The organism is bacterium, from assembly GCA_004299235.1.
Classification (GTDB): Bacteria; Chloroflexota; Dormibacteria; order Dormibacterales; family Dormibacteraceae; genus SCQL01.
Window position 1 is genome coordinate 1 of sequence record SCQL01000004.1, and the last position, 57,428, is coordinate 57,428.

The 57,428-nt window shown below is 64.6% G+C and carries 52 protein-coding genes and 2 pseudogenes (1 of these 54 running past the window's edge); 42 read left to right on the plus strand and 12 right to left on the minus strand.

Features of this window, described 5'->3' with window-relative positions:
- Positions 1 to 134 precede the first annotated feature (134 nt).
- The 9 genes and pseudogenes from EPN29_01945 to EPN29_01985 all read left to right on the plus strand — a co-directional run bounded on the left by EPN29_01945 (position 135) and on the right by EPN29_01985 (position 9,439).
- Positions 135 to 867, plus strand: a pseudogene (locus EPN29_01945) (hypothetical protein).
- A 415-nt stretch (positions 868 to 1,282) separates the two neighbouring features.
- Positions 1,283 to 1,792: a GntR family transcriptional regulator gene (locus EPN29_01950; protein ID TAN34662.1), complete on the plus strand. Its 510-nt coding sequence runs from the start codon at positions 1,283 to 1,285 to the stop codon at positions 1,790 to 1,792.
- Between the two features lie 34 nt (positions 1,793 to 1,826).
- Entirely contained in the window at positions 1,827 to 3,338 is a 1,512-nt protein-coding gene (locus EPN29_01955; protein ID TAN34663.1) for an amidase, read from the plus strand.
- Complete coding sequence (locus EPN29_01960) at positions 3,181 to 4,338, plus strand: ABC transporter permease (GenBank protein ID TAN34664.1); 1,158 nt, start codon at positions 3,181 to 3,183, stop codon at positions 4,336 to 4,338. The genes EPN29_01955 and EPN29_01960 overlap by 158 nt, the downstream gene beginning before the upstream one ends.
- A gap of 124 nt (positions 4,339 to 4,462) precedes the next feature.
- Positions 4,463 to 5,641 (plus strand): sugar ABC transporter substrate-binding protein, encoded by a 1,179-nt coding sequence (locus tag EPN29_01965; protein ID TAN34665.1) that lies wholly within the window; start codon positions 4,463 to 4,465, stop codon positions 5,639 to 5,641.
- Complete coding sequence (locus EPN29_01970) at positions 5,584 to 7,221, plus strand: sugar ABC transporter ATP-binding protein (protein TAN34666.1); 1,638 nt, start codon at positions 5,584 to 5,586, stop codon at positions 7,219 to 7,221. Before EPN29_01965 ends, EPN29_01970 begins: the two co-directional genes overlap by 58 nt.
- Before the next feature lie 10 nt (positions 7,222 to 7,231).
- Positions 7,232 to 8,347 carry a ring-opening amidohydrolase gene (locus tag EPN29_01975; GenBank protein ID TAN34667.1) on the plus strand — a complete coding sequence of 372 codons (1,116 nt, stop codon included), beginning with the start codon at positions 7,232 to 7,234 and terminating at the stop codon, positions 8,345 to 8,347.
- A 352-nt stretch (positions 8,348 to 8,699) separates the two neighbouring features.
- Positions 8,700 to 8,891, plus strand: a pseudogene (locus tag EPN29_01980) (hypothetical protein).
- 74 nt (positions 8,892 to 8,965) lie between these two features.
- Positions 8,966 to 9,439, plus strand: a complete 474-nt coding sequence (locus EPN29_01985; protein ID TAN34668.1) for a hypothetical protein — start codon at positions 8,966 to 8,968, stop codon at positions 9,437 to 9,439.
- 156 nt (positions 9,440 to 9,595) lie between these two features.
- Here the strand turns inward: EPN29_01985 and EPN29_01990 are convergent, their stop codons facing one another.
- On the minus strand, positions 9,596 to 10,018 hold the full coding sequence (locus EPN29_01990; protein ID TAN34669.1) for a hypothetical protein: 423 nt from the start codon (positions 10,016 to 10,018) through the stop codon (positions 9,596 to 9,598).
- 34 nt (positions 10,019 to 10,052) lie between these two features.
- On the opposite strand from EPN29_01990, the gene EPN29_01995 reads away from it, so the two are divergent.
- Both EPN29_01995 and EPN29_02000 read left to right on the plus strand, forming a co-directional pair.
- Positions 10,053 to 10,571: a hypothetical protein gene (locus EPN29_01995; protein ID TAN34670.1), complete on the plus strand. Its 519-nt coding sequence runs from the start codon at positions 10,053 to 10,055 to the stop codon at positions 10,569 to 10,571.
- A 64-nt stretch (positions 10,572 to 10,635) separates the two neighbouring features.
- A complete protein-coding gene (locus EPN29_02000) occupies positions 10,636 to 10,770 on the plus strand; it encodes a hypothetical protein (GenBank protein ID TAN34671.1) in 135 nt (44 codons plus the stop codon).
- Between the two features lie 368 nt (positions 10,771 to 11,138).
- Here the strand turns inward: EPN29_02000 and EPN29_02005 are convergent, their stop codons facing one another.
- The 3 genes from EPN29_02005 to iolD form a co-directional block, all read right to left on the minus strand.
- Complete coding sequence (locus EPN29_02005) at positions 11,139 to 12,185, minus strand: transaldolase (protein ID TAN34722.1); 1,047 nt, start codon at positions 12,183 to 12,185, stop codon at positions 11,139 to 11,141.
- A gap of 84 nt (positions 12,186 to 12,269) precedes the next feature.
- A complete protein-coding gene (gene iolB / locus EPN29_02010) occupies positions 12,270 to 13,178 on the minus strand; it encodes a 5-deoxy-glucuronate isomerase (GenBank protein ID TAN34672.1) in 909 nt (302 codons plus the stop codon).
- Entirely contained in the window at positions 13,076 to 14,935 is a 1,860-nt protein-coding gene (gene iolD / locus EPN29_02015) for a 3D-(3,5/4)-trihydroxycyclohexane-1,2-dione acylhydrolase (decyclizing) (protein ID TAN34723.1), read from the minus strand. Before iolD ends, iolB begins: the two co-directional genes overlap by 103 nt.
- 270 nt (positions 14,936 to 15,205) lie before the next feature.
- Between iolD and EPN29_02020 the strand changes: the two genes are divergently transcribed.
- The 9 genes from EPN29_02020 to EPN29_02060 are packed head-to-tail and all read left to right on the plus strand — an operon-like array spanning position 15,206 to position 24,964.
- Complete coding sequence (locus tag EPN29_02020) at positions 15,206 to 16,183, plus strand: sugar phosphate isomerase/epimerase (GenBank protein ID TAN34673.1); 978 nt, start codon at positions 15,206 to 15,208, stop codon at positions 16,181 to 16,183.
- 22 nt (positions 16,184 to 16,205) lie between these two features.
- On the plus strand, positions 16,206 to 17,243 hold the full coding sequence (locus EPN29_02025; protein TAN34674.1) for a LacI family transcriptional regulator: 1,038 nt from the start codon (positions 16,206 to 16,208) through the stop codon (positions 17,241 to 17,243).
- Positions 17,244 to 17,270: 27 nt separating this feature from the next.
- Positions 17,271 to 18,431, plus strand: coding sequence for a Gfo/Idh/MocA family oxidoreductase (locus tag EPN29_02030; GenBank protein ID TAN34675.1), 1,161 nt, complete (start codon positions 17,271 to 17,273; stop codon positions 18,429 to 18,431).
- Positions 18,299 to 19,363, plus strand: coding sequence for a hypothetical protein (locus EPN29_02035; protein ID TAN34676.1), 1,065 nt, complete (start codon positions 18,299 to 18,301; stop codon positions 19,361 to 19,363). The genes EPN29_02030 and EPN29_02035 overlap by 133 nt, the downstream gene beginning before the upstream one ends.
- Complete coding sequence (locus EPN29_02040) at positions 19,363 to 20,283, plus strand: gfo/Idh/MocA family oxidoreductase (protein TAN34677.1); 921 nt, start codon at positions 19,363 to 19,365, stop codon at positions 20,281 to 20,283. Before EPN29_02035 ends, EPN29_02040 begins: the two co-directional genes overlap by 1 nt.
- Before the next feature lie 5 nt (positions 20,284 to 20,288).
- On the plus strand, positions 20,289 to 21,446 hold the full coding sequence (locus EPN29_02045) for a Gfo/Idh/MocA family oxidoreductase (protein TAN34678.1): 1,158 nt from the start codon (positions 20,289 to 20,291) through the stop codon (positions 21,444 to 21,446).
- Positions 21,447 to 21,466: 20 nt separating this feature from the next.
- The gene (locus EPN29_02050; GenBank protein ID TAN34679.1) at positions 21,467 to 23,188 is read left to right on the plus strand and encodes an APC family permease; all 1,722 of its coding nucleotides are present in this window, start codon (positions 21,467 to 21,469) and stop codon (positions 23,186 to 23,188) included.
- Between the two features lie 24 nt (positions 23,189 to 23,212).
- The gene (locus tag EPN29_02055) at positions 23,213 to 24,178 is read left to right on the plus strand and encodes a metallophosphoesterase (protein ID TAN34680.1); all 966 of its coding nucleotides are present in this window, start codon (positions 23,213 to 23,215) and stop codon (positions 24,176 to 24,178) included.
- Positions 24,179 to 24,190: 12 nt separating this feature from the next.
- Positions 24,191 to 24,964 (plus strand): hypothetical protein, encoded by a 774-nt coding sequence (locus EPN29_02060; protein TAN34681.1) that lies wholly within the window; start codon positions 24,191 to 24,193, stop codon positions 24,962 to 24,964.
- Between the two features lie 213 nt (positions 24,965 to 25,177).
- Here the strand turns inward: EPN29_02060 and EPN29_02065 are convergent, their stop codons facing one another.
- The 3 genes from EPN29_02065 to EPN29_02075 form a co-directional block, all read right to left on the minus strand.
- Positions 25,178 to 25,561: a twitching motility protein PilT gene (locus tag EPN29_02065; GenBank protein ID TAN34682.1), complete on the minus strand. Its 384-nt coding sequence runs from the start codon at positions 25,559 to 25,561 to the stop codon at positions 25,178 to 25,180.
- Positions 25,562 to 26,128: 567 nt separating this feature from the next.
- Positions 26,129 to 26,737: an XRE family transcriptional regulator gene (locus EPN29_02070; protein TAN34683.1), complete on the minus strand. Its 609-nt coding sequence runs from the start codon at positions 26,735 to 26,737 to the stop codon at positions 26,129 to 26,131.
- Positions 26,715 to 28,091, minus strand: coding sequence for a tetratricopeptide repeat protein (locus tag EPN29_02075; protein ID TAN34684.1), 1,377 nt, complete (start codon positions 28,089 to 28,091; stop codon positions 26,715 to 26,717). Before EPN29_02075 ends, EPN29_02070 begins: the two co-directional genes overlap by 23 nt.
- A 398-nt stretch (positions 28,092 to 28,489) precedes the next feature.
- Here EPN29_02075 and EPN29_02080 point away from each other — a divergent pair, with 398 nt between their 5' ends.
- Together EPN29_02080 and EPN29_02085 are read left to right on the plus strand one after the other, a co-directional pair.
- Positions 28,490 to 29,332: a hypothetical protein gene (locus tag EPN29_02080; GenBank protein TAN34685.1), complete on the plus strand. Its 843-nt coding sequence runs from the start codon at positions 28,490 to 28,492 to the stop codon at positions 29,330 to 29,332.
- 64 nt (positions 29,333 to 29,396) lie between these two features.
- On the plus strand, positions 29,397 to 30,317 hold the full coding sequence (locus tag EPN29_02085) for a carbon-nitrogen hydrolase family protein (GenBank protein ID TAN34686.1): 921 nt from the start codon (positions 29,397 to 29,399) through the stop codon (positions 30,315 to 30,317).
- Here the strand turns inward: EPN29_02085 and EPN29_02090 are convergent.
- From EPN29_02090 to EPN29_02100, 3 genes are read right to left on the minus strand one after another with little or no spacing between them, the layout of a single operon-like run.
- On the minus strand, positions 30,314 to 31,018 hold the full coding sequence (locus EPN29_02090) for an ABC transporter ATP-binding protein (GenBank protein TAN34724.1): 705 nt from the start codon (positions 31,016 to 31,018) through the stop codon (positions 30,314 to 30,316). The two genes, EPN29_02085 and EPN29_02090, sit on opposite strands and share 4 nt — an antisense overlap.
- A 28-nt stretch (positions 31,019 to 31,046) precedes the next feature.
- Positions 31,047 to 32,966 (minus strand): ATP-binding cassette domain-containing protein, encoded by a 1,920-nt coding sequence (locus EPN29_02095; GenBank protein ID TAN34687.1) that lies wholly within the window; start codon positions 32,964 to 32,966, stop codon positions 31,047 to 31,049.
- The gene (locus EPN29_02100; protein ID TAN34725.1) at positions 32,873 to 33,769 is read right to left on the minus strand and encodes a branched-chain amino acid ABC transporter permease; all 897 of its coding nucleotides are present in this window, start codon (positions 33,767 to 33,769) and stop codon (positions 32,873 to 32,875) included. Before EPN29_02100 ends, EPN29_02095 begins: the two co-directional genes overlap by 94 nt.
- Positions 33,770 to 33,949: 180 nt before the next feature.
- Between EPN29_02100 and EPN29_02105 the strand changes: the two genes are divergently transcribed.
- From EPN29_02105 to EPN29_02115, 3 genes are read left to right on the plus strand one after another with little or no spacing between them, the layout of a single operon-like run.
- Entirely contained in the window at positions 33,950 to 35,140 is a 1,191-nt protein-coding gene (locus EPN29_02105; GenBank protein TAN34688.1) for an amidase, read from the plus strand.
- Positions 35,137 to 36,321, plus strand: a complete 1,185-nt coding sequence (locus EPN29_02110; protein ID TAN34689.1) for a branched-chain amino acid ABC transporter substrate-binding protein — start codon at positions 35,137 to 35,139, stop codon at positions 36,319 to 36,321. Before EPN29_02105 ends, EPN29_02110 begins: the two co-directional genes overlap by 4 nt.
- A gap of 58 nt (positions 36,322 to 36,379) precedes the next feature.
- A complete protein-coding gene (locus tag EPN29_02115) occupies positions 36,380 to 37,327 on the plus strand; it encodes a dihydrodipicolinate synthase family protein (GenBank protein ID TAN34690.1) in 948 nt (315 codons plus the stop codon).
- 42 nt (positions 37,328 to 37,369) lie between these two features.
- On the opposite strand, the gene EPN29_02120 is transcribed toward EPN29_02115, so the two are convergent.
- Entirely contained in the window at positions 37,370 to 38,977 is a 1,608-nt protein-coding gene (locus EPN29_02120; protein TAN34691.1) for an FAD-binding protein, read from the minus strand.
- Positions 38,949 to 39,875, minus strand: coding sequence for a GntR family transcriptional regulator (locus EPN29_02125; GenBank protein TAN34692.1), 927 nt, complete (start codon positions 39,873 to 39,875; stop codon positions 38,949 to 38,951). The genes EPN29_02120 and EPN29_02125 overlap by 29 nt, the downstream gene beginning before the upstream one ends.
- Between EPN29_02125 and EPN29_02130 the strand changes: the two genes are divergently transcribed.
- The 17 genes from EPN29_02130 to EPN29_02210 all read left to right on the plus strand — a co-directional run.
- On the plus strand, positions 39,857 to 40,612 hold the full coding sequence (locus EPN29_02130; GenBank protein ID TAN34693.1) for a ribonuclease activity regulator RraA: 756 nt from the start codon (positions 39,857 to 39,859) through the stop codon (positions 40,610 to 40,612). The genes EPN29_02125 and EPN29_02130 overlap by 19 nt on opposite strands.
- Positions 40,609 to 41,751, plus strand: a complete 1,143-nt coding sequence (locus EPN29_02135; GenBank protein ID TAN34694.1) for an extracellular solute-binding protein — start codon at positions 40,609 to 40,611, stop codon at positions 41,749 to 41,751. The genes EPN29_02130 and EPN29_02135 overlap by 4 nt, the downstream gene beginning before the upstream one ends.
- Entirely contained in the window at positions 41,727 to 43,475 is a 1,749-nt protein-coding gene (locus tag EPN29_02140; protein TAN34695.1) for an iron ABC transporter permease, read from the plus strand. Before EPN29_02135 ends, EPN29_02140 begins: the two co-directional genes overlap by 25 nt.
- A complete protein-coding gene (locus EPN29_02145) occupies positions 43,472 to 44,263 on the plus strand; it encodes a hypothetical protein (protein ID TAN34696.1) in 792 nt (263 codons plus the stop codon). Before EPN29_02140 ends, EPN29_02145 begins: the two co-directional genes overlap by 4 nt.
- Positions 44,220 to 45,440 (plus strand): ABC transporter ATP-binding protein, encoded by a 1,221-nt coding sequence (locus EPN29_02150; protein ID TAN34697.1) that lies wholly within the window; start codon positions 44,220 to 44,222, stop codon positions 45,438 to 45,440. Before EPN29_02145 ends, EPN29_02150 begins: the two co-directional genes overlap by 44 nt.
- A complete protein-coding gene (locus tag EPN29_02155) occupies positions 45,440 to 46,648 on the plus strand; it encodes a CoA transferase (protein TAN34698.1) in 1,209 nt (402 codons plus the stop codon). Before EPN29_02150 ends, EPN29_02155 begins: the two co-directional genes overlap by 1 nt.
- Before the next feature lies 1 nt (position 46,649).
- A complete protein-coding gene (locus tag EPN29_02160) occupies positions 46,650 to 47,363 on the plus strand; it encodes an enoyl-CoA hydratase/isomerase family protein (protein TAN34699.1) in 714 nt (237 codons plus the stop codon).
- Positions 47,360 to 48,979 carry an aldehyde dehydrogenase (NADP(+)) gene (locus EPN29_02165; protein ID TAN34700.1) on the plus strand — a complete coding sequence of 540 codons (1,620 nt, stop codon included), beginning with the start codon at positions 47,360 to 47,362 and terminating at the stop codon, positions 48,977 to 48,979. Before EPN29_02160 ends, EPN29_02165 begins: the two co-directional genes overlap by 4 nt.
- 268 nt (positions 48,980 to 49,247) lie before the next feature.
- Positions 49,248 to 50,027, plus strand: coding sequence for an enoyl-CoA hydratase/isomerase family protein (locus EPN29_02170; GenBank protein ID TAN34701.1), 780 nt, complete (start codon positions 49,248 to 49,250; stop codon positions 50,025 to 50,027).
- Positions 50,014 to 51,585, plus strand: coding sequence for a hypothetical protein (locus EPN29_02175; GenBank protein ID TAN34702.1), 1,572 nt, complete (start codon positions 50,014 to 50,016; stop codon positions 51,583 to 51,585). The genes EPN29_02170 and EPN29_02175 overlap by 14 nt, the downstream gene beginning before the upstream one ends.
- 20 nt (positions 51,586 to 51,605) lie before the next feature.
- Entirely contained in the window at positions 51,606 to 52,286 is a 681-nt protein-coding gene (locus EPN29_02180; protein TAN34703.1) for an amino acid ABC transporter permease, read from the plus strand.
- A 5-nt stretch (positions 52,287 to 52,291) separates the two neighbouring features.
- Positions 52,292 to 52,960, plus strand: a complete 669-nt coding sequence (locus EPN29_02185) for an amino acid ABC transporter permease (protein TAN34704.1) — start codon at positions 52,292 to 52,294, stop codon at positions 52,958 to 52,960.
- A complete protein-coding gene (locus tag EPN29_02190) occupies positions 52,950 to 53,783 on the plus strand; it encodes an amino acid ABC transporter ATP-binding protein (protein ID TAN34705.1) in 834 nt (277 codons plus the stop codon). Before EPN29_02185 ends, EPN29_02190 begins: the two co-directional genes overlap by 11 nt.
- Complete coding sequence (locus tag EPN29_02195; GenBank protein TAN34706.1) at positions 53,773 to 54,927, plus strand: glucuronyl hydrolase; 1,155 nt, start codon at positions 53,773 to 53,775, stop codon at positions 54,925 to 54,927. Before EPN29_02190 ends, EPN29_02195 begins: the two co-directional genes overlap by 11 nt.
- On the plus strand, positions 54,924 to 55,898 hold the full coding sequence (locus tag EPN29_02200; GenBank protein TAN34707.1) for a sugar kinase: 975 nt from the start codon (positions 54,924 to 54,926) through the stop codon (positions 55,896 to 55,898). The genes EPN29_02195 and EPN29_02200 overlap by 4 nt, the downstream gene beginning before the upstream one ends.
- Positions 55,888 to 56,523, plus strand: a complete 636-nt coding sequence (locus tag EPN29_02205) for a 2-dehydro-3-deoxyphosphogluconate aldolase (protein TAN34708.1) — start codon at positions 55,888 to 55,890, stop codon at positions 56,521 to 56,523. The genes EPN29_02200 and EPN29_02205 overlap by 11 nt, the downstream gene beginning before the upstream one ends.
- A gap of 65 nt (positions 56,524 to 56,588) precedes the next feature.
- Positions 56,589 to 57,428, plus strand: partial view of a transporter substrate-binding domain-containing protein gene (locus tag EPN29_02210; GenBank protein TAN34709.1) — the 5' portion only. Its footprint extends 18 nt past the window's final position; only the first 840 of its 858 coding nucleotides appear in the window; the start codon lies at positions 56,589 to 56,591; the stop codon falls past the right edge of the window.

Consider the following 57,428-nt stretch of genomic DNA (forward strand, 5'->3'; position numbering starts at 1 on the left):
CTGCCTTAAGAGATACGTGGCCCGGGAGGTCTACAGGGCCTTGGTCGGCCCGCGCGAGGAGGCCATTCGCAGCGCCGCATGAGCCCCTCAAATCGCCCCTTGACATCTATAGGAGGATCGATTCGTAACGCCCTATGGTCTGCATCATCTACGGACGAACCATCCAGCGAGGGGCGGCAGGCGCCGACGCCTCTACTGCTCTGGCGCCTGCCGGCAGCGTGCCTTCCGCCAGCGCGAGGAGGAGCGCCTCTGGCGCGGCAGCGATCCAGAGCCGGCCGATATCGACGACGTCGCTACGATTCTCAACGCGGCCCTCAAGCCGCCGCCCAGGAGGTGATGTCCGACACCATTGCCGTCAACCCCGAGGGTGTCCACGAAACCGGGTCAACTCCATCCGAGCCAAGGAGGACCTCATTCTTGTCGGTCCAGCGGGCACCGGCAAATCGCATCTGCTCGTCGGTCTCGGTCACGCGGCCGTGCGTGCCGGCCTGCGCGTTCGTTTCTTCGGCGCCTCTGACCTCGTCGAGACGCTCTACCGCGGCCTCGCCGACAACTCGGTGGGCAAGGTCATCGACAACCTTTTGCGCGCCGACCTGGTCCTCCTCGACGAGCTGGGCTTCGCGCCCCTTGACCTCACCGGCACCCAGCTCCTCTTCCGCTTCATCGCCGCCGCCTACGAGCGGCGTGCGCCTCGGCATCGCGAGCCACTGGCCCTTCGACCAATGCGGACGCTTCCTTCCCGAGCCAACCACCGCCACTTCGATGATTGATCGCCTCCTCCACCACAGCGTCGTGGTGGTCACCGAGGGCGAGTCCTTCAGGCTCCGCGAAGCCCATTCAAGAGGAGGTGAGCGCCAGAAGAAGTGAGCTTGGGGTGCGGACTTTCAGTTGGCCAAAACTGCGGACATTGAGATGGCCATTGACAACCCGCTTCCGATCTTCGTCTTCGATCTCCCAAGATCCCCAAGCCCCACCAGCGCACCTACTTCCCAAGCCTGCTCGAGCCTCGGCGGCGGCACCAGCGGGCGCCGTTGAACCTCCAATGAGCCAACGTCGCCATTGACATTTTACATGTGACATGTCAGTATGAATTGTGCCTTTGCCGTCCTCCAGTAACAGCCAAGCAGTCGTAGCCGCTTCAGCGCTAAATGACCAAGTGTATGAAGTTGTTCGCAGGCGGTTAGTGACAAATCGTGTACAGCCACACCAGCATCTGAGCCTCGCGGACCTGGCTGATGAACTTCACGTATCCCGTAGCCCGGTCGGACATGCTTTGAATCGTTTGGCGACTGAAGGATTGCTGAGCGTCGAACCGCGCAAGGGATACTTCGTTAGACCACTAACGGTAAAGCGGATTACGGAAGCGTATGACGTTCGCATGGGACTGGAATTTCTGGCAATAGAAGTTATCACCACGAAGCAGAAACCACTCCACCTGGAGCGTCTAGAAGAATTGCTTCACGAGCGAGAAGCAACGGTTAGCGGTCGGACCATCGTTGACCGCGATCTCTATATCGCCACAAACGAGGCGTTCCACAATTACATTATTGACCTCGCGAACAACGACATCCTCTCGGAGGTGTATCGGAAACTCGCTGTGAACCTACTGATGAACAGGATTATGTATGACGCGAAGGAAACCGCCGGTGACGTCGGCGGTGAGCATGCCGAAATGGTCGGTGCGTTGCGACAGCGAGATTTAGAACGCTTCCGGCGTGTGTGTCGCAAGCACATTGAGACCGGCAAGAAGATGGCCCAATTGGCTATTGAACGAGCTGGTGGGACTCTCTAACATGCCTTTGCCCGTGTAGGCCAGCGAGGGAATAGTGAATACTTCAGCTTTTATCCCAACAGGCCTACTTGCCTCCTCAATTGGTGAGATTACCGCACTTGTCAAGACCCGTAGGATTACGGCCCGGCGCGTCCTCGAAATGCATATAGATAGGATCTCGGAGGTCAATTCGGACGTGAATGCTATCGTCACGTTACGGACAGACGAAGCGTTGATAGAAGCCGACGCAATTGACAGTCGCATTAAACAGGGGCTTGATTGTGGGCCGCTAGCTGGCATCCCTTTTACAGTCAAAGACATAATCGCGACGAAAGGGTTGCGCAGTACTGCTGGATCCAAATTATTGGCGAATTACGAGCCCGGGCTTGAGGCTCCTGCGGTTGCGCGTTTGAGGGCTGCTGGAGCTGTCCTACTTGGAAAATCGAATTGCCCTGAATTTGCACTTGACATGCACACGGACAATGAAGTGTTTGGAGAGACACATAACCCTTGGAACTCGAAGCGGACTTCGGGAGGATCCAGCGGCGGTGACAGCGCTGCGGTCTCGAGTGGATGTTCAGTGTTCGGAATTGGAACGGACTACGGTGGTTCTATCCGCTGGCCCGCTCACTGCACGGCCCTTGTGGGACTTCGAGCGAGCAACGGACTCATACCCGGCACTGGTCAGATCCCTTGGACTAGCGCTTCACTGCTCGACCGTTTTCAGGAGCGCACGTGGCTGCAACCACCAAACAGTATGTCATTGCAGTCTCAACTCCAAAAGATCGCGCCCATCGCACGGTATGTCACTGATGTATGGACGTTGTTGGACGTTATGCGCGGCCCTCATCCGCATGATCCATCCACCGTCCCGGTCGAATTGGGTAAGCCGGACAATGTAGGCCTTAGGGCGACACGCGTCGCTTGGTGTCGGGGTGATGGAAATATACCTGTTCGAACCGACATTCTTCATGCACTTGAATCAGTAGCTATATCCCTCTCGCGGATGGGCCTCGAAGTCTTTGAGTTTCTACCTGAGCCCATCAAGTACGCAGAACGTGTATTCGATGACTTCCGTAAAGCCGATGGGTTGCCCGATCACGAAGCGATTATAGGTGGCAAAGTTGATGATATTGGCGCCAACTTGCGAGAGTGGTTGGACTCCGTGGAAGAGAACTGTAGCGTATCGCGCTTCCGGGAGTTAGCCGCCGAGAGCGATGCGCTCCGCGCGCTTATGCTCGACTGTTTTCGCGACTTTGATGTGCTGCTGCTACCGGTAGCGAGCATCCCGGCCTTTGAGCGAAACCAGCCGATGATGAATGTCGACGATGTAAGTGTCCCGCGATTCAACATCTTGAACTGCTGCAGGGCCATCAGTGTGCTGAACTTGCCATCGCTTACAGTCCCAGCTGGAACCTCACGCGACGGTCTGCCCATCGGTATTCAGATTGTGTCTGCACCATATCGGGAACACCTTTCGGTCGCCGTCGCCTTGGCGATCGAACAATCTGGCAGCCCTTGGGCACGGTTGGCGAACGAGCGGAACGGAAGTTACCCAGTTGAGTAACCGAGGAGAGAACTCGCGAGGCGCTCTTAAAGTTCGAGCCAGTAACAAACTGTCACCACACGTGCGCCTCGGTAGGGACGTAGTGCGTCGGTACGCACTCCTCTTCGCTTGGGCGCTTGTAATAGTGGTCTTTGGCGTCCTTAGGCCCGAAGCGTTTTGGTCCCTTGAAAACCTGAGCACTGTTTTGGGAACGCAAGCTGTACTCCTATTCCTAGCGCTTGTATCATTGCCGGCCTTTGTGGCTGGTGAATATGATCTCTCGATCGCCGGCAATCTCAGTTTCAGTCTTGTCTTGTTCGGGTTCCTTAATGTGATCCAGCATTGGCCACTGTTACCTTCGGCGTTCGTAGTTTTGGCGTCGGGTCTCGTTATTGGCTTGATCAATTCGCTGCTTATTGTCGGTACTGGCGTTCCATCCTTGATCGTCACACTCGGGATGGGGACTGCGCTAGGCGGTCTTGCCGTCGCAGTAAACGCCCAGACAACTGGCGGCGTATCCGAAACGCTAGTTAGTCTCGCACGGACCCAAGTGTTGGGCCTGCCGCTTGCGTTCTTCTACGCGCTCGCGCTGACAGTATCACTCTGGTATTTCCTCGTGTTCACACCCACTGGACGGCACCTATACTTCGTCGGCAGCGGCAGAGAAGTCGCACGTTTGACCGGTATCCGCGTAAATGGATTGCGTGTTGGCGTATTCCTCTTCTCCGGAGTGGGAGCGAGTGTTGCTGGCCTTATCCTCGCTGGCTCACTGGGGGCAACCGACCCGAATGTAGGGCCGAGTTACCTGTTGCCAGTCTTTGCCGCTGTATTCCTTGGATCGACCGCCATTCAACCCGGTCGTTTCAACGCATGGGGCACGTTCGCTGCTGTCTATTTTCTCGTAACTGGTATCACTGGTCTGCAACTAGTTGGACTCTCCGGCTGGGTTAGCGATGTCTTTTATGGAGGTTCACTGGCGATCGCCGTCACGCTTTCACAATTGGCAAGCAAGGGGGACTAGTGGTCGGACCATAAAAGCCCCGGAACAGGGTGGTGACGGCAAGAGCAGCCGTTGGCTGCGGAGTGGGAACGCGTAGTAGTTCTGGTTTATATATGAGTTTGGGCCGGATTAGGAGAATCTGCGAATGAAAAGGTACAACCTTAGTAAGCTGGCGAGCGTTACTGCAGGGTTAGCAGTCGGTGTGCTCATTCTTGGCGCGTGCAGTTTTGGGGGCGGGTCTACTCCAGGCCCAGGAGAAGCGTCATCGACTACGACAAACGATCCGGGCATCGCATTGGCAAAAGCTGCTGTCACCGCTGCGACTGCACCTATTACTTCGTTTCAGGCTCCGGGCCCAGCCTTCGACGCCGCCAAAGCGAGCGGGAAGGATGTCTGGGTTCTTGCGCCGCTTAGTGTCCCATTTGCCGCAACTGCGTTGCGCGGTATGCGCGAGGCCGCAAGCACTGCACACGTGACAATTACCGCATTTGACACGAAGGCACAAGTTGCGCTAACGAGTCAAGGTATTCAGCAAGCGATCGCGGCTCACGCGGCAGCGATCCTAATTATCGCTCTTCCGGTAACCTTGTTCTCTGCGGACTTGGCCACCGCTCAGAAAGCCGGCATCAAGGTAATAAGTGTGGAAAACCATGATCCTGGATTACCGCCGTCGACCGATCCAAAGGCGGTAGTCGCCTCGGTGGATCAGTGTCACGGATGCGCTGGCACAGTTATGGCGGATTATGTCATTGCCAAGGCCAAGGGTGCCGCCAACGTGGTTATCTTCTGGTCGTCAGATTCTCCCGGTATCGGTGAACCGCAGTTGAAGGCGATAAAAGAAGAGTTTGCGACAAATTGTGCCTCGTGCAAGGTAAGTGTCGAAGATGCGCCTATCGCCACTTGGGCAACTCGGCTGACCGCACAAACTCAATCTGTCCTCACGGCAAATCCAAAGGCGAATGTCCTGCTTCCTATTTATGACGGAATGGTACCGTTCATGCTTCCAGCGGTCTATGCGGCGAACCGAAGCTCAGGAGTCAGCATCGTCACGTATAATGCCACGCCTGCCGTGATGCAGAGTCTCGCTAAAGGTGATGTTGTGGTCGCCGACATCGGAGTAGGGACTACTCGGTTTGGGTGGGCCTGGGCGGATCAGGCGTTCAGGGTATTGGCCGGCGCCGCGCCGGTTGCCGATGAGAATGTGCCCCTCAGGTTGTTCGACTCGACTAATGTTAAGCAACTTAAAATCGACGGGCCTGATGACGCTTGGTACGGCACTGTCGACTATCGGAGTGCTTACGAGAAGCTCTGGGGACTATCTTGAATGAATTGGATGGTCACGAGGAGTATGGCAGCCGCAAAGGCTCAACGGATGATCATGGGTTCCTTCTTGAGGCTCGTGGGTTGTCGAAAACGTTCGGTGAGAGGACCGTTCTCAGTAGTTTGGACTTTACAGTCGCGCCGGGGACTGTCCATGCCCTTGTAGGTCAAAATGGATCAGGAAAATCGACTTTCATTAAAATCCTTTCTGGCTATTACACGCCTGATCCCGGTGGACGTCTCAAGGTCAAGGGGCAAGAGATCCCGTTGCCGGTGTCCCACAAGGAGATTACCCGGGCTGGTATCAGTTTTGTCCACCAAGATCTCGGACTTGTACCGGCCCTTTCCGTCGTTGAGAATGTCATGGTCAGGCGGTTTCACCCAAACCGCATTGGGTATATCTCGTGGCGCGCGGAGAAAGCGCGGACTGCAAGTTGCCTCGAGAGGGTCGGAATTCGGGTCGATCCTGAGATGCTCGTCCAAGATCTTGACCCGGTAGAACAGGCTCTGGTGGCTATCGCGCGCGGGCTTGACGGCCTTCCGAAGAGCGGGGGCGTTCTGATACTCGACGAACCTACGGCATATCTCCCGAGAGATGGAGTTGACAGGCTCTTCGATGCTGTCGATCAGGTACGTAACATCGGGTTCGGAATAGTCCTTGTTTCACACAGGCTGGAGGAGGTCAGGAGAATGGCGGACGACATCACGGTCCTTCGCGATAGCCGTGTGGTGCTCGAATCTTCCGCTGGCAACCTCAGTGATGACGATCTCGTTACTGCCATTGTTGGTCGTGCGTTACTCGCTCGGAAACCCGCACCCGTTTTGGCGAAGGGTGCGACCCTCGGTCGCGTAAGTGGCTTGTATGGTCCTCAGGTTATTGACTGCAGTTTTGAAGTACGTGAGGGTGAAGTCGTTGGGCTTGCAGGGCTTATCGGCATGGGACAGAACGAGGTTGTGCACCTGCTCTTCGGAGCTGCTAGGGCGATGCACGGTACCCTCCAGGTCGGAGACTCGCAAATTTCGCTTAGCGAAATGACACCGCGCAAGGCGATGGCACGGGGGATATCGTTCCTCCCTGGTGACCGGCGGAGTCAGTCGGCAGTCGCCGTTGGCACAGTGTCCGAGAATCTAAGCCTGCCAATTCTTGGGAAGATTGCCCGTTGGGGTTTCCTTAGACCGCGAGTAGTACAAAAGCATGTGCTAGCTCTAGTCGAAGAGTATGACGTCAGACCAGCAGAGCCTAATCTCCCGTTTGGATTGCTAAGTGGCGGAAACCAACAGAAGGCTCTAGTCGGTAAGTGGATGCAATTGACGCCTCGACTTCTCATGTTTGAGGAACCGACTGCTGGCGTCGATGTAGGAGGCAAGAGCGAGATACTCCGGCGAATTCGAAGTTCAGTTCAGTCAACCTCAGCGGCGGCCATAATCGCAAGTTCGGATTTCGCGGAATTTGCAGAGGTTTGCGACCGGGTTCTGGTTTTCCGCGACGGTCGAATCGTTGGCGAACTCAATTCGGCAGAGATATCTGAGGATTCAATCGCCGAGCTGGCTCTGCGTCCTGTTGAGTTAGTTCAATCTGCGTGAAAGGAAGATCATGACCTCACAACGAGTTTCAATCCATCTGTGTGAAATGAAAACGCCAACCGACGTTTCAGAAGTCGAAGCGCTACTCGGCAAGATTGATCCGCACTCAATTGTCGGAGTTATAGGCAAGACGGAGGGCACGGGGCTATCGGATGATTATGCACGTGTGGTTGCTGACTGGAGCTTGCGAGATGCAATAGGTGCGCGCACCGGCTGGAGTCGCGATGAGGTTGGTGTGCGAGTCGCTTTTGTCCTTTCGGGCGGGTGCTTTGGTGCTGTCACACCGCATGTATCGATCATCACCCGTGAAGACATGAGAGAGACACCTCATTCGGGTAAGTGGTTGGCTGTAGGGCGTGGGTGGTCAGATGAAATATTTGCCGAGGATGTCGGCCGGTCTGCGCAGATTCGTAAAGTTGCCGCGGCCGTGCGCCAAGCCCAGGTCGACGCGAGTATCGACGATGTGTCTGACATTCACTGCGTACTTGTGAAGGCACCTTCGCTTACCCGAGAGACTATCGAAGATGCGCGGCGTCGGGGGAAAGACGTCGTCACCACTGACCTTGGGGTGGGCGAAAACGGAGCAATGTGTTTTTCTAATGACGGCTCTGCACTCGGTGTAGCGCTAGCCTTAGGGGAGATTGCCGAGCGAGATGTTAATGACACGATTGTGAGGCAACGATGGGATCTCTATTCCGAAGTTGCGTCAACGTCGTCTGGTGGAGAGAAGCGGCATGCTGAAATATTCCTCCTGGGGAACAGCACGAAAAGTGTAAGCGATCTGCGTATCGGTCACGGTATTACTCGAGATTTCATCGATCAGGAAGGGATTAAGAGTGCCCTTCGCAGCGCGGGGCTTGACTTCGATTGCGCTCCCAACCCGGAACAACAAAGCCATGTAGTAGCAGTCTTCGCTAAGATGATTGTTCCTGGCGACGGCCAGATCCGGGGCCATTCAAGCACGCTATTGCGGGAGTCAAACCCTGAGAGGACGGCAAAAGCTGTGGGCGGTGCGCTGATAGGGTCCGTGATCGGTGAAACCCGTTTCTTCATGTCGGGAGGGGAGCGGAACTCGCATCAGGGACCGCCCGGAGGAAGCCCCGTCGCGGCAGTCGTCCGTCCCTAGAACGTACGCTCGAAACCCATCTACAAGTCTGATCTCAACTGGACGGCAATGGTGCTAAACGTATCTGCGGTGAAGATGGTTCCACCAGGTTGTCATGACAAACCGCACAAGCCGACCCAGCTGTGGCTGACGGTGTGGGGTGTTTTTAAAACCGTTTGCGGCTTTGGAAATCCGAGCGCCCACCTTGAGCTAGATGTAGTCCCCAAATAGGTTGTTGACAGGCTGAGAGCCCTCCGAGTTCGGTTGTGGGTGTTCCAACTCACACCGACAGGAGGCTCTCATGGCGCATGGTAGTTCTCGGCTGACTGTTCGCGGTCGTCGCCTGCTGGTTGAACGCGTCCTCGTGTAAGGCTGGGCTGCAACTCGAGTTGCAGAGGCTGCAGGCGTTTCGCGGGCTAGCGTCTACAAATGGGTCCGGCGCTTCCAGCTGAAAGGTGAGCCTGGTCTCGATGACCGGACATCGCGTCTGCACCGGTGCGCGTGGCCATGTGAAAGTACGCGGTTGTGGCCACCGAAAGTCCGCACCCTCGACCGTCTGATTTAGCCACCGGGAAGGTCCCCGGACCGGGCAAAGTGGAGTTGCTTCAGACCCACTCACCCGACCGGAGGACCTACCTATTGAAGACGACGAGGGATCAGTTGAACATCATCGATGCATTTCATCAACTTGGGAGCTACCGCGCCGCCGCTCGCTTGTGCAACGTAACGGACAAGACGGTCAGGCGCGCCGTGCTGCGTCAGGAGGCGGGCGGGCCATGGGTCCGCCGTCCGCGTCCGACTTCGCGGAACACCGACGCAGTCGTGTCGGTCATCTGGGAGCGGGTGCGAAGGACCGACGGTCGCATCTCCGCCAAACGATTAATGCCGGCGGTGCGCGCAGCCGGGTACAAGGGCTCCGCGCGCAACCTGCGTCGCGAGGTCGCCAAGGTCAAGGCAGAGTGGCGGCAGAAGCGACGAATCTTTCGGCCTTGGGTGCCCAGTCCGGGACAGCACCTGGTCGCCGACTGGACCCAGATCGCAGTCGGACTGCACATGTTCTGCGCGGTGTTGGCCTGGTCCGCGGTACCGCTTCGTGCGCTTGGCCAGCGATGAGACCAGGGAGACGACTCTGGGTTTGATGGCCGAATGCTTTGAGGAGTTGGGAGCTGTGCCCGCGGTGGTCCTCACCGACCGCATGGCTTGTCTCAAGAATGGAGTCGTCGCCAACGTCGTGGTGCCTCATCCCGACTACGTCCGCTTTGCCGCCCACTACGGGTTCCGACCTGACTTCTGCGAGGCCGCCGACCCGAATCGAAGGGTGTCGTCGAGCACCTGTGCGGATATGCCCAGCGCGACCTGGTCGTGCCCGAGGACAACTTCGGTGGCGACATCGCGACCGGCAATCGCCAGGCAAGACTCTGGGGCCTGGAGGTCAACAGCCGTGTTCACAGCGAGACGCAGGTGACGCCGGATGAGCGGCTGGTGGAGGAGCGAGCACTGATGCGGCGGCTGCCGTCTCTGCGACCGGCGCTCTGTCGCGGCGAGCTGCGCAAGGTCGACCGCATGCAGACGATTCGCTTCGGCTCGGCACGCTACTCGCTGCCGACCGCCTGGGTAGCAAAGCAGGTCGAGGTCACCGTGCAGGACCACGAGGTGGTGCTCGCCTACGACGGAAACGAGATCAATCGGCATCCGCTGATGGCACCAGGCGAGGTCTCTATTAAGGATGAGCACTACAAGGGCAAGTCCAGAATGCCGGCGCGAGCCATCCGCGTCCGGACCGGAACCGAGCGTGCGTTTATCGCCCTCGGACCTCCCGCCGAAGCATCTGCTCGTCGGCCTCGGTCATGCGGCCGTGCGTGCCGGCCTGCGCGTGCGCTACTTCGCCGCCTCCGACCTTGTCGAGACGCTCTATCGCGGCCTCGCCGACAACTCGGTGGGCAAGGTCATCGACAACCTTTTGCGCTCTGAGCTGGTCCTACTCGACGAGCTGGGCTTTGCGCCCCTTGACCTCACCGGCACCCAGCTCCTCTTCCGCTTCATCGCCGCCGCTTACGAGCGACGTGCACTCGGCATCGCCAGCCACTGGCCCTTCGACCAATGGGGACGCTTCCTTCCCGAGCCAACCACCGCCACCTCGATGATTGATCGCCTCCTCCACCACAGCGTCATGGTGGTCACCGAGGGCGAGTCCTTCAGGCTTCGCGAAGCCCGTTCAAGAGGAGGTGAGCGCCTGAAGAAATGAGCGCCGGGTGGGGACTTTCACCTGGCCAAAAGTGGGGACTTTGAGATGACCATTGACACTCTGCATGCGATCCGGGGTTGCTTTCTTCTTCAAACAGTGGGGTGGGCACCATCCGAAAACCGGCGGGCGACAACTCGATGGCAAGGAATGGTCCCAGCTACCTTCCGTCGCACCCGCAGCCGCCGGTGCTCAAGATTGAGCGGTCCGCGCCGCCGTCCACGACTTGGATATTGGCGGGCGCCCGTGGTCCGCGATGAACTGTCTGATTGCCGCGAGGGCCTGATCCGTCGGGTAGCCGAACCCGATCGAATTCCGTTCCATCCGGCGGGTACCCCACTTTGAGTGGTTCGAGAAGAGTATGTCTGGGTCCACCAAATTCTTGAGTTCGAGATTCCGGCCCGTGATAGTCGCGCCGCAGCGCTCGGGCAACCTGGCACAGACACCCAAAAACCGCCGGGACGACTGTACGGTGGAGGAGCCTCGGTAGATTTCGGGACGGTGAGACCTCGAGTTCAAATCCCAGGCCCCCGATACCGCGCCGCGCCGGTCGGGATATCGCCCTTCCCGTTAGGACGGGTCCGGCAGCACCGTGTCGCGCACCAAGGACTCCAGCTCGTTGCACGCACCCAGGAACTGGCGCAGGGTCCTGACCGTGGCCCCGTATGAGTCAAACTCATGCACCTTCATCCCGTCCGGCTCGTAAGCGCGCTTGAAGTCTGGGAAGTGGGTGAGGAGGGAGTCGACGATCTTTGGATCGACAGGATCGTTGATCCGCGTTCTGACCTCGATATCGCTAGCGTTGAGCAGCCTCTGCCAGGCTGATGGCGGCGAGATGACCGCGTCGGCGCCGATGAGCTCGCTCCAGTGCATGTGGTTGCGGAAAGCGGCCGACAGCAGGCGGATGCGGTATCCGCGTTCGCGGAAGAGCTTATACGTGTTCTTGAACACCGCTACGCCCGCCCACTCGCAGGCGCCCGGGTCGATCGCTATCTTCCGCCTGTCCATGAGCACCTTCATCCAGTCGTCCAGGCGGCCGACCATGATCGTGCAGACCGGACCCATCGACTTGACGTCCTTGCCCTCCGAATCGCGGCGCATAAGACCCCGTTCCACAGCCTCGGCGACCGCCACGCACTGAGGCGCGGTGAAGCACACCGTGGCGTTGATGCTGACCCCGCGGTAGGTCGCCTCCTCGATCGCCTCCACCCCGGCGCGAGTGACCGGAATCTTCACGATCATATTGCGCGCCAGCTTGTTGAACGCCTCGGCCGAATCGACGATGGCGCGCGAGTCGCGGTACAGGCGAGGATCGGTCTGGATCGAAAGCCGACCGTTGCGGCCGCCGCTCGCGTCGAACGCCGGCTCGAGCAGCTTGGCTGCTCGAATCGACATCTCCTCCAAAATCCGCCAGGCGATGCGGTCCTCGGTGGCGGAGGGCATCTCGTCCGCCGCGGCCAAGATGCGCGGCCGCCACTCGGCGATCTCTTTCTTCAGGATGCCGTAGGCGATGGCGGGATTGCAGGTGGCGCCGACCGCCCCGTGCTCGATGGAGTACGTCAGCTCGTTGATTGCGGCCGAGTCGTTCCACAGACAGGTCGGCGTCGTCTGAGTCATCTGGTAGAGCGGGCTCTTGTAGGTCTGCGCGGTGCTCACTTCAATCTCCTCTCAGGGCACGAATGATCCCACGTCCGAGCGCGATCAACTCAGCTGCCAGCGGTGTTCTGGGTCGGTCGTGACTAGCCAGCGGCGGTGCGGACCCGCCATCACATTGAGGTAGTAGAGGTCGTAACCCGGGCCTGCCGCTACTGGGTGATAGCCGCGCGGAACCAGCACCACGTCGCCATCTCTCACCCGCAGAGTTTCGTCCAGCGAGCGGTCGTCGGTGTAGACGAGCTGCATGGCGAAACCTTCCGCGCGGCGTGTCCGGTGGTAGTACGTCTCCTCGAGCATGCTCTCGCGCGGCAGATCGTCGGTGTCGTGCTTATGTGGCGGATAGCTCGACCAGTGGCCGCCGGGCGTGTACACCTCGGTTACCAGCAGCGACTCCGCGGGCCGGTCTTCCATCAGAAGGTTGTGGACGGTGCGCGCGGTCGCTCCGGAGCCGCGCTGGAAGGGCTTGACCTGGCTCGCGCGGATGAGTGCCGGCTCGACCCCGTGGGCCGCCGGCGCCCACGCCAGCGCGACCTCGCAGTCTCCGCTCGCGGCGGTCACTTCGAGCGCACCACTGGGCGGCGCATAGACACAGTCGGGCGGCCCGTCGAAAACCGACTGCCTTCCGCCGATTCTGCTCCACGTTTGACCGCCGAAGCCGACGTCGGCTTGGCCCGTGAGCATCACCAGGCACACCTCACGGCCGTCTGTCGGGCGCTCGATGCGCTGCCCGTGAGCCAGCCGGTAAACGTCGAAGCCGACATACCTCCATCCGGCCGACTCGGGCGTGATGGAGATCACGAGCCCCGATGGGTTGGGCTGATGGCGGCTCCCGACTACCAGCGGGCCGTGGCTCACAGGTGCCAGCGCCTGCGAGCCTGGCCCTTCTCGTGCTCGAGGCGCGCGGCCTGGACGTCCTTTGATTCGGAAACCTCCGCGACCGGCACCTCCCACCATGACTCATAGCCGGGCACACCCTGGTAGCGGTCGGTCCGCACGTGGATCACGACGGTGCGGTTCGCCTTCTTCGACTCGACCAGCGCGTCGCGCAGCTCCTCCACGTTGCGCGCGCGAAACACCACGGCGCCGAGTCCCTCGGCGTTGAGGGCGAGGTCGACAGGCAGTTCGTTGCTTTCGTGCTTGCCCGAATCGTCGCCGAGCGAACCGTCCACTCGGTAGCGGTAGCGTGTGCCGAAGCCTTCGCTGCCCTTGTCTCGCGAGAGAGAACCGATGGAGGCGAAGCCCTGGTTGTCGACCAGGACGATGGTCAGCTTGGCGCGCTCCTGGATGGAGGTCACTATCTCTTGGGCCATCATCAGATATGAGCCGTCGCCCACCATCACGTACACCTCGCGGCTCGGATCCGCGAGCTTGACCCCAAGCCCGCCTGCGATCTCGTAGCCCATCGTCGAATAGCCGTACTCGACGTGGTAGCCCTTCGGGTCGCGCGTCCGCCACAGCTTGTGCAGGTCGCCAGGCATTGAACCGGCCGCACACACCACGACGTCCGTCGCCGCGCTCAGCTCGTTGACCGCGCCGATCACCTCCGACTGCGCCGGCAGCGGGCCGTGGCCCAGCCGATAGAGTCGCGTGACCTCAGCGTCCCAATCCTTCCGCATTCGCTCGGCGAGCTGGCGCCATTCCGGGTGCACTGACCAGCCGCGCAGTCGTTCGCCGATGGCCTCGAGGGCCGCACGGGCGTCGCCGGGCAGCGCGAGGCCACCAAGCTTGATGGCGTCGGCGTCCGCAACGTTGATGTTGACGAACCGCACCGCTGGATCCTGAAACGCAGTCCGCGATGCAGTGGTGAAGTCGCTGTAGCGGGTGCCAACGCCGATTATGAGGTCGGCCTGCGCCGCGAGCCGGTTCGCCGCTAGCGTGCCGGTCGCGCCGATCGCGCCCAGCGCGCCCTCGTGGTCGTATGGCAGCGAGCCCTTGCCCGCCTGAGTCTCCGCCTCCGGGATGCCGGTCGCGTCGACCAGCGAGCGCAGAGCGCCGGTGGCTTCCGAGTAGATGACCCCGCCACCCGCGACGATGAGGGGCCGTTTCGCGTCCTTGATGAGAGCTGCGGCGCGGTCCAGCAACGCCCGATCAGGAAGCGGGCGGGCGATGTGCCACACCCGACTACCGAAGAACTCCTCCGGGTAGTCGAAAGCCTCGGTCTGCACGTCCTGTGGCAGAGCGAGCGTGACCGCGCCGGTATCCGTCTGGCTGGTCAGCACCCGCATGGCAGCGAGGGCCGCGGGAATCAGCTGCTCAGGTCGCTGAATACGATCCCAGTAGCGGGACACCGGCTGCAAGGCATCGTTTGCGCTGATATCGCCGCGGGCGGGAATCTCGAGCTGCTGCAGCGCCGGGTCCGGTCGCCGCGACGCGAACGTGTCGCTGGGGAGCAGCAGCACCGGCAGGCGATTGACCGTGGCCGCCGCCGCGCCCGTGACCATGTTGGTCGCGCCGGGGCCGATCGAGGTGGTGCACGCGAGGGTGGAGAGCCGGTTGCGCATTCGCGCGAAACCGGCGGCGGTGTGGACCATGGCCTGTTCGTTGCGTGCTTGGTAGTAGGTGAGAAGGTCCGGGCGTTCGCCCAGCGCCTGTCCTACTCCCGTCAGGTTTCCGTGGCCGAAAATGCCGAAACAGCCCTCGAAGAACCGGTACTCCACGCTGTCGCGTTCTGCATGCTGGGCGCCGAGAAACCGCACCAGCGCCTGAGCCATGGTGAGCCGTACCGTTTTCACCGAACCTCCTACACTCCCATCTGCTGTCGAGATTTTGAACGAGCCTGCCGCCCGATCATGATCACGGCGAGGTCAGCTGAATGCCGGCGGCCGACCATAACAGCCCTCCGGCGATCGGCCACTTGATTCGCAGTCGCAGCGGCGGTCTTGTCGACGGACTCTGGCTCGCTGATCCCGTGAACCCTACACCCCCCAGCGCACCTCCTGGAACGCTCCAGAATTAAGGGAGGGTGCCAGAATGAAGGGAGAATGAGGGAAGGGGGTGCGGCCTCGAGCCGCTCACGCGTTCATGTCGGCGTGGTGATGGAGGCATTCCTCGATCGCCCACTGTCCGAGGTTGGGCGGTGGCTCGCCTCTTCGCTCCCGGCGGTGACCGACGTCGAAGTGGGTACGGGCGGCTACGCCCCTCATCCGCATTGCGACACTGGGTTGCTCTTGCGCGACGCCGCGGCGCGGAGCAGTTGGCTGGATGAGGTCGGTTCGTTCGGCCTCTCTGTCGGCGCACTCAACGTATGGGGCAATCCGCTGCACCCCGACCCCGAGGTCGCGCGCGGCCACGATGCCGCGCTCCGCGACACCATCCGGCTCGCCGCCGCGCTCGGCGTGGACCGTGTTGTGGCGATGTCGGGCTGCCCGGCCGGCGCACCAGGCGACCGCACACCTCACTTCGCCGGCGGAGGCTGGCTGCCCTACCTCGAGGGCATCACGGAGCTGCAGTGGCAGGACGTGGTCGAGCCGTACTGGTCCGAGGTGGCCGAATTCGCGCGCCGTGAACACCCTGACCTTCTCATCTGCCTGGAACTCCACCCGGGAACCGTGACCTACAACGTCGAGACTTTCGAGCGCCTCGCCAGGTTGGGCGAGTCGATTGCCGCCAATCTGGACCCGAGCCACTTTTTCTGGATGCAAATGGACGCACTCGCCGTGGCGGAGCGGCTCGGACCGAAGGTCGGCCACTGCCACGGCAAGGACGTGCAGTTCAACGCCGACCGCCTCGCCCTCAACGGTCTGCTCGACCGCCGGTGGCCGCGGCCGCCGGAGGAGATGCCCTGGAACTTCTCTGTTGTGGGCAGGGGCAAGGATTCCGGGTGGTGGTCACGGCTGGTCGCAGTGCTGCTGGCTAAGAGTCGGATCCACACGATCGCTATCGAGCACGAGGATCCATTCGTCGACGCGGAGGAAGGGGTGGTGGAGGCTGCCGCCGTCCTCGCGCGCGCTCTGGTGTGACAGCCGAGGGGCGGGAGGAGACATGAGCACGGCACGCAAGCCGCCAGGCCGCGACGCGACGATCATCGACGTGGCCCGGATCGCGGGCGTGTCGAAGTCGACCGTCTCCAATGTGATCCGCGGTTCGCTGGGCGTGACGCCGCAGACCAAGGCGCGTGTCTTGGAAGCGGTGTCGAAGCTCTCGTACCGGCCGAACGTCCTCGCCCGCCACCTCGTCCTCCAGCGCACGACCACGCTCGGTGTGGTGGTCGGCGATCTGGGTAACCCGTTCAACGCCGAGATGGCGAGCCACATCGCCTACGAGGCTGCGCGCCAGGGATACCGCCCGATGTTCTGCAACACGCAGGGCGTGGCCAAAGCGGAGCTGGACGGTCTGGAGGGCTTCGTCGAGCACCGCGCCGCGGGCATCGTCTTCCTGTCACAACCGGTCGAGTCGGCTGCGGCGAAGCGCGCAGTCGGCCGCGTCCCAGCGGTCTCGGTTTCCTGCGTGTGCGACTGGTGCGACAGCGTTTCCGCCGACGATCGAGCCGGGGCCAAGGCGGCGACCCAGCACCTGATCGATCTCGGCCACAAGCGCATCGCCTATGTCGCCGACCCGCTCGTGGAGGACGTCGCGGACCGCGAGCGCGAAGCGGGCTATCGCGCCACGCTGGAGGCCGCAGGCCTCCGCCCGGCTGTCTTTCATTGGGGCGGTCCGCCGGACCAGCTGACCGCCAACGCGCGCGACCGCCAGGTCGCATCGATCGTGGCCGATCGCATCACGGCGATCGTGTCGTCGAACGACTACGGCGCGATCGAGGTGCTCGATTCGGCCGACCGCCTCGGTGTGAAGGTGCCGGCGGAGCTGTCGGTCATCGGGTTCGACGATGTGGTGACCGCCGGACTTGCCCGCATCAATCTCTCGACCATGCGCCAGCCGCAGCCCGAGCTTGCCGCCGCCGCGCTCAAACTACTCAACGAGCGCATCTCCGGGCGGGCGCCGCGCCGCCTCGAGCATCGCACCCTGCCCGTGACCCTGGTGGTGCGTGGTTCAACCGGTGTGGCGAAAACCGCGCGTTGACATGCCAGCCGGTTTCGGATACGTTCCGTGGAACGTTCCAGGGAACGATTCTTCTGGCAGAACGAATGCGTGGAGTGGGGCATGACTGAGAGGTTGAAGGTGGGTTTGGTTGGCTGTGGCCTGGTCGCGCAGGTTATGCATCTCAACTACCTCCGTGAGCTGTCCGACCGATACGAGATCGCGGCCATCGCGGACCTCTCGCCCGAGGTTCTTGATGCTGTCGGCGCCGAGTACGGGGTGGCGCGGAGGTTCGCGAAATGGCAGGACCTCATCGCCGAACCGATCGACGCCGTCATCGTGCTCACCCCTGGCAGCCACGCGCCGATCGCGATCGCGGCAGCGAAGGAGGGAAAGCACGTGCTGGTAGAGAAGCCGATGTGCTTCTCAGTGGCCGAGGGCCACGCCATGATCGAGGCGTCGCGCAAGTCGAAGAAGACGCTGATGGTCGCCTACAACAAGCGCTACGACCCCGCCTACCTCCGCTTCGTGGAAGAGGCGAAGCGCATGCCCGACCCGCGCCTGTTGCGGGTCACAACGCTTGAATCCCCGATCTCGCCCTACGTTCACCAGTACCGGTTGTTCCGCGGCGGACCGCTGCCGGACGACGTCCTCCGTGACCTGAAAGACGACGACGAGAAGCGGCTGACCGAAGCGCTCGGCGACGCCGACGAGCTCTCTCGCTGGGGCTACCGCTACGTGCTGCTCGACAGCCTCGTCCACGAGTTCAGCGCCATGCGCGGTGCGCTGGGCGAACCCGACCGGCTCGATTTCGCGGACATCCGCAAGAGCGGCCTCACCACGGTTCTAACCTTCGGCGACATCCAGTGCGTCTTCGCCTGGATCGACCTCCCGGTCATCGCGCGCTACGAGATGGAGTTCGCGCTGTACTCGCCGACTCGCCGAGTGACGCTGTCGTTCCCGTCGCCGTTCCTCCGCAGCATGCCGACGCTGCTCATCACGGAAGAGGGCGACGAGACCACACCGCGCGCCTCACGCAAGGAGGAGGTCACGTCGTATCAGGAGAGCTTCAAAGAGGAACTGGTGCACTTCCACGAATGCGTCACGACCGGGCGCGAGCCGCGGACCTCAGGCGTGGAGGCGCTGCACGACATCGCGCTGTGCGAGGCGGTGGTGAAGGGCCACCGCGCGCGCCAGGGTGTGGCGAGGCCGAGCGAGACCGCCCTGTGAGCGCGGCCGCGAGCCCCAAGGGCAATGTCGTCGTCGCCAACGCTCCCGTGAGCTACGGCGCCTTCGAGCTGACGGTCGGCATCCTTCCGGGCGTCCCCGACGGCCCGATGGTGCTCGATGAGGTCGCCGCCGCGGGATACCAGGGCATAGACCTGGGTCCGGTGGGTTACTTCGGCCAAGGCTCGGAATTGCTGCAGGCGCTCTCCGGTCGCGGCCTCGGCCTCGCCGGCGGGTTCTTCGAGCTCCCCTTCAGCGATCCGGCGGCCATGCGTGCGGCCGTGCCGGGCCTTTCGGGCCTGCTCGATGTGTTCGACTCGGTGTCCGTACTCGGCGGGCTCAAGCCCAAGCCGACGCTGGCCGACGCCTCGAGCGACCTGCGCCGGGGGCGCCCGGCCCAAGCGGCAATCGATCGCTCGCTCGGCTTCGACTCCGACGGCTGGAAGCGGTTCGCGGAGGGCGTAGCGATGGCGCAGGAGGTTTGCGCCGCACGCGGCTACGAGCCGACCTTCCACCACGAGACCGGGACGCACATTGAAGCGTCCTGGGAGATCGAGAAAGTGCTCGAGCTGACCACCATCGGCCTGTGCCTTGACACCGGCCACCTGCTGCTCGGCGGCGGCGACCCTGCGAAGAAGATCCGCGAGTGGGGTTCGAGGATCAATCATCTGCACTTGAAGGACGCGCGGCAGTCGGTGGTCGAAGGTATCGTCCGCGAGGTGGCGCCGGTGGATGAGATCTGGAAGCGCAAAGCGTTCTGCCGGCTGGGCGATGGCGACCTGGACCTGGACAGCGTCCTCGACTACGTGCGCAGCTCCTACTCGGGCTGGCTCGTGGTGGAGCAGGACGTGCTGCCCGACCCCGACAACCCGCTCGGCCGTCCGGCCGTGGACCAACGCGCCAACCGCGAGTTCCTCCAAGACAAGGGCTTCTGATGGTGCCGTTCCGGATCGGTCTCGCCGGCGCCGGCCGCATGGGCCGCAACCACATGGCGGCGATTGCCGCGTCTGAGCACGTCGCTGTGACGGCCATCGCCGAGCCGGTGGAGGCGACGCGCCAGGAAATGGCGGACTCGGGAGCCAAGGTCTACGACAGCCTGGAGTCGATGGTGAATGCGGGTGGCATCGACGGCGTGATCGTGTGTGTGCCTAGCGACCAGCACCTTCAAACGGTGCGGCGCCTTGTCGGGGCGCGGCTCCCCATCCTGTGCGAGAAGCCGCTCGGCGTCAGCGCTGCCGAGGCGCGCGAGGCGAGCGGTCTTGCGGAGCAGGCCCGCATTCCGCTGCAGATCGGCTTCTGGCGCCGGTTCGTTCCCTCGCTCAGGCGCCTGCGGGCCCGCATCGAACAGGGCGAGCTGGGCGAGATATACCAGGTGGGCTGCTACCAATGGGACGGCGTGCCCCCAGGCGTGGCGTTCCGCGCCCACAGCGGCGGCATCTTCATCGACATGGGCGTGCATGAGTTCGACCAGGCCCGGTGGCTGACCGGCCAGGAGTTCGAAAGCGTGGAAGCAATGGATAGCGGAGTGGCGCTCGAACCTTGGCCGGGCGACCCGGAGAGCGCGCAGGCGCTGGGCCGGATGTCGGGGGGGAGCACCACCATCGTGTCGCTTGGCCGGCGGTTCCCGCTCGGCGACGTGTGCAAGGTCGAGGTTCACGGCACGCGCGACTGGGAGGAGGTCCGCTTCCTCTGGCCGCCCGACGCCGACGCTGTGTTCATGGCCGCGTTGCGCAACCAGGCTGAGAGCTTCGCCCACTATGCGAGGGGAGGCAGCCTCCAGGGCGCCGGAGGACGCGATGTGACGGAGGCCGTGGTCGCTGCTGAGAGTGCCGCCGCGGCTTCGGGCAAGAGCTGAGCCGGATGGCAGAACGTGAGGTTCGAATTGGCATCGCGGGCTACGGGATGATGGGTCGCGCCCACTCCTATGCCTACACGGCCTTGCCGTCGCTGCGGAAGGTCGGGGTACGTCCCAAGCTGGTGCTGATCAGCGGCCGCGACAGGCAACGGGTGGCGCGCGCGGCCGACGCTTATGGATTCGCCGAATGGACGGAGGACTGGCGCGAACTGGTTTCGCGCAAGGACATCGACATCGTCGACATCTGCACGCCGCCCGGCACGCACGCCGAGATCGCGACGGCCGCGGCGCAGGCCGGCAAGGCCGTGATCTGCGAAAAGCCGCTGGCCGTGACCTACGCGGAGGCGCGCAGCGCTGCCACCGCGGCTGAAAAGGCCCGGGTGCTGAACGCCGTCGGCTTCAACTACCGCCGGCTGCCGGCTGTGTCGCTGATGAAGCGCATGATCGATGAGGGCGCGGTCGGCAAGGTGCGCCTATGGCGAGCGGTCTGGCTGTCGGACGAGTTCGTCGACCACGCGATCCCGTTTGACTGGCGCTTCGACAGGCCTATGGGCGCGACCACCATCGCGGACCTCGGTAGCCACCTGATCGACATGGCGCTATGGATGGTGGGCGATGTGGCGGAGGTCGCGGCCCAGTCCGAGACGTTCGTCAAGGAGCGGTCGAACCCCGCCGGAGGAAGCGCACTCAAGGTGTCGGTCGACGAAGCCTCCTCAGCGCTGCTTCGGTTCACATCCGGGGCGCGCGGAGTTTTGGAGATGGCGCGCCTGGCCCCGCGTCGGCCGTGTGACTTCACGATCGAGGTCAACGGCGAGCGCGGAACGCTCGTGTTCGACTACGCGCGCCTCAACGAGCTGAAGTACGGGGATGGCTCGGATGATCCTGGTCTGTACGGCATGCGCACCATTCGCGCCGAGCATCCGACTCACCCTTACGCCGCCACGTGGTGGCCGATCGGGCAGGGGGTTGGTTACGGCTCGAGCTTCGTCAACCACTTGGGCGATCTTCTGGAGCGATATCCGGACGGTCCCTGGGAGCCGGGTTTCAACCAGGGAGCCCTGGTCCAGGCCGTGTGCCAAGCGATCGAAACAGCCGCGGAGGGCCGGCGCTGGGTCGCCGTCAGCGAGATCACGGACTGGAACAGACCGCAAACGACGTCTTGACGGTTGCCAGGGGTTCGGATATGGTGCTGAAACTTCCTTTGGAACCTTCCAAAGAAATCATTGCCGACCAGCATAGGAGGGGAATGATGGCGATCGCTACGTCTGCCGGTAAAGCTCCGGCGTCTTCGGGCTTGTTCACACGGCAGTCGTCAGGACTGGTCCGCGAACTGGGCATTCCAGCGGCCACCGGTATCGCGCTTGCGTCCGTGGCGGTGGTGAACACTTTCGTCAACTTCTATTCGGGTCTTTTCAACTTCGGCAACGTCGACATGATCCTGCCGCTGCTGCTAGGCGCGGCGATCTGGTTCGTGGCCATGTTCTCGTACAAATACCTATTACAGGCGATCCCGCGCGCAGGTGGTGAGTACGTCTACATGTCCCGCGTCATCTCCCCCGCGGTGGGGACGATGGTTGGCATCGCGACGGCGGTCGGCTTCAGCTACACGCTTTCCGCCAACGCGAACTTCGCTGCCACTTATGTGCCGTTTGCCCTGACCAGTCTGGGATCAGCGTTCAATAGCTCGGCGCTCATCAACGCGGCCACCAGCATCACTAACACCACGACCTGCCTCACGGTCACCTGCTCACCGGGGCTCGTGATGTGCGCAGTCGGCATGCTCGTGATCGTCGCCATCGGTTCGATCTTCTCCCTGCGCCGCATCGCTCAGGTCATCTTCGTGCTGGTCATCTTCCAGGTGGTGGCGTTCTTGGTCCTCGGTTTCCTGCTGGCGACTCACTCGCACCAGGACTTCATCAACGCCCTCGGCTCGTACAGCGGTAAGGCCACCGCTTACAACGACGTCATCAACCTCGCCAGGAAGAACGGGATGCCCCTCGGCGTCGACCTGGGCGCCTCGCTCCTGGTCATCCCCTTCATGGTCCTGAACTACAACGGCGTTCTGTACTCCTACTACGTCGGTGGTGAGCTTAAGAAGCCGGGCAGCACCTACATCTGGGCCTCGGTCATCAGCCTCGCGCTCCTGATCGTGGTCTGGGTGGGGGTCTGGCTACTGATGCGGAACACCATCGGCCTCGATTTCATGCAAGCTCAGGCTCAGGCGGGAGGCCTGTCCGATTATGGAGCCATCACGAGCCTCCAGGCCAACGCCGGAGGCCTCGGGTACGGCCTCGTGCTTGCGAGCGACCCGGTCAGCAAGATCCTTATAGGTCTCGCGGTTCCGGCGGCGGAACTCGCCGTCGACCTGGCGTTCGTGGCCTGTGTGACGCGCGTCATCTTTGCCCTCGCCTTCGACCGCATGCTGCCCATCGGCCTGGCCAAGGTCAGCGAGCGCAACTCGGCGCCGACCAACGCCGTGATCCTCGCCATCGTCCTCGGCATCGGATTCACCATCCTGAGCTCCGTGCTCAACATCGCGAACATCTCAGCCAACCTGGCGCTCTTCTTCGGTCTGGTGCTGCTCGCTGGCTCGATCTCTGCGGCCGCGCTGCCGTACCGCCGGCCGGAACTCATTAAGAACCCGGCCACCGGTGACGTCGACCGGGTGGGCGGAATCCCGACCGCCACCATTTGGGGCGGTGTCTCGACTCTACTGGCGCTGTTCACGGTCGGCGTCATCATTGCCCAGCCCAACGTGTTCGGCGCTTTCAGCATCGCCTCGGTCGGTTCGCTGGTCGTGATCTTCTTCTCCGGTCCGATCATCTACACCATCGTGCGGCGAAGGCGAATGCAGACTTCTTCGATTGATATCGGTCTCGCCATGCGCGAGCTGCCTCCGGAGTGAAGGCGGGCGGCGAGCTGATTTTCATTGGCTGGTAAAGGAGGGCGCAAACGCGCCCTCCGTCTTTATTTCGCGACCGACATCCACGGTTCGGAGCGCTGCTTCCGCAAGTTCCTCGCGGCTGCGAAGGCCTACGACGCGACCGTCCTCATTATGGGTGGAGACATCGCGGGCAAGGGCCTCGTGCCCATCCGGGACCACGGGGCCACGCTGTCCGCGACGGTGCGTGGCGAGACTGTCACCGTGCCGCGCGCCGACGAGGAGCGGCTGCGCGGTGAAATCAACAAGCTCGGCTTCTACTCCGTGCTGCGAGATGACTCGGAGGTGGACAGGCTGGAGCGTGACCCCGCTGCTCAGGCGACGGAGTTCAGGCGGGAGATCGTCGCCCAAATCAAGCACTGGGCAGAGCTGGTGGAAGAAAGGCTCGATCCGTGGATCCGCTGCATCATCACGCCAGGCAACGACGACCCGCTGGAGATCGATCCCGTTCTGCATTCGGCGCCGCGGATCGACTGCCCGGAGGGAGAGCTCTTCGACCTGGGCCCCGCCCTGCTCGCCAGCTGCGGCGACGTCACGCCGACACCGTGGAACACCGACCGCGAGTTTCCCGAACCTGAGCTCGCGAAGCGCCTGGCCAAGATGCTCGACGCGGTGCCCAAGGGCCGCGAGGTGATCTTCAACTTCCACAACCCTCCGTATTCGTCTGGACTGGACTTCGCGGCCGAGCTCGACGCCAACCTGCTGCCGGTCATCCGCGGCGGGCGGCCGAGCATCATCCCGGTGGGCAGCACCGCCGTGCGCAACGCGATCAGGCAGTATCAACCGTCTGTCGCGCTACACGGCCACATCCACGAGTCAAAGGGGGCGCAGAAGATCGGAACGACGCTGTGCCTAAACCCCGGCTCGGACTACGCCGCCGACCTGCTGCGCGGCGTGGTGGTGGACATCGCCGAGGACGGCAGCTCCCTCGACTTCCTGTTTACCGCGGGTTAGCCTGAGGACAAGATGGGGGCAAACGGGCGTCCGGCCGAGCCACACCCAGATGTGGTGGCCGAGGCGAGGCGCCTCATTGCCGCCGGCGAGGCGGCGCACGTGATGCTCCGGGCGCTGGGCGGCGTTGCGGTCCGTTTGCAGTCTCCGGACGAGGGTCCGCTGCTGCCCCGGTCTTATCAGGATATTGACCTGGCCACGACCAAGGACAAGCGTCGCGTCGCGGAACAGTTGATCACCTCGGCCGGCTACATCAGCGACGAAATGTTCAACACCCTGCACGGGGTTAGCCGGATGCTGTTCTACGACCACGCCAACCACCGCAAGCTCGACGTTTTCGTGGGCCAGTTCAGCATGTGCCACGTGATCCCAATCGCGGACCGGCTCAACCGCGACCCACTGACCGTGCCACTTGCCGAGCTGCTGCTGACCAAGCTTCAGGTGGTGGAGTTGACCGAGCGCGACCAGCGCGATATCTACAACCTGATCTACCACCACCCACTTTCGAGGGAAGGCTCCCACGGGATTGAGGTCGATTTCATCGCAGTGCTGTGCGCCAAGGACTGGGGCCTGTGGCGCACCACCAGGCAGACGGTGGAGCGTTGCGTCGCCAACCTGCCGGAATACAAGGTGCCTGCGCAGGCGGCGGCGGTCATCACGGACCGGCTGGGAGAGCTTTGGAGGGGCATCGACGATGCTCCAAAGACCACCGGTTGGCGCCTGCGCAGCCGCGTTGGCGACCGGGTCCGCTGGTACGAAGAACCCGAGGAGCACCGAGACAGCCAGTAACGGATGCCGCGGCGCGACTTCGATTGTCGACCTTGCTCGTGTCAAGTATCGGTGTGCAGAAAAGGCCGCCTCGCTGCCTGTCCGATTGTGGGGTGCTTTTAATCCGTCCGTATTCTCTGGAGCATGCTGCGCAACGCCTGTACTTCGCGGTTAACGAACTGTCCAGGAACCAGTTCGAACCTGGGCGCAAATCCGACCGGCCCCAGCCTTGAACTAGATCGTCGCGATGGTGACCCGGGCCCGTGCGGCGTCGACGATGTGCTGGACGTCGCGAGGATCTGAGGTCACAATCCCGTCGCCACGCCGTATGGCACCCTCGACGACGGCGACGTCAACGATGTTCCTGTGGCTGGAGCGCCCAACGAGAACGCCCACGTCCTTTGCCTGACCCTCGCTCATAGCCTCGACTACGCAAAGTGCGAGGAAGCGGGCCAGGCTCGCCTGACGAGGGCCACCGCGCCAGGCTTCGGCAAGCACCGGTGCCGGGACGGTCGGCACTACTTCCCCGGCGAGGAAGCCGGCATGCAGCGCCCACATTCGGCGGTCGTTGCGCTCGGCGGCAACCAAGGCGCCGGTGTCGTAGGTGACGCCGGGCATCTATCTAGGCAGACTCGCCAGGCGGCGCCGACTTCGTTTGCCGAGTAGCGCCCGGGCGCGGGCGAGACCATCCGCGAGCTCGTCTGCTGTCAGTGGGCCGTGGTCCGATTCCCACCCGGCGATCGCCTGCCGGCCTGCTTCCAAACGAAGGCGGTGAGCTGCCGTTCGTGCAATCCATCCGCTCACCGTCGTTCCCTCAGCGGCGGCTGCCCGCTCGATGTCATTCGCCAGGTCCGGCGGAAGCGAGATGGACCTCTTCAGGCGTTGAGCCACATTCCAATGGTAGTACAGCCGGTAGGACAAATCAATGCCAGTTGACAGCTTATCGAATGGACTGCGGTGGACTCTGGTGGACCCGATGGCCTGACGTAAAGGCCGCTCACCGTACTGGGGTAGACGGATATTCCTTATCCGTTGTTCCTCGTTCGTCGCGGCGACCCAGATGTTCTAAGCGGCCACCTGCAGATCAACGTGGTTGCGGCTAACACCTGCCCGCATGTAAAGAAGACGCGCGCGAGAGGGTCGTCGCTGCGGAGCTGGTATCACCACATGGCCGCCCGCCCGCTCTTACGCGACGAAGAAATCGATCGGTCGGCCCAGCCGCTCCGCGAGCTGGGAGAGGACTTCTTGCGATGGACGCACATCGGCGCTCTCGTACATGTGAACAGCGGCTCTGGAAACAATCCCCTCCCCCAGTGCCTGCAACGAGAGCCCAGCCGCCATCCGAGCCTCTTTCAGCGCGCCCGTTTTCAGAACGACCCCGGCCCGCCTGCCGCGCGTCCGTCGACCAAGGGCATGGCGGCCACGTGGTGGTTGCCCGCGTCCGTCCATCGCCGTGCGCATCCGATCGATCAGACGCTGCAGGTCCTCGATGCTGGGGCCCTCACCGGTCGCCGTGTTCCCGGCGACGAGGACATGGACGAGCTGTGGGGTTGGCGTGTACGAGGACGCGGGCGCGAGCTCGATGGCTACGACCTGACCCTTTCGATCGCGTTCAATGGTGATTCCGCCGGTCGCCGACTCGCGTCGCCTGCGCTTCAGCTCATGGTCGATGAATTCGAGCCGGATCACGTCGCTCGTCAGGTCCACAATCAGCCGCACGCTGGCAATTCTGGGATCTGGTCCACGCCATGTCCAGCGCCACGATCTGCTGCTAGGAGACGCGCGCCTCCTCATCCCAGCGATTCAAGGCGATCTCAAAGGCGGCCGATCTGCCGATATGGGCAGCCAACTTCCACTGGCGCGCCGCCGCGCTCACATCTCCGCGGTCGTCGAGCAGTTGCGCGTATCTCATATGACACTCGCGTAAGCGGTCACGCATCTCACCCTCGCCGAGAATGCGGATCGCCTGCAGAAAGTGATCGTCCGCCGAGCGCGGGTTGGCTTGCCGCTCTTTCAGCTGACCGAGGAGCATCTGCACGTCAGCCAGGACGATCCGTTCACCCAACGCCTTCCCGACCTCTTCGGCCTGATCCAGGTAGCTTCGGGCCTCCTCCAGGCGACCGTTTCGCAGACTGACGTCGGCGAGATTGGCCAGGATGAAGCCGCGGCCGCGCCGGTCGATCCGGAGTGCTTCGGCCCCGGCCAGGGCGGTGAGGAGGTGTCGTTCAGCCAAATCGATCTGCCCTGCCTGCAGAAGCAACTGACCGAGATCGTTCTCGACCCGATATACAGCGCTCAAATCGGACTCGATGGCGTAAAGCGCCAGCGCCTTGTCGAAGTGCTGGCGGGCCCTGACCGGCTGCCGCAGACGCTGATATGCCGCACCCAAACCGTGGTGCATCTTCGCCAGCTGAAGCAGGTCCTTCACGGCACCGGCCGCATCGACGGCAGCTTCGTAATGACTGATCGCCAAGGCCCAGGATTCGCCCACGACGAACATGCCGGCGATGTGACCCAGGATCCGAGCCTCCAATTGGGGCGCCTGCGGTTCGAGTTTGCGGCAGCGCTCCAGCGCTTGGTTCGCAAGCGCGATGGCCTTTGGATCTTCCAGCAGCCCCCAGGCGCTCGCCTCCCAATCAAGCGCCTCGACCGACAGCCACTCGTCTTGTTGCCGCTCGAATTGCGCACGCGCCAGAGGTAGGTGGGCGAGTGCCTCTTGTGGTTGCACCAGTCTGCAATGGGCTTGGCCGAGATAGAAACGGACGAGCGCTCGCGCTTCTTCGCTCCACTGCTTCTCAAGGACCGTCACCCCGAGCTTGACGACCGCCTCGAAGTCACGAACCGACGTGAGCCGCTCGAGTTCGTGCAGCTCCTGTTGCGGCTCGGTCAGGCTTGGATGTGCACCTGGATCGAGCAGGAAGTACTCGATCGGCTTGCGAGTCTGGCGGGCGATCAGCTGAAGGGTTTCCAGGGAGGGCTTGACCCGGTCGTACTCAACAAGGTGGATCGCGGTTCGGCTGACCTGGTCGGCGGCGACGTCGGCCAGGCTCAGCCTGGCCTCGAGTCGCGCTTGGCGGACCGAGCCCTCTCGGATGGCTATCCCGCGGCGGCGACCACGATACCTGGTGTCGAGCATGGCGGTGAGCATACCGCCATGCCCGACCGATCAGCGATCGATTTAGCGATTAACTTTACGGAGTCGGGCCGATGGAGCTCGCTGCGGCGGGCGCGATCGCGAGCACCACGCCCACGACCGCCAGCAATGCCGACATGACGAATCTGCGCATTTGGGTTCACCTCCTATTCAGTAATGGCGCGAGTGTCGGTTGAGTTGACAAGCACTGTCAACTCAAAGCGGCCAGAAGCGGAGACCAAGTGCGCGGCGTTGCCTGGCTACAAGAGCCAAGCTGTTAAATCATTGGTCCAAGGGGATTGGCCGGCGCCGCGCCTTCGCGGGGCCTGTGCGTGATGGGGCCTCAATGCAGGACCCAATCTCGATGGCATATGATCTACGAGATCTGATATGCAACGGCTCCTAGGGGCAGCGTGCCGTGGTTCAGCCCGCGATCACCCTGGTGGCCCAGAGGAGATGAGCCTGTGAGTGGAGCCGAGAAGCAGTTCGTCAGAACGGAGACGATCGGCCATGTCGCCGTCGTGACGGTCGATCGGCCACCGGTGAATGCGTTCAGCCAGGCAGTGGGGGAGGAGCTCGCCCAAACTTTCGAAGAGCTGGCGGGCCGAGGCGACGTCTACGTCGTCATCCTCACGGGTGGGGATCGCCTCTTCTCGGCCGGGGTCGATATCAAGGAGCTCAACCTGGAGAACGCCACCGACCCGGCACAGGCGGTACCTCGCAACCAGCGCTTCGAGAACATTTGCCGCAGCATCGCCAGCCTGAAAGCCCCGGTCATCGCTGCCATGAACGGATATGCACTTGGTGGCGGTTGCATGATCTCTGTCTACTGCGACATTCGGGTCGCGGCTGAAGACGCTTCGTTTGGCCTCCCGGAGATCAATCTCGGCGGTGTTCCAGGGTCTGGGATGCAGCGGCTGAGCCGGTTGATCGGCCAGGGGAGGACCAAGCTGATGGTGCTCACGGGTGACTCCATCGACGGGCGGGAGGCCTACCGGATCGGACTCGTCGACGTCCTCGCCGGTCCTGGCCAGGCTCTGCCGGCGGCCCTCGAGCTGGCCCAGCGGATAGCTTCCAAACCACCCCTGTCGGTCCAGGCCTGCAACCAGACGATCAGCCTTGGCGCGGATCTGCCCCTCGAACGCGCGCAGGCGATCGATCTTCTCTTCGTCGAGCGGGTGGCCGGTACCGAGGACCGTGCCGAGAGCCTGCGTGCGTTCCTCGAAAAGAGGGCGCCTCGCCTGGCCGGGCGTTGACGGGCGGGGGACAAGTTGATCGAGAGCAGCGGGCCAGTGGACAGCTGAAAGGAGGTCTTGTGACATGACAGTGACAATCGGTGTGGCTCAGTTCGTCAGTACCGACACGACGCATGAAAACCTACTTTCCATCGACAGAATGGTCGCGCGAGCAGCCGACCAGGGCGTGCAACTACTGGGCTTCCATGAAATTGCCAACACGTCCTACCCGTGTTTCATACAGGATCCGAAATACAGAGAACTTGCGGAGCCGATTCCGGGCCCCTCGACAGATCACGCCAGTGAACTGGCGACCCGCCATGGCGTGCACATGGTCCTGCCGCTCTATGAACGCCAAGGCGACATGCGGTTCAATACGGCCGCCTTCATCGAACCGGGCAAGGGCGTCGTGGGCAAATACCAGAAGTCTCACATTGCCAGGTCGCGCGTCCACAGCCCTGGGGACCTGAAGACGGCAGATGAAGCGTATTACTGCGAACCGGGACAGACCGGATTCTCCACCTGGGACAACGTCCAGCTCGGAATCAGGATCGGGGTCCAGATTTGCTACGACCGGCATTTTTTTGAAGGAGCGCGCAGCCTCGGACTGCAGGGTGTCGACCTGGTGTTTGTGCCGACAGCCTCATATCGGAAGTTCATCATTGAAACGCTGTGGAACGCGGAGTTGCAGGCGATGGCGTTTCAGAACACGTTTTTTGTGGCGGGGATCAACAAGATCGGGCCGGTCACGGGTTTCACCGACGGCCGGCGGTTTCCCGGACGCTCGCTGATCGTCGATTTCGAGGGCCGGGTCATGTCTCAGGCGGGGGATGAGGAAGCGTTGGTGGTTGCCGACATTGATCCTGCGCGGGCTCAAGACGCGAGGGACGTGCTGCGTTTCTATGAGCTCCGGAGACCCGAACTGTACGAGCAGCTGACGCGAATGGACGCGGGAGCCGACTTTGACAGGGCGGCGCACCGATCAGATGGAGATCCCCGCCTCTAGACCCCCAGGTACGCCCCCCGCACGTGGTCGTCGGTGAGGAGGCTTTTGGCCTCTCCCTCGAGACTCACGGTGCCCGATTCGATGACATAGGCGCGGGTGGCAAGGCGCAAGGCCAGGCGGGCATTCTGCTCGACGAGCAGGACCGAAGTCCCCGCCTTGTTGATGCCCAATATCACCTCGGCGATGGCGCGCACCATCATCGGTGCCAGGCCCAGCGAGGGCTCATCGAGCATCAGGACCTTTGGGGTACCCATCAGCGCCCTGCCGATCGCCAACATTTGCTGCTCGCCGCCGCTCAAGGTTCCCGCCAGTTGCTTGCGCCGGTTGGCGAGCACCGCAAAAAGGTCGAAGATCCGGGCCAGGTTTTGCTTCGCGGCCAGCCTGTTGGAGGCGCCGTAGGCGCCGAGGTCCAAGTTCTCCTGAACCGTCAGGGTCCCGAAGATCCTGCGACCCTCCGGTACGTGCGAGATGCCCATTCGCACGCGCTGATCAGCGGACACACCGAGCAGGTCGCGTCCCTGGAAGACGACCGCGCCGCGGCGGGGCCGCAGCAGACCCGAGATGGTGTTGAGCGTCGTCGTCTTGCCCGCGCCGTTGGCTCCGATGAGTGCGACCAGCTCAGACCGTCCGAGTTGCAACGATAGTCCGCGAAGGGCGCGGACGTCGCCGTAGTAGACGTCCAGGTCCCGCAGTTCGAGAATTGAATCGGTGCCCAATTCGCTGGCCCGATCAGGCAGACAGTGAATCGTCTTCAACGCCAAGGTATGCCTCTATCACCTCCGAATCGTTCCGGATCGTCTCTGGAGCACCCTGGGCGATCCTGCGGCCGTAATTCAAAACGACGATCTGATCGGCCAGGCCCATGATCAGCGGCATCGTGTGCTCGACGAGCAAGACCGTTATTCCGAGGTCAACGATCTGCCTGATAAGTTGCGTCAGGTCAAGGCGCTCGCGGTCGTTCATGCCGGCCGCCGGCTCGTCCAGGATCAACAGCTCCGGCTGGGTCGCCAGCGCGCGCGCGATCTCCAGCCGCCGCTGGTCGCCGTAGGAGAGGTTCTTGGCCTCCGTGTAGGCCAGGTTTCCGAGGCCGACGAATTCGAGCTGACGAAATGAATTGGCGATGATCGCTCGTTCTTCCGCCTGCTGCCTGGGGGTGCGAAACACGATTCCGAGCACACTGGCGCGGCTGCGCGAGTGACATCCCGCCATCACGTTCTCGATCACGGACATGGTGCCGAACAGGCGGATCGATTGGAAGGTGCGGGCTATCCCCGCATCCACGATCCGGCTGGGCCGCCAGTGATGGATCGGCCGGCCCTTGAACAGGATTTCGCCCCGGTCCGGTCGGGTGAACCCGGTGATGAGGTTGAACACGGTCGATTTGCCCGCGCCGTTGGGCCCGATCAGGGCAGTCACCCGACCGGCCTCGATCACGAAGTCCAAGTCGTCGACAGCGGCCAACCCCCCGAAATGCTTGGTGAGGTTGCGGACCTGTAGGAGTGGGCCCGTCGCCGCTCCGGGTCGGGTGACCCGGGTCGCGCCCCGGCCGCCGAGGTGGTCGGCGGCGCCTCCGCCCCGCGCGTACCGACGCACCTTGTTCGGCCACAGCCCTTGAGGCCGGTAGATCATCATCCCGATCAGTACGATGCCGAAGACGATGAACCGGTAATCCTGCAGCCCCCGCAGCGCTTCGGGCAGCACGATCATCGCGGCGACGCCGACGAAGACGCCAGGCAATCGACCCGATCCGCCGATGAGGACGATGATCAGGACGGTCACCGACTCCCAGACCGAGAAGCTGTCCGGTGTGACGACCGACAGGATGGCGGCAAACATGACTCCGGCCAAGCCGGCGCAGGTCGCGCCCAGGCCGAAGGCCAAGAGCTTGGTGGTTACCAGGTTGATACCGACGGCTTCGGCCGCGATCTCGTTGTCACGGATGCACATCCATGCGCGGCCCAATCTGGAGTTGCCGAGGCGGGCCACCGCGATCAGAATCAACACGGTCGCGGGAAGCACCAGGTAGTACTGCTGCATCGGTTCGACCAGATCGATGCCGAAGAAGTTGGCGGCGGGTACGCCGACCACGCCGTTCGGTCCTCCGGTCAGCCAGTCGAGGTTGCGCACGCTGAGGCGGATGATCTCGCCGAAGCCCAGCGTGACCACGGCCAGGTAGTCCGCGCGCATCCGCAGCACCGGAAAGCCCAGCAGCGCTCCCGCCAAGCCGGCCAGAATCGCTCCGACCGGCAGCAGCAGCCAGAAGCTGATTCCGTAGTGAGTGGCCAGCAGCGCCGAACTGTAGGCACCGATCGCGTAGAAGGCTATGTACCCGAGGTCGATCAACCCCGTGTAGCCGACCACGATCTCCATGCCCGAGGCCAACATGATGTAGAGGCTCGCTTCGACGCAGATCGCCAGCACATAGTTGTTGGGTACGAGCAGCGGAAAAGCCGCGGCGACGGCAATCAGCAGGCCGGTCCGCCGGCGGCTGTGGCCGGCCCCCACCAACGGCAACCTCGACGTCCTCTCACCCAGCGCTTGCAGCATCCCCACCATCAGAGCTTCTCGACCACTCGCTCGCCGAACAGACCCCACGGTCGGAAGAGGAGCATCAGGATGAGGACGACGAAGGCTATGGCGTCGGTCCATTCCGAAGATACGTAGCCGGCGACCAACGCCTCCACCACCCCCAGCGCGAAGCTCATGAGGACCGCGCCCAGGATGTTGCCCATGCCTCCGAGGACAGCGGCGGTGAAGGCTTTAAGGACCGCCTCGAAGCCCATCAGATAGTTGAGGGCGCCGTACTGCAATCCATACATCACGCCGGCCACGCCACACAGACCTGAGCTCAAGACGAAGGCGATCACGATCACCCGGTTGACATTTATGCCCATGAGCAGGGCTGTGCCGGGATCGAGACCGATCGCTCGCATGGCCTTGCCGACATTGGTTCGCTGGACGTAGAGATGGCAGCCGATCATGAACACCAGCGAGGTGATCACGATCACGATCTGCGCGGGCGTGATCACGAGCCCGGCAAACAGGAACTTGGCGTACGGCAGGATGGCTGGGAACTGTGGGTATCCCTTGCCCCAGACGATCATCACTATGTTCTGGAGTAAGAGCGAGACGCCGAGGGAGGTCATGAGCAGTGGGACCTTCTCGTTGCGGCCGATCGGCCTGAACGCGAACCGTTCCGAAAGGACGCCGCTGACCACCGAGCCGGCGACCGCGGCGACGAGGGCGAGGCCGACCAGCAAGAAAAGGGGCAGGTGCAGCCATGACCCGGTGGAGATGATGGCGGTCATGCCGAAAAAGGCGCCGACGGTGAAGTAGTCGCCGTGGGCGAAGTTGATCAGCTTCATGACGCCGAAGACGATCGTGAAGCCGATCGCGACGAGGGTATAGCGCGCCCCCGTCGTGACGCCGTTGACGAGTTGCTGCCCGAACAGCGACAGCCCCCCGCCGCCCAGGACGCCAAACATGTAGCCAGCTAGCACGGCCCATCTCCTTGCAGAACGGTCATTGGCCCCCCGCCGCCTGACCCGGCGATCCCGCGGGGCCCGGCATGTGATGTATCATATGGAATATGATGTATCATACGGCGTATGCGAGCGCAATTATAGGGTGAGCTGCAAGTGATCGCAGCTGACGCCAGGGCTGCCATCAAGCGCCTTGCTCGCTTGAACGCCTTCATCGCCCTCACGGATGAGGACGGCGAAGGTCCCTTGGTGGCGGTCAAGGACGTGGTCGACGTCCAGGGCATGCTCACCACCACTGGCGCCAGCGCGCGCGGCCTGCGCCCCGCCGCCGAGGATGCGGACGTCATCCGGGCGATCCGATCGGGCGGTTGCCTGGTGATCGGCAAGACCAACTTGAGCGTCAACGTCGCCTGCGCCAATCCGCACTACGGCCGGGTCCTCAATCCACGCGATGAGCGGCGGATCACAGGTGGGTCCTCCGGCGGCTCGGCCGCGGCGGTCGCGGCCGGTCTCTGCTCGTGGGCGATCGGTACCGACACGGGTGGCTCGGTGCGCATGCCCGCGTCGCTATGCGGAGTGGTCGGGTTCAAGCCGACGCTCGGCCTCGTCAGCACCCAGGGCGTCAGTGTCCTCAGTCCGACTCTGGACACAGTCGGGGTGCTGGCTCCAGGCGTCCGGACCGCGGCGTCGGCGATCGCGCTGATGTCGGGCCGCCCGGAGCTCGTGTCAGAGGAGGTTGGCCCGGCGTTCGGGAGCTACCGACTGGGCGTGCCCAGCCGGTGGCTGACCGGCCTCGACCACGATGTGGCCCGAGCCTGGCGCGGCTTGGAGACCAACGCTGAAGAGGTGGCGGTGCCCGATCTCGAGCGGATGGTCGCGACTCACAAGCGCATCGTGCGGCCAGAGGCCGTCCTCACGTATCGGGATCGGCTGTCCGGGGACGCCGACTACCACGACCAGGAGGTTCAGGAGTATCTCGAGATCGGGCTTCGCCTTGGCGCCGTGGACTACCTCCAAGCGCGGAGGGAGCGCGAGCGGATTTGCCATGAGGTCGAAGTCGCGATGCTCGGCCTGGATGCGCTGATCCTTCCCACCACGCCATGTGTGGCGCCGGTCTACGAGGAAGGTGTGCACCCGGATGATGACCTTCTCCGGTTCGCGCGACCGTTCAACGTGACTGGGCAGCCGGCAATCTCGGTCCCTGTTCCCGGAACCGGCTTACCGGTCGGTATTCAGTTGGTCGGGCGCTTCGGCGAAGACGCGAAGCTCCTCCAAATGGCCCAAGCCCTCGAGCAATTGCTGTTGGCGACTTTTCCTGAAGGAGGCACGAGTCCGAGATGAACATCAAGACTGCGCTGGGCTGGGCGCCGGCCGCCGCGCTCGCCATTGGAGCGCTGGTGACCGGCGCCTGCGGTGCGCCGGGCGGACAGTCGGGGAATGCCTCCGGCCCAATAGTGATTGGCGGCCTTACCCAGACCACCGGGGTCGACGCATATGTGGGCGCTCAATGTAAAGACGCGATGCAACTGGCTGTCGACCAGGCCAACGCGGCCGGCGGCATCAACGGGCGGCAGATACAGCTCACCTTCGAGGACGACCAGGACGATCCCGCAAAGGCGGCCACCCTGACGCAGAAGATGATCAACGAGGGCGTGGCGGCGGTCGTGGAGCACGACTCCAGCGCCATCACCCTGGCCGTATTGCCGATCGCCAACCGAGCGCGCGTGGTGGTGATGTCAGTGAGCGCGACCTCCCCCAGTGTCACCGAGCGCGGATACCACTACTTCTTCAGGACCATCAATCGCGCCGACCGCGGCCAGCCTGTCATCGAGGCCGATTACGCGGTCGAGGCCTTGCACGCCACTTCGGCGGCGGTGCTCAACGACAAGACCACCTATGGACAGAGCTTCACGGACGCCTTCGCGGCGGAGTTCGCGGCCAAGGGCGGCAAGATCATCGCCACCGATTCGATCACGGCTGGCGCTGCTGACTACACCCCGATTCTCACCCGGATCAAGTCGAACGCCCCGGACGTGCTCGTCTACGGCGGTTACTATCCCGAAGCCGGCCTCATCGCCAAGCAGATGAAGCAGCTCGACATGTCCACCGCCTTCATGTCGGCGGCGCTGCTGGGCACCAACTACACCGAGATCGCGGGTCCCGGTGCGGTCGGGACCATCAACGGTGGAGCCCCGGACCCCAAGTGGTTCCCGCCGGCCAAGAAGTTCTTCGACGCCTTCTCGAACCGCTACCACCAGAATCCGACCGAATGGGCGGCGCACGCCTACGACGCCACGAATATCTTGATCGCCGCCCTGCGTAAGTCCGGTTCCGACAACAAGCAGGCGCTGCGGAATGCGGTCGCCGGTGTCTCCAATTACCCGGGCACCTACGGCCCCATCAGTTTCGACGCCAAGGGAGACATCACGACCAATGGCAACGTGATCTTCGTTTTCAGGGGCGGCCAGGATTGGGCGGCATACGGCCGTGCCAACGGCAAGTGGTCACTGATCCGCGAATGAAGGGCGTGAGATCCTGCCGTGTCAGCCGCATACGAGTGGTTCGGGCCGAGGTACTGAGATGACGACGCACTACGCGTCCAAGCTCGACACCTCGGCGGTGCGGGAGGGGTTGCAGACCGTGGTCGCCATCACGGTCACCCCCTTCGATGCCGAAGGCGTCGTTGACGAACGCGCTTTCAACCGGGTCCTCGATCGAATGCTGGATGCCGGGGTGACCGCCATCACCGTCAACGGCAACACCAGCGAGTTCTACTCGCTGACGTCGAAGGAGTGGCACCGGCTGACCGAGCTCGCGATCGAGCAGGCTCGCGGCCGCGCCCTGGTGATCGCGGCCGCCGGCTACGACGTGGCCACCGCGATCGAAATGGGGCGGGCGGCCCAGGAGCTGGGCGCGACCGCGCTGATGATCCAGCAGCCCGTCCATCCGTATCAGTCTCCTGAAGGCTGGCTGGAGTACCACCGGAGCATCGGGGCCGCTCTGCCGGACCTCGCGCTGATTCCCTACCTGCGCAGCCGCATGGTGACTGCGAGCCTGCTCGATCGCCTCGCGAGCGACTGCCCGAACGTGCTGGGAATCAAGTACGCGGTGCCGGACCCGCTGCGTTTCACAGAGGTGGTGGGTCAGGTCGGCAGTGAGCGCCTGGCCTGGGTGTGCGGCCTGGCCGAGCCCTGGGCGCCCTTCTTCTGGCTCGCCGGTGCCCGTGGGTTCACGTCGGGGCTGGTCAACGTGGATCCTCAGCTGTCGCTCGCCATGCTGCAGCACATGCGTCGTGATGAAAGCGACGCGGTCATGGACATCTGGCGCCTCATTCAGCCGTTCGAGCAGTTGAGAGCGGCTGACGCCAGCGCCCGCAACGTATCGGTCGTGAAGGAGGCCCTGGCCGCGGTCGGACTCTGCTCAGCCCGGGTTCGTCCGCCGCTGAGCCTGCTGAGCGATTCCGAGCGAGATCTGGTGGGGAGCATCCTCGCCACCTGGGAGCGCCGCGGAATCGCGGGCGGGGCATAACCACCGCTTCCCCTATTCCGCCGGGGGGCCGGCCGCCCGGGCCTACGACCTGCCGGCGAGGTCCGCCTTCTGGTAGTTCAGCCGCAGATCGCGACCGTCTTCGGAGAGCTGGACTTCAAGGTTGCCCAGCCAATTGACGTCATCGCGATCGGGGTGGTCGGAGCGGAAGTGATCACCCCTGCTCTCCCGCCGGGCCAGGGCGGAGCGGGCGATGGCGAGCGCCACCAGATTCGCTCTTCCGGCGTGAGTCGGCGCGTGGTCGGTGGCGACCAGTTCCTGGCGGACGGCTTCGAGTTCGGCCACCGCGTTCGTGAGGCATTGCTCATCACGAAGAATCCCGCAACCGCCGTCGAGCGCCGAACGGATCCGGACCAGCCGCTGGCGGTCACTCGGATCGAGTGAGGTGGGGAGGAGCGCGGGTTGCGGTTGGAGAGCCCGCCCGGGTGAGCGGATTCGGTTCGCGAGAGCATGCGCCGCCGCCGCTTCGCCCGCGATCGCGCCCATCGCCACGACTTCGGTGCCGCCGGCGGCCGCGAGTCGATGCGCGCCGTGGGCCCCGCCGGCGACCTCCCCGACCGCGTACAGGCCGGGCACGTCACTCGCGCCACGGCCGTCGATTCGAACGCCTCCCATCAGGTAGTGCTGCGCCGGCATCACCTCGATGAGTCCCTGCGCGGGCGTGAGCTGCAGGCCGCGCAGCACCTGCTCGATCTGCACGTAGCGAGCCACGATTCCGGGCTCCATTTCGCGGATGTCGTAGTACACGGCGCCGCCAGGAGTCCCCCGGCCGGCCCGCACCTCGCCGACCATGGCTCGGCAGATGACGTCCTTGCTCGGTGCCGATCCGGTGTCGAGGAATTCATCGCCGCGCCCGTTGCGCAGCCGGGCGCCCTCCCGGAGGACGGTCGTCGGCAGATCGCGGCCCCGCATATGCGGCGGGCCTGCGGTGACGAATGGTTCGAAGGAGATGAACTCCATGTCGATGAGCGACGCCCCCGCTTCGAGCGCGAGCGTGTACCCGATGCCGCGGCTGCCGGGCGGATTGGTCGTGTAACCGAAGAGCTGGCCGGCCCCGCCGGTGGCGAGAACCACGGCCGGCGCATGGATCGTGACCGGGCGCTTGTCCTCGCCCAGGACCAGCCCGCCGGCCACCCGCCCATCTTCGACCAGCAGCTGGAGCAGCAGGCCGTGCGGGATCGCCGTCACCTGGCTGCCGGCTGCTTTGAGCCGGCGGCGGATCTCCTTGGAGATGTCCACGCCGACCATGCCCAGGGAGTAGACCGCGCGCGTCCAGGTCGTTCCGGCAGCCTGCCGCCTCGCCAGCTCGCCGTGCTGGTGGTAGAACGGGATGCCCAGGCTCTCCAGGAACCTGGTCTCAGCGCCGATGCGCTCCGACATGGCGGCGACCACCTCGAGGTTGTTGATCGCGCCGCCGGCGCGGACCACGTCGTTGAACAGTGCAGCGGGCGCGTCCTCGGGCACCTCACCCAGCGCCGTGTTCAGGCTGCTGATGCGATTGGAAGCGCCCGGCGTGCCGGAGAGCAGGACGACGCGCGCTCCCGACAGCTGCGCCCTCAGTGCCGCCATCAAGCCGCCGACGCCGCCGCCCGCGACCAGGACGTCAGCGCTGAGTTCTTCGGTCACCGTCATCTTGGTGCACGCGCAGGCCGGCCTTCAACCCGGCCCGGAAGGAGCGCACGTGGTCCCGCATCAGGCGACCCGCTTTGCGCGCGTCCCGCGCCGCGACCGCGCCGAGCACGGCCAGGTGCTGGTCGTGCTCAACGGCCATCGAGGGGCGGGCCTTCCAGCCCATCATCGAGATGACGCGCACGCGGTCGTGGAGTCGCGCGAGCGCCTCGATGAGCGGGCGGTTGCCGGAGTTGCTCGGGAAGATGCCGTGAAATTCGCGGTTGAAGTGCGCCACCCGCGTCAGGTCGCCGCTCTGCTGAGCTTCGTAGGAGCGCTCGAGCGCGTCTTTGGCCGCGGCGATGTCCTCATCGCTGATCCGTGGCGTGGCCAGGCGCACCGCCATCTCCTCGAGCAGCTCGCGCAGCTCGTAGATCTCATCGGCCAGCTCGGGCTCGATGCGAATGACCGACATCCCGCGATAGGCCGACTGAATCACCAGGCCCTCGCCCGCCAGCCGCTGTAGAGCGTCGCGGACTGGGCTCTTGCTCACCCCGAAGCGGGCGGCCAGGTCGCGCTCCACCAGGGCCTGCCCGGGCTCCAGCTCGAGCGAGAAGATGGCATGCCGAATGGCGCTGTAGACGCGGTCGGTGAGCACCTGGCGGTCGTCCAAGAGGCCGATCGCCTTGGCTCCCATTGGATCCGGCGAGGGTGGGTCGCTCGGTCGGCTCACCAAGATATGATATACCATCCCGTCGAGGCGGAAAGCTCTCTTCTGAGCGGTTGGCGCGCCGCTCATCGCGTGCGCCGGGCCTCGTTTACGCCCGGGCTGGACACCGTCGCCGGAGGCCTCAGTGTCGAAGGTAGTATACGATCTCCGAGATCTCATATGCGACGGCCCAGATGACCAACCTTCCGGCATCGATCGCCCTCCTCGGCGAGGTGAGCACCGCGACGATCAGCACGCAGCTCTTCAAGCGCGGGCTGCGCAACGCGTTTCTCCAGGGCCTCTACCCGCTGAACCCAGGCTGCGCCCGATTCGTCGGTGAGGCTTTTACGCTGCGCTCGATCCCAAGCCGGGAGGACCTCGACGTCCTCGCGGTGTACGAGGACTACGACCACCCCCAGCGCAGGGCCGTGGAGTCGGTTGAGTCAGGCCAGGTGCTGGTCGTCGATTCGCGCAGCGACGTCCGGGCGGCGTCAGCCGGGCAGATCCTGCTGACGCGCCTGCTGAAGCGGGGGGCGGTTGCATTCGTCACCGACGGCTCGCTGCGAGACTCGGGGGAAATCCGGAAGATGGAGTTCCCCGCATTCGTGGCGGGGGTCGCGGCCACCACCAACCTGGCCCGCCACCACGTGGTGGACATGCAGGTCCCGATCAGCTGCGCCGGCGTCGCCATCTATCCGGGGGACATCCTGGTCGGTGACGAGGAGGGCGTGATCTGCGTCCCTCGTCACCTGGCGCCCGAAATTGCGCAGCCGGCCGCGGAGCAGGAGCGCATGGAACGGTTCATCCTCGGCAAGATCGCCGCCGGTGCGCCGCTTCGTGGCGTCTATCCGCCCGATTCCCAGACCCGTGGTGAGTACGAGTTGTGGTCGAGGAGCGACCGCCGAGAGGCGCGTCATTCCTCTCAGCCGACATTGGAGGAATCCCGATGAACGACCGAATCCGTACCGTCCAGGATTTCCAGCGGTTGTGGTCAGACGTCCTGCGCGACCGCCCCTCGCGGCGCGCGCTGTTGAAGGGCGCCCTGCTGCTCGGGCTCTCAGCCCCAGCGCTCGGCGCGCTGCTGGAAGCCTGCGGCAGCGCTCCCCAACCCCCCGGCGCCGGCGTCGCGTCTGCCGGTCCTGACCTCGAGGCGGCCCGCAAGGAAGGCACTCTGGTCGTCCTGCACGGTGATATCGAAGCCGACATGGTCAAGTTCGTCCAGGCCTTCACCGCCAAGACCGGCATCCAGGCCACGGAGCAGCGCCTGCTCCCGGGAGCTGCCCTGCCCAAGCTCGAAGCCGAGCTGCGGTCTGGAGGGAGCAGCGAGTACGACGTCTACGACACCTCGGACGTGAGTGTCATGGAGCACCTGCGCCAGCAGGGCCGGTTGCAGCAGTACATCTCGAAGGAGATGCATGCCTACGAGGCGGCCTACAAGAGCAGGCCGGAGGGTTTCTGGACCACTTACATGATCAACGTCGCGGCCATCATGTACAGCACCGACCACGTCCAGCCCGGCGATGCTCCAAAAACGTATGAGGATCTGCTGGCGCCCCGCTGGAAGCGCCAGATCGGCTTTCAGGATTCCTCGGCGGGCACGCAGTACGCCTGGTGGTATCTCCTCAAGGACAAGCTCCCGGCGGATTACTGGGACCGGCTGGCCGAGCAGCAGCCGCGCATCTACGCCTCCTCGACCCAGATGATGCAGGACGTCTACAGGGGCGAGCTCCTGATCGGCGCCAAGGTCAGCATCTTCCAGCACTACCAGGCGCTCCACGCCCACCAGCCGATCAACGTGGTCATCCCGCCCACTGGGGCTCCCGCGAACCTCCAGGTCGCGGGCATCATCGGTGGGACCAAGAAACCGAATGCGGCCAAGGCCTACATCGACTACCTCCTCTCCGAGGAGGGGCAGCAGGCGTGGGCCGGCATCGAGGGCAACTACTCCGTCCGATCCGGGGTCACCGTCCCCGGAGTGCCGCCGCTGGCCGCGGTGAAGCTGCTCTTGCCGGCCGACTATTCCGATTACGTGCTGACCGCCAACCACGCCCAGTTCGTGAAATTGTGGAATCACATCTCGGGCCTCTAGCCGAGCCGCCGGCGGCCGGCGGCGGTGCGGCGTACGGCAGGCTGCTGGCACGGATCAGGGGCGGGAGCAGCCTGCCGGCGCTGCTCCTCCTGCCGCTATTGCTCGTGTTGATCGGGTACCCGCTGTTTCTCCTCGTGACGATGGCGTTCAACACGGGCGACCCGGAGCAGATCCCCGTTGTCCAATTCGGCCTCGGGGGCTTTCCGGAGGTGCTCCAGCATCTGAACTGGGTCGCCAACAGCCTGCTGGTCTCGGTGTCGGCGATGCTGCTGGCGACCGGGATCGCGGTAGTGCTGGCCTGGATCCTCTACCGGACCACCGTGCCTGGGCGCCGGGTCTTCGAGGTCCTGGTCGCCATCCCGTACCCGATCGGCCCCCTGGTCGGTGCGCTGGCCTGGAGCGAGCTCGGCTCGCCCCGTGCCGGCCTCCTCAATCAGATCTTCACCAGCCTCACCGGGCAGCACGTCACTCTGGTCAACACCTACAGCGTGGCCGGCATCGTCTTCGTGATGGCCATCTTCGAGGCCCCGGTCGCCGTGCTCATGATCGGCGCGGCGATGCGGCGCATGGACCCTTCCCTGGAAGAGTGCTCGATGATCCTGGGCGCCGGCAACGCTCGTACGGCGCTCCGCATCACCCTGCCGCTGATGCTGCCGGCCATCCTGTCCGCCGCATTGTTTCTATTCGCCTCGATGATGGGCGCCTTCGCCATCCCCACCATACTCGGGGCCAACTCGCGCTTCTACGTCGCGACCACCGCCATCTACATGCTGTTCCAGGGCTATCCGCCCGACTATCCCCTCGCGGCCGCCTTGGGAGTGGTGATGATCGCCATCACGGTGCTGGCGGTGCTCCTCTACGGCCGTGCCGTCCGCGGCCGGTCGTACGCCGTGATCTCGGGCCGCACGTACCGGCCGCGGCCGATCGACATGCGGGGCTGGACGCCGTTTCTGTTCCTGTTCGAGTGCCTCTACGTCCTGATCGCGCTGGTCCTGCCGCTCGGCGTTCTCATCCTCGCCTCTTTTCAGCATTCGAGTGAGCTGTCACTCGCGGCATCGAGCTGGACGCTGCAGAACTACCACTACGTCCTGATCGATTTTCCGACCACCCGTGAGGCGATCGTCAACAGCCTGATCCTGGGCGTCGGCACGGGCACCCTCGGGGTGGCGCTGGCGACCGTCATCGCCTGGGTCGTGTATCGCACCCGCGGCCGCGGCCGCGGGTTGCTCGAGCAGGTCACCATGGCTCCGCAGGCCATGCCCAGGCTGATCCTCGCCGTCGGTCTGCTCTGGATGGTGCTGACCCTCCCGATCAACATCTACGGGACCATCTTCGCCGTCTTGCTCGCCTACGTGATCGTCTTCCTCCCGCTGGCGTTCCGGACCCTGAGCGGGGTGGTCGTGCAGATCGATCGCTCGCTTGAGGAGGCATCGCGGGTGGTCGGGGCGGGCTGGCTGCGCACCATGGCCTCGATCAACCTCCCGCTGCTCCGTTCCGGTTTGCTGGCGGCCTGGGTGCTGCTCTTTATGATCTCGGTGCGCGAAGTCAGCGCCTCGCTGTTTCTATCGGGCGCCTCGACTCGAGTGCTGGGCCCGGCAATCTTCAACTTCTGGGATTCCGGCGGCCTTCCCAGGGTCAGCGCGCTGGCTGTTGTTCAGGCCGCGATCGTCCTGGTGGCTCTATTGGTGGTGCGCCGGGTGACCCGAGAGGAGATGAGCGCATGAGTGGGGCGAAGAACCAGTTCGTCAGGACGGAGACGGTCGGACACGTCGTGGTCGTGACCATCGATCGGCCGCCGGTCAATGCGATCAGCCAGGCGCTCGGGGAGGAGCTCGCCTCGACGTTCGAGGAGCTGGCCGGTCGCGGCGACGTCTACGTGGTCGTCCTGACGGGTGGCGATCGCTTCTTCTCCGCCGGCGTCGACATCAAGGAGCTCAACCAGGAGAACGCCAACCATCCGGCGCAGGCGGTGCCTCGCAACCAGCGCTTCGAGAGCATTTGCCGGGGCATCTCCAACCTCCGTGCCCCGGTCATCGCCGCGGTGAATGGATATGCGCTCGGCGGCGGTTGCATGCTCCCCGTCTACTGCGATATCCGGGTCGCCGCTGAAGACGCTTCGTTCGGCCTCCCCGAGATCAACCTCGGCGGGGTGCCGGGATTCGGGATGCAGCGCCTGAGCCGGCTGATCGGCCAGGGCAAGACCAAGCTGATGGTCCTCACCGGGGACCCGATCGACGGGCGGCAGGCGTACGGGATCGGCCTCGTGGACGTGCTCGCCGGCAGCGGCCAGGCCCTGCCGGTGGCTCTCGATCTGGCGCAGCGCATCGCCTCCAAGCCGCCGCTGTCGGTCCAGGCCTGCAAGCAGGCGATCAGCCTCGGCTCGGAGCTGCCGATCGAGCGCGCGCAGGCGATCGACCTGCTGTTCGTCGAGAAGGTGGCCGGGACCGAGGACCGGGCCGAAAGCCTGCTTGCGTTCCTCGAGAAGCGGCCGCCTCGCCTGGTCGGGCGCTGAGGTGGTCGAGGCGAGCCTCGCGACACCAGACGGGCAGGTCGGAGCTGCGGCGGCTGCCGGGGAGTCACAGTCGTTCATCGAAGTCCGCGACCTGGTGGCCGCGTACGGCGGTGCGCTGGCGGTGCGAGGGGTCAGGTTCAGCGTCCGCAAGGGCGAGCAGCTTTCCCTGCTCGGTCCCTCGGGCTGTGGCAAGTCGACCACGCTTCGCTGTGTCGCCGGCCTGGAGACACCGGTCTCCGGCGAGATCGTCATCGACGGGCGGGTCATCTTCTCCTCGAAGCTGGGGATCAACGTGCCCACCGAGAGGCGCGACCTCTCGATGGTCTTCCAGTCCTATGCGATCTGGCCGCACATGACCGTGTTCGAGAACATCGCCTACGGACTCAAGGTCCGCCGCCGGGGCCGGCAGGAGACGAGACAGCGGGTCGAGGAGGTGCTGCGCATGGTCGGCATGGAGGAGTACATCGACCAACCGGCCACCAATCTCAGTGGCGGCCAGCAGCAGCGGGTCGCGCTGGCGCGGAGCTACGCCTACGTCCCCAAAGCCCTGCTCCTCGACGAGCCCCTCTCCAACCTCGATGCGCGGTTGCGCGCGCGCATGCGCGATGAGCTCAAAGAGCTGCAACGGCAATTCGGAGCCACGACCATCTTCGTCACCCACGACCAGGAGGAGGCGATGGCGATCTCCGACCGCATCGTGGTCATGAGCAAGGGCGTCATCGAGCAGGAGGGCGGTCCGATGGAGATCTACGACACCCCGCGCACGCGTTTCGTGGCGGACTTCATCGGGGCGGCGAACATCCTCGCGGGCGGCCTCGTGGAAGACCCGGCGGGGGGCCCCGGCGTCTTCACCGTGGGGGAGGCCACCATCCGTTGCGCACCTCGCCTCAAGCCGCCCAGGCGGACGGCCGAGGGCCGCCATCTGCTCGCCGTGCGCACCGTGTACCCCGAGCTGCAACGGCGCCCGCAACCCACGCAGGAAAACCAGTGGCCGGCGCAAATCCGGCGGCGGGTGCTGCTGGGAGACACCGTCAACTACACCGTCGATTGGCCGGGGGGAGAGCTCAAGGTCCACGGATTCCCGCGCGATCTGCTGGCGGAGGGGGAGCGCGTCTTCCTCCACATACCGGCGGAGCGAGCCTTGCCCATCGACGCCGATTTGGAGACTGCCAGCTGATGAACGACCACGTTGCCGCACCGCCACCCCTGGCCGGGATACGAGTCGTGGATGTGACCCGCGCGCTCGCCGGTCCCTTCTGCACGATGCTTCTGGGCGACCAGGGGGCGGAGGTCATCAAGATCGAACAGCCCGGCGTCGGTGACACCACCCGGCACCAGGCCAACCCAAGCGTGCAGGGCGAGAACAGCGCCTTTTTGGCGGTGAACCGCAACAAGAAGAGCGTCACGCTCGATCTCCGGAAGCCCGAGGGGCAGCGGATCGCACGCGAGCTCATCCGGCGTTCGGATGTCTTCGTCGAGAACTTCCGGCCCGGCAAGGCGGCCGACTATGGGCTGGACAGCGAGCGGCTTCTCGCGGAGAACCCGCGTCTGATCTACTGCTCGATCTCGGGTTGGGGACCTGACGGGCCCTACGCTCACAAGGCCGGCTACGCCGCCACCGCCGAGGCGATCTCCGGACTCATGAGCATGACTGGCGAGCGCGACGGACCGCCGGCCAAGCTCGGCGTGTCGATCATCGACAACCTGACCGGGCTCTTCGCGAAGGACGCGATCACCGCCGCCCTCTACGCTCGGGAGCGAAGCGGGCGCGGCCAGCGGGTCGATACGTCGCTGATGGAGAGCGCGACGGCCGTGCTCAGCATGGCGGCCAGCTCCTATCTGATCGGAGGCGTGGTCGCCGGACGCTGGGGCTCCGAGCACGAGTGGAACACGCCCTGGAAGGCCCTTCAGACGAAGGACGGCTGGCTCATGCTGGCCGCGGGCAGCGAGGGCACCTGGCGCCAGCTCTGTGAGGCGCTGGGCATCCCCGAGATGGCGACCGACCCTCGCTTCACGTCGATGGGCTCACGGGCTGAGCATCGGGGTGAGCTCTATACGATCCTGGAGAGGATCATCGCCACCCGGACCACCGCGGAATGGCTGGCGGTGATGGATGCGACCGGGACGGCCGCGGCTCCGGTGAACACTGTCGACGAGGTCTTCAAAGACCCTCAGGTCCTGCATCGCCAGATGCTCCTCAAGGTCAAGCACGCGACGCTGGGCGAGATCCCGCAGGTCGGCTTCGCTGAGAAGTTCTCGGACACCGCCTGCGTGATCCAGCTCCCGCCGCCGGTGCTCGGCGCACACACCGAGGAGGTCCTGCGCGAGCTGGCCGGCTGCACGCCGGAACGGATTCAGGACCTCCGTTCGCAACAGGTGATCTGAGATGGATGCTGATTGCGAGTTCGTCCGTGTCGAGAAGGCTGAGCGGCTTGCCGTCGTCACCGTGGACCGGCCCCCGGTCAACGCCATCCACAACCAGATTCGCGACGAGCTCGGCCGCGTCTTCGCCGAGATCGATGGCGCGCTTGACATCCACGCGGTGGTGCTGACCGGCGGACCCCGCATCTTCTCGGCGGGGGTTGACATTCGCGGGTTGCGGGCGGCGGCGCCCTCCGACGCGGTGCCGCGCAACACCCGCTACCAGGCGATCTTTCTATCGATCGCGCGCGTGCGCGCGCCCGTGATCGCGGCGGTCAACGGCTATGCGCTGGGTGGAGGCCTTGAGCTGGCGATGGCGTGCGATCTCCGGGTGGCCGCCTCCGATGCCTTCTTCGCCCTGCCGGAAATCAACCTCGGCGGTGTGCCCGGCGCCGCCGGCCCGCAACGGTTGGCCCGGCTCGTCGGGCGGGGGATGGCGACGCGGATGGTGGTCAGCGGCGAACGGGTCGACGCCGAAGAGGCGTACCGGATCGGCCTGGTCGACGAGCTCGCCGCCCCGGGCGAGGCGATCGCGCGGGCGGTCGAGCTGGCGCGCCGGATCGCCGGCCACCCGCCGCGTGCCGTCCAGGCCTGCAAGGCTGCCATCTCGCTTGGCGACGAGCTCCCGCTCGAGCGCGCTCAGGCCATCGACCGCCACCTCTTAGGCTACGCAACGTGACCGTCAATCCCACTCACGTCACGGGTGCCAACCTGATCGCCGGCGAGGAACATCAGGCCGGCGCGACCACCTTCGTGGCCCATAACCCCACCACCGGCGAGCCGGGGAAGCTCAGGTTCCACGAGGCTTCGCCGGCCGAGGTTTCGCGCGCGACCGCGGCGGCAGCCGCCGCCTTCGCCATCACCAAGACCTATTCCAGCGCCCGGCTGGCGGAGATCCTGGAGGCCGTGGCCGTGGAGGTCGAGGCTCTTGGCCAGCTTCTGCTCGACACCGCCCGCGAAGAGACCGGGCTCGGCCTGGAACGCCTGGAGGGCGAGCGAGCCCGGACCTGCGGCCAGTTCCGGGCCTTCGCCGCGCTCCTCAAAGAAGGCTCATACGTCGAGGCGATCATCGATACGGCCGATGCGCCGGGTCAGCCACGGCACCCGGATCTGCGCCGCATGCTCTTTCCCATCGGGCCGGTGGCGGTTTTCGGGTCCAGCAACTTCCCGCTCGCGTTCAGCGTCCCGGGCGGGGACACCGCGTCGGCGCTCGCCGCCGGCTGTCCCGTGGTGGTCAAGGCACACCCCTCACACCCCGCCACCTCGGAGCTCTGCGCTCAAGCGATCCTGAAAGCTCTACGGGCTACGGATGCGGCGCCCGGGACCTTCTCGATGCTGCAGGGCAACAGCGTTCAGGTCGGACAGCAGCTGGTCCAGGCGCCGGAGATCAAGGCCGTGGGTTTCACCGGGTCGTTCGGTGCGGGGCGGGCGCTCTTCGACCTCGCCGCGGCGCGCGCCGAGCCGATTCCGGTCTATGCCGAAATGGGCAGCGTCAATCCGCTTTTCGTGCTGCCCTCGGCGCTGGAGGCCCGCGGAGGTGAGATCGCCGAGGGCCTGGTCGCCTCGATCACCATGGGCGCCGGCCAGTTCTGCACGAAACCGGGGCTGGTCTTCGTCGTCGATGGCGAGCCCGGACGTGCCTTTGCCGGCAGGGTGGCGGAGCTGGCGGGCCGGCAGGCCACGGGACCGCTCCTGAACCAGGGCATCTACGACCGGCTCACGCGCCAGCTCGACCATACCCTGGGGCTGCCTGGGGTCGAAGTTCTCACGGGTGGTCCCAGCACCGGCGGCGTGGGCCTGGTCTGTCCGGAAACCGTGCTCACCACGACCGCCGACGTCTTTCTGGCCACCCCGGAGCTCGTCGACGAGCACTTCGGACCGGTTGCCGTCATCGTGCGCTGCCGCTCTGTCGAGCAGATGGTGGAGGTGGCCTCGCGAATGCAGGGCAACCTGACCGCCACGCTCCATGCGACCGACGCTGATGATGACAAGGCGGCCGCGCTCCAGTCGGTGCTGCAGGAGAAGGTGGGGCGCCTGATCTGGAACGGCTATCCGACCGGGGTCGCCGTGGTTGCCGCCATGCACCATGGTGGCCCGTATCCAGCCTCAACCTTCCCCCAGCACACCTCCGTGGGGGCGACGTCGATCAAACGCTTTCAGCGTCCGGTCGCTTTCCAGAACCTTCCGGACAGGGCCTTGCCGCAAGCGCTGAACGACGCCAACCCGCTGGGGATCCTGCGCCTCGTGAACGGCTCGTGGACCAGGGACTCGGTGGTCCGTCGAGGTGACTCCTAACCGAGGCTCATCGGCAGAGCCGTCGGGAAGGTCGGGCGTTTTCGAGATCGGATCGTTGACACGCGGATGACATCAGGCCCAGCCGCCTGATCGTCCGCGATCCCCGCTTGGTCGGGTTCGCGACACCCCACCTGACCTCCTTTTCTGCTCCTGGCCGGGCCGCCGCGTCTGAAGCACCCGCACGGTGCCGGATCCAGAGAAGTCTTGACCCCCGCGCAGTCGAGGCCTAAGATTCCTAGATTCGTACTTACATACAAAGGAGGCGCCCGTGAGCGAAGAGATCATTTGCGAGGTGTCGGGAGGCGTTGCCACCGTCACCCTTAACCGCCCTCAGGTCCTGAACGCCCTCTCGCGATCGATGAAGCAGGAGCTGACCCAGACCTTCGGTCGCCTTGGCTCCGACCCCGCGGTCCAGGCGATCCTGCTGACCGGCGCCGGCGACAGGGCGTTCTCGGCCGGCAGCGACATCAAGGAGATGAGCGGCTTCAGTGCCGCCGAGGCAGAGGCGATGCTCACCGTCGAGCACGCCTGCTTCGAGAGCGTGCTGACCTGCCCCAAGCCGGTCATCACATCGGTCGCCGGCCATGCCCTCGGTGCGGGCTGCCAGCTGGCGATGTGCGGCGACATCTGCGTGGCGACCGAGGATGCGCGTTTCGGCATGCCGGAGCTCAAGTTCGGCGCCGTCAACGGGAACGAGACGGCCCTGTTCATGTATTTCGGCGGCCTCGGCCTGACCCGCCGGCTGATCCTGGGTTGCGAGGTGCTCACCGCACGCGAGGCGGCGACGTGGGGCATCGTCACGCGCGTCGTCGCGGATCGCGAAGACCTCAGGCGCGAATCCGAGCGCACCGCTCGCGAGCTGGCATCCTATCCCGGAGCTTCGTACTCCCGCCAGAAGCGGCTGATCCTGAATTGGTTGGACCAGGGCTACTCGTCAGCGGTCAACACGAGCATCGCCGCGGCGGCCATGGCGTGGTCCGAATCGGATATCAAGCAGGCCATGGGCCAGGCCCTCGCCAAGCCTTCTCGGAGCAATGCCGGTGCCTAGAGAAGCCCGGGTTGTTACGGCTGGTGAGGCGGCCGCGCTGGTCGCGGACGGCACGAGCGTGGCGGTCGGCGGGACTGGATGCGGCCATCTTGTCGCCGAGTCTGTGCTCGCGGCCCTGGAGGAGCGGTTTCTGGAGGTGGGCCGGCCCAAAGACCTGACTCTGGTGCACACCATGGGGTTGGGCGACCAGAAGACCAATCGCGGAATCGAGCACTTCGCTCATTCGGGTTTCGTGAAGACCTTCTACGGCTCGCACTACGCGCACAACAAGAACCTGATGGCGATGCTGCTGGCGGGCGAGATGTCCGCCTACGTGCTCCCGGCCGGCGTCATCTGCCAGCTGTACAGGGAGATCGCCGCCGGACGGCCCGGCCTGATCACCAAGACCGGCATCGGCACGTTCGTGGACCCGGAGCTGGAGGGGGCGCGCAGCCATCCCGGAATGGCGGAGTACGTGAGGCGGCTGGAGATCGACGGCGTCCGGTACCTGTTCTACCCGAGCTTCCCGATCCAGGTCGGCCTGATCCGCGCCTCCGTCGCGGATGTCGAAGGCAACCTCTGCATGCTTGATGAGCCGGCGCTGGGTGACAACCTGCAGCTGGCGCAGGCGGTCAAGAACAGCGGTGGCGTGGTCGTCGCCCAGGTGGCTCAAGTCGCCGCACGCCACTCCTTGCCGTCGCGCCTGGTGCAGGTGCCGGCCGCGTTGATCGACTACCTTGTAGTCGAGCCCGACGCGCCGGTCACCTACGTGACCAAGCGCAGCGACGCCTACAGCGGTCGCTATCGGGTGCCGGCGACGGCCATTGAACCGCTTCCAGGTGGCCCTCGCAAGGTGATCGCGCGACGGGCGGCCCAGCTGCTGAAACCGGACACCCTGGTGAATCTGGGATTTGGGGTCGCCAACGGCGTCGCCACGATCCTGGCCGAAGAGGGGCTGGAGGCAATCCTCAATCTCACCGTGGAGCAGGGCACTTATGGCGGCAACCCGGCGGTCGGACTCGACGCGGGCGCCGCGGTCAACTACGACGCGCTCATCGACGTCCCGACTCAGTTCGACTTTTACGATGGCGGCGGTCTCGATCAGACGTTTCTCTCCTTCGCGCAGGTGGATCCACGAGGACGGGTGAATGTCTCCCGCTTCGCCGACAAGCTCACCGGCCCGGGCGGCTTCATCGACATCTCTCGGCGTGCCGGCCAGGTCGTCTTCCTGGGGATGCTGACCGCGGGAGCACGCCTGACGCAGGCCGGCGCCGGCTGGGGGATTGAGCGTGAAGGGCTGCCGAAGTTCGTCTCCACGCTCGACCAGGTCACTTACGACCCGGCGACGGCTGAGAACCGGATCAGCCCGGTTTACATCACCGAGCGCGCCGTCTTCGAGCTCCGATCGGGCCGCCTCACCCTGACCGAGATCGCACCCGGATGCTCGCTGGAGTCGGTCATCGCCGCCATGGGCTTTCGCCCGGAGGTGGCGGCCGAGGTGAAGGAGATGCCGGCTCGCCTCTTCGACGCCGAGGCGGGCTTTGTCCGGTCATCGATGCCGGAAGCGGCCCCTGTCTGATGGCTCGCCTGGCTCTGTAGATCGTGTTCCTGATCCCACGCTTCGATTTCAGCGCGGTCACGGACCACTGGCAGTTCCTGCTCCAGGGGCTTGTCGTCACCCTGGAGGTCTGCGCGCTCGGCATGTTGCTGGCCACGGCGCTCGGCCTGGCGGTGGCCGTGCTCAGGATCTACGGCGGCAAGACGGTGGATCGAGGGCTCGGCTTCGTGGTCGATGTCATGCGGTCGATCCCGCTGCTGGCGCTGATGGTCTGGGTCTTTTACGCGCTGCCGGTGCTCGTCAATGGCGAGATGTCGCCATTCCTGGCTGGGGTCATCAGCCTCGGCGTTCAGTACGCGGCCTTCATGAGCGAGGTCTTCCGGGCCGGTCTGGGCTCGATCTCGCCGGGCCAGCGCCTGGCGGCTCTGGCCCTCGGCATGACCCCGTTCCAGGCCCTCTATCGGGTGATCGTGCCTCAGGCCGCGGTGCGCATGCTGCCGCCGATGGGCTCCCAGCTGGTGTCGCTGATCAAGGACTCATCGCTGCTCTATGGCATCGCGGTGGCCGAGCTCATGCACCAGGCGGCAACCCTGAACGGCCTCTATGCCCGTCCCTTTGAAATCTTCACCGCCATCGCGATCGTCTATGTGGTGCTCACCTATCCCGTCACTCTGGGAGTGAACGCGGTGTACCGGCGCCTCGTGCCGCTGACGGCGGGTTAGGCGACATGGGCTACCAGTGGGATTGGAGCGTCATCCCGCAGAATGCCGGGTTTTTCGTCGCCGGCATCGAGATGACTCTGGTGCTGGCCGTCCTGACCATGCTTCTGAGTTCGATCGGAGGTCTGCTTCTGGCCTTCGCCCGGCTGAGCCCCTGGGCGCCGCTGCGGCTAGTCGTCGTGTTCTATGTCGAGACCTTCCGGACGACGCCGTTTCTGATCCAACTCTTCTGGATCTTCTACGGCATGCCATATGTGTTCGGCGTCTCGTGGCCCCCTTTTGCCGCCGGCCTGGCGACGCTCAGCCTCAACCTCACCGCTTTCAACTCAGAGATCTTCAGGGCCGGCATCCAATCGGTGGCCGCCGGCCAAAAGCAGGCCGCGCTCGCGCTGGGTATGAACCGCGTTCAGGTCATGACGCGGGTGGTGCTGCCCCAGGCCGTGCGCAGGATCATCCCGCCGCTCGGCAGTCAGTGGGTGTCGATGTTCCAGGCGACCTCGCTGGTGTCGTTCATCGCCGTGCCGGACCTCATGTATCAGAGCCTCATCCTCCGATCCGACACCTACCGGTCGCTTGAGATCCTCAGCGCGACGGCTCTGCTCTACCTGATCCTCGGCTATCCGCAGGCCAAGATTGTCGATTACCTCTACAGGAGGATGCGAGTCAATGAGCTCTAGGAGCAACGATGGGGCTGAGGTGGTGATCAGCTGTCGTGGGGTGGTCAAGCGTTACGGAACCCCCGAGATTCTGCGTGGCGTGGATCTCGATGTGCATCGAGGCGAGGTCCTTTGCATCATCGGCCCGAGCGGCTCCGGCAAGTCCACCCTGCTGCGGTGCTTGAACGGACTGGAGCCGATCGGAGGAGGGTCCATCTTTTTTCAGGGCGTGGACATAGCCGCTCCCGGCGCCGACCTGGTCAAGATCCGCCGCCACATCGGCATGGTCTTCCAGCAGTTCAACCTCTTCCCGCACATGTCCGTGCTGGACAACGTCATGGAGGGACCGCGCACCGTCCTCAAGATGAAGCGTGCTGAGGCCAGGGAGCAGGCCATGAACCTGCTGGCCAAAGTCGGGCTCGAGGACAAGGTCGATGCCAAGCCGGCCGAGCTTTCGGGCGGCCAGCAGCAGCGGGTGGCCATCGCCCGAGCGCTGGCGATGCAGCCGCGAGCGATGCTTTTCGACGAGGTCACCTCCGCTCTCGACCCGGAGCTCGTGGGCGAGGTGCTTGGCGTGATGAGGGCGCTGGCCGAGGAAGGCATGACCATGGTCGTGGTCACGCACGAGATGACCTTCGCCGAGCGCTTCGCCGACCGGGTGGCCATGTTTGACCAAGGCAGGATCATCGAGCTCTCCACGCCGGAGGTGATCTTCCACGGCGCCCAAGAGCCGAGAACTCGACGCTTCCTCAGCCAGCTGCACTGGGATAAGGATCCAGAGCACAGGAACGGGGCGGCCGGCGATCTCGACGGCGGCCTGAGGGAGATGTCCCTTGGACACTGACGGCGCGACCGGACATCAGCTCGGCCGGGCGGATAGGAATCAGCTCGAGCAAGCCCTGCAGCTGGCGGTCGAACGGGCGGGACGGGACGCCGCCGGGCTTGCCGCCTTCCCGCACATCACACGTGACGGCGCATGGCTGGTCAGCGAGCACGGCCGCTGGACCGCGGGTTTCTTCGTCGGGATGCTCTGGCTCGCCAGCATGGTCGAAGAGAACGGCGGGTTGGAATCCCGATGTCGCGACTGGTGCCGCCGGCTGGCTCCACGTGCCGATGACCGGACCACCCACGACATGGGTTTTTTGTTCGAGCCCAGTTTCGTCAGGGGTTTCAACATCACCGGTGAGCGGGAGCTGCAGGCGGTCGCGCTTCGCGCCGCCGACTCCCTCGCCTCGCGATATCGACCCCTCGGCCGGTTCATCCCCGCTTGGGATCCATCAGAGGGCGACCAGGCATATGCCGGCCTCGCGATCGTGGACACGGTGATGAACCTCCCGCTTCTGCTCTGGGCCGCGAGGGTGAGGGGCGAATCCAGGTTGGACGGCATCGGTCGCGCGGTGGCGGAAACCATCGCGCGGCAGCACGTCCGGGAGGACGGGTCGACGGTCCACGTCATCCATCACGACCCTGCCGATCCGGCTCGGGTCCGGCCGGACACGCATCAGGGCGCATCGGCCACGTCGTGCTGGACCCGAGGTCAGGCCTGGGCGCTGTACGGCTTCACCCGGTTGGGCGTGCTGGCCGGGCGCGCGGACTGGATCGAGCTGGCGGGCCGGCTCGCGGACACGTTTCTGGAACGCATGGCCGGCGCGTCGCTCGCGCCCTGGGATTTCGATCGCGCCGGTCCCGGTGAGCCGCGCGATGCGGCCGCCTCCGCCATCGCCGCCTCCGGCCTCCTCGAGCTGTCTCGTGCCGCCGGCCACACGCGGTACGCGGCGGCGGCGGTCGGCATATTGACGGGACTCGTCAAAGACTGCTTGCAGCGGGATCCCCAGGCGCCCGGTCTTCTGCGGCATGTCAGCGTCGATGTCCCACGAGGCTCGGGCATCGACGTCTCCACCATGTATGGCGATCACTACTTCATGGAGGCCCTGGTCAAACTGCTCAGGCCTTCGCTCTGGGATCTGCTGGGCTGTGTCGTCTGGTGAGTGGTGCCCTGGCGTTCAAGGCGCCCGGCGGCGCCGAGGTCCTGGCCTTCGGCGAATGCATGGTCGAGTTCCGGGCCGATGCGCAACCGGCCGCGCCGGACACCTTCATCCGGACCTTTGGCGGAGATACGTTCAACACCCTGGCCGGGCTCGCCCGCCTCGGGCATTCGTGCGGATATATCTCCAAGCTCGGCGCGGACGCGTTTGGCGACTACCTGCGCGCGCAATGGGCACGCTGCCGCGTCGACGCCACTCTGGTCGGGGGCAGCGAGGCGCCCACGGGCGTCTATTTCATCTCCGTCGGCGGCAACGGCGAGCGGGAGTTCACGTATTACCGCCATGGCAGCGCCGCGTCGCGCTTCACGAGCTCAGACCTCCCACTGCCGGAGATTGCCCGGGCCTCGCTCTTCTATACGAGCGGCATTACGCAGGCCATCTCCGGGAGTTGCCGAGACGCGGTGCGGCTGGCGATGCGTTGTGCCCGCGACCACGGGGTGGTCACCGCCTTCGATACCAACTACAGGTCTCGGTTGGTCTCGCCGCAGGCGGCGTGTGAGGCGCTTGCGGATTTGCGCGGCCTGATCGACGTGGCGTTTCCCAGCGGGCCCGAGGAGGCGGAAACGCTGTTCGGGACCTCCGAACCGGGCGAGGTGTGCGCTCGATTCATCGAGATGGGCGCGCGGGTGGTGGCCTACAAGGTGGGTTCGGCCGGCTGCTGGGTGGCCACCGCCGCCTCCCCGAGCCCGGTCCACGTGCCGGCGGTGCCGAAGGCCGCCGTCGACACCAGCGGTGCGGGGGACGTCTTCAACGCGGGCTTCCTTCACGGGCTGTTGTCGAACTTCGACGTGGCCGAAGCCGGGGAGTTCGGCAACCGCTTGGCCGGGCTCAAGATCATGCGTCCGGGGACGGCCTCCGCGCTCCCGAACGACACCGAGCTGCGGCAGCTGATGCGGGTGGCCCGTGTTGATTGAGCCCGCATCCGAGCTCGTTCGTGCCCGGCTGGTCGCGGTGATCCGCACCAAGAGCGCCGAGGCCGCGCTGCTGGTGGCTCGGGCGGCGCTGGCCGGCGGCATCGACGCCCTGGAGGTGACAACGTCCGTACCCGGCTGGCCGGCGGTCGTGTCACAGCTGGCGCGAGAGGTCCGCCTGGTCGGCGTCGGGACTCTGTTCGAACCAGAAGACTGCCTGACCGCGCTGGCCGCCGGAGCGCGCTTCGTCGTCTCGCCGGCCGGCCGGTCGGAGCTCGTGGCCCCGGCGCACCAGGCCGGGGCGGCGTGTGCGCTGGGCGGGATCACGCCCACCGAGGTGGACGCGGTCCGGCGCGCCGGCGCCGATCTGATCAAGGTCTTTCCCGCTGACGCCGCGGGCGGCGCTGGGCTGATCAAAAGCCTGAGAGCGGTCTTCCCGGAAGTCGTTTTCATGCCCACGGGTGGCATCACCGCGGACACGATCGCCGGCTATCTGTCGCTCGACCGGGTGGTTTTGGGGATCGGTGGCTGGCTGGCGCCGGCCGGCGCGATCGCGGGCGGCGATGCTGCCGAGATCACTCGCCGCGCCCGTTTGCTCGTGGCGCAGGCCGGCTCCGGCGGCCATTGACGATCCGCCGCTTTTGTCCTATTGTGCGCACATTCGTTTAATCAGACAGATGGAGGCGAGAACACATGCGACGTAGTCCGATGGTTGTGGCGCTGCTGGCGGCGGCGCTGATGGTGGGGGGGTGCGGCGGCGGCTCGAGCGCTGCCGGCTCCAGCACCCGTCCAGCCGGAGTTCCGGCCGCGGGCGTCAGTCCGACGATCGACCGGATCCTGCAGAACGGGTACCTGAAGGTCGGCGTCATGGCCGGCCCGCCCTGGCTGGTCCAGAACCCAACCGGGGGCACCAGCGCCTGGTCGGGTCCATCCTGGACGCTGGCTCAGGCGGTTTCCAAACAGCTCGGAGTGCCGCTCAAGCTGGTCGACGTCGGCGACGACACCAAGGTCACCTCCGTGCAGACCGGTCAGATCGATATTTCGATCACCCCGCTGAACGAGACCGACAAGCGGAAGAAGGTCGTGGACTTCATCACCTATTCGGTGGATGGGTATTGCTGGTTCGCGCTCCAGTCCAACAACAAGGTCAGCTCGGTCGCCGACTTCAACAAGGGCGGGATCGTCGACGCGGAGGTCTCGGGCGGCGCCGAGGTGAGCACCCTGCCCACCATCTGGCCGAACCTGAAGATCATGCAGTACGTGGCCGCTCCGGGAGAGGTCTACGCGCTGGAGCCGGTCCTGAGCGGGCGCGCCGATATTGCGGGCTTCGATGCCCCGCTGGTGGGCCAGATCCAGCATCAGTATCCGCAGCTCAAGTTCATCCCCGATCCCCAGACCTGCATTGCCAAGCCTCTGCTGCCCATCCAAGTAGGGTGGGCGATCCGTCAGGGCGATCCGGCCTTCAAGTCCTTCCTGGAAGGCATTGAGAAGCCGATGCAGTCTCAGCTCGACAAGGAGACAAGCGACATAATC

Excerpts from the sequence above, each read along its gene's own strand:
- EPN29_02155 (TAN34698.1), top strand. The coding sequence starts at position 45,440 with ATGAACGACCACGTTGCCGCACCGCCACCCCTGGCCGGGATACGAGTC.
- EPN29_02035 (TAN34676.1), top strand. The coding sequence starts at position 18,299 with ATGCGTCACGACCGGGCGCGAGCCGCGGACCTCAGGCGTGGAGGCGCT.
- EPN29_02000 (TAN34671.1), top strand. The coding sequence starts at position 10,636 with ATGCGATCCGGGGTTGCTTTCTTCTTCAAACAGTGGGGTGGGCACCAT.
- EPN29_02130 (TAN34693.1), top strand. The coding sequence starts at position 39,857 with ATGACCAACCTTCCGGCATCGATCGCCCTCCTCGGCGAGGTGAGCACC.
- EPN29_02125 (TAN34692.1), bottom strand. The coding sequence starts at position 39,875 with ATGCCGGAAGGTTGGTCATCTGGGCCGTCGCATATGAGATCTCGGAGA.
- EPN29_02120 (TAN34691.1), bottom strand. The coding sequence starts at position 38,977 with ATGACGGTGACCGAAGAACTCAGCGCTGACGTCCTGGTCGCGGGCGGC.
- EPN29_02060 (TAN34681.1), top strand. The coding sequence starts at position 24,191 with ATGGGGGCAAACGGGCGTCCGGCCGAGCCACACCCAGATGTGGTGGCC.
- EPN29_02075 (TAN34684.1), bottom strand. The coding sequence starts at position 28,091 with ATGCTCACCGCCATGCTCGACACCAGGTATCGTGGTCGCCGCCGCGGG.
- EPN29_02095 (TAN34687.1), bottom strand. The coding sequence starts at position 32,966 with ATGGACCGACGCCATAGCCTTCGTCGTCCTCATCCTGATGCTCCTCTT.
- EPN29_02045 (TAN34678.1), top strand. The coding sequence starts at position 20,289 with ATGGCAGAACGTGAGGTTCGAATTGGCATCGCGGGCTACGGGATGATG.
- EPN29_02050 (TAN34679.1), top strand. The coding sequence starts at position 21,467 with ATGGTGCTGAAACTTCCTTTGGAACCTTCCAAAGAAATCATTGCCGAC.
- EPN29_02025 (TAN34674.1), top strand. The coding sequence starts at position 16,206 with ATGAGCACGGCACGCAAGCCGCCAGGCCGCGACGCGACGATCATCGAC.
- EPN29_02145 (TAN34696.1), top strand. The coding sequence starts at position 43,472 with ATGAGTGGGGCGAAGAACCAGTTCGTCAGGACGGAGACGGTCGGACAC.
- EPN29_02190 (TAN34705.1), top strand. The coding sequence starts at position 52,950 with ATGAGCTCTAGGAGCAACGATGGGGCTGAGGTGGTGATCAGCTGTCGT.
- EPN29_02115 (TAN34690.1), top strand. The coding sequence starts at position 36,380 with ATGACGACGCACTACGCGTCCAAGCTCGACACCTCGGCGGTGCGGGAG.
- iolD (TAN34723.1), bottom strand. The coding sequence starts at position 14,935 with ATGGCTCAGGCGCTGGTGCGGTTTCTCGGCGCCCAGCATGCAGAACGC.
- EPN29_02070 (TAN34683.1), bottom strand. The coding sequence starts at position 26,737 with ATGAGGAGGCGCGCGTCTCCTAGCAGCAGATCGTGGCGCTGGACATGG.
- EPN29_02085 (TAN34686.1), top strand. The coding sequence starts at position 29,397 with ATGACAGTGACAATCGGTGTGGCTCAGTTCGTCAGTACCGACACGACG.
- EPN29_01965 (TAN34665.1), top strand. The coding sequence starts at position 4,463 with ATGAAAAGGTACAACCTTAGTAAGCTGGCGAGCGTTACTGCAGGGTTA.
- EPN29_02175 (TAN34702.1), top strand. The coding sequence starts at position 50,014 with ATGCCGGTGCCTAGAGAAGCCCGGGTTGTTACGGCTGGTGAGGCGGCC.
- EPN29_02040 (TAN34677.1), top strand. The coding sequence starts at position 19,363 with ATGGTGCCGTTCCGGATCGGTCTCGCCGGCGCCGGCCGCATGGGCCGC.
- EPN29_01995 (TAN34670.1), top strand. The coding sequence starts at position 10,053 with ATGAGCACTACAAGGGCAAGTCCAGAATGCCGGCGCGAGCCATCCGCG.
- EPN29_02135 (TAN34694.1), top strand. The coding sequence starts at position 40,609 with ATGAACGACCGAATCCGTACCGTCCAGGATTTCCAGCGGTTGTGGTCA.
- EPN29_02110 (TAN34689.1), top strand. The coding sequence starts at position 35,137 with ATGAACATCAAGACTGCGCTGGGCTGGGCGCCGGCCGCCGCGCTCGCC.
- EPN29_01975 (TAN34667.1), top strand. The coding sequence starts at position 7,232 with ATGACCTCACAACGAGTTTCAATCCATCTGTGTGAAATGAAAACGCCA.
- EPN29_02185 (TAN34704.1), top strand. The coding sequence starts at position 52,292 with ATGGGCTACCAGTGGGATTGGAGCGTCATCCCGCAGAATGCCGGGTTT.
- EPN29_02065 (TAN34682.1), bottom strand. The coding sequence starts at position 25,561 with ATGCCCGGCGTCACCTACGACACCGGCGCCTTGGTTGCCGCCGAGCGC.
- EPN29_02005 (TAN34722.1), bottom strand. The coding sequence starts at position 12,185 with ATGACTCAGACGACGCCGACCTGTCTGTGGAACGACTCGGCCGCAATC.
- iolB (TAN34672.1), bottom strand. The coding sequence starts at position 13,178 with ATGGTGGGAGGTGCCGGTCGCGGAGGTTTCCGAATCAAAGGACGTCCA.
- EPN29_02160 (TAN34699.1), top strand. The coding sequence starts at position 46,650 with ATGGATGCTGATTGCGAGTTCGTCCGTGTCGAGAAGGCTGAGCGGCTT.
- EPN29_02020 (TAN34673.1), top strand. The coding sequence starts at position 15,206 with ATGAGGGAAGGGGGTGCGGCCTCGAGCCGCTCACGCGTTCATGTCGGC.
- EPN29_01990 (TAN34669.1), bottom strand. The coding sequence starts at position 10,018 with ATGCCGATTGATCTCGTTTCCGTCGTAGGCGAGCACCACCTCGTGGTC.